This is a genomic window from Micromonospora saelicesensis (assembly GCF_900091575.1).
Taxonomy (GTDB): Bacteria; Actinomycetota; Actinomycetes; order Mycobacteriales; family Micromonosporaceae; genus Micromonospora; species Micromonospora saelicesensis.
In genome coordinates this window covers 1-56,120 of the sequence record NZ_FMCR01000004.1, presented here as the reverse complement: position 1 = coordinate 56,120, position 56,120 = coordinate 1, and the positions used below count along the sequence as shown (strand labels likewise).

52 protein-coding genes and 1 pseudogene are annotated in these 56,120 nt (G+C 71.9%); 31 read left to right on the top strand and 22 right to left on the bottom strand.

The features are described 5' to 3' along the window. Window positions 1–96: 96 nt before the first annotated feature. Together GA0070561_RS18345 and GA0070561_RS18340 are read left to right on the top strand one after the other, a co-directional pair. On the top strand, window positions 97–1,128 hold the full coding sequence (locus GA0070561_RS18345; protein WP_091402344.1) for an ABC transporter substrate-binding protein: 1,032 nt from the start codon (window positions 97–99) through the stop codon (window positions 1,126–1,128). A gap of 103 nt (window positions 1,129–1,231) precedes the next feature. Beyond that, window positions 1,232–2,089: an ABC transporter permease gene (locus GA0070561_RS18340; protein WP_091402343.1), complete on the top strand. Its 858-nt coding sequence runs from the start codon at window positions 1,232–1,234 to the stop codon at window positions 2,087–2,089. Between the two features lie 255 nt (window positions 2,090–2,344). Here the strand turns inward: GA0070561_RS18340 and GA0070561_RS18335 are convergent, their stop codons facing one another. Next, window positions 2,345–3,475, bottom strand: coding sequence for an ABC transporter substrate-binding protein (locus GA0070561_RS18335; RefSeq protein WP_244166352.1), 1,131 nt, complete (start codon window positions 3,473–3,475; stop codon window positions 2,345–2,347). On the opposite strand from GA0070561_RS18335, the gene GA0070561_RS34280 reads away from it, so the two are divergent. The 5 genes from GA0070561_RS34280 to GA0070561_RS18315 all read left to right on the top strand — a co-directional run bounded on the left by GA0070561_RS34280 (window position 3,426) and on the right by GA0070561_RS18315 (window position 8,574). Next, window positions 3,426–3,572: a hypothetical protein gene (locus GA0070561_RS34280; RefSeq protein WP_244166361.1), complete on the top strand. Its 147-nt coding sequence runs from the start codon at window positions 3,426–3,428 to the stop codon at window positions 3,570–3,572. The two genes, GA0070561_RS18335 and GA0070561_RS34280, sit on opposite strands and share 50 nt — an antisense overlap. 395 nt (window positions 3,573–3,967) lie before the next feature. Then, entirely contained in the window at window positions 3,968–7,111 is a 3,144-nt protein-coding gene (locus GA0070561_RS18330; RefSeq protein WP_091402339.1) for a sensor histidine kinase, read from the top strand. Next, window positions 7,108–7,515 (top strand): roadblock/LC7 domain-containing protein, encoded by a 408-nt coding sequence (locus GA0070561_RS18325; protein WP_007465177.1) that lies wholly within the window; start codon window positions 7,108–7,110, stop codon window positions 7,513–7,515. The genes GA0070561_RS18330 and GA0070561_RS18325 overlap by 4 nt, the downstream gene beginning before the upstream one ends. A gap of 89 nt (window positions 7,516–7,604) precedes the next feature. Beyond that, window positions 7,605–7,970 carry a DUF742 domain-containing protein gene (locus GA0070561_RS18320; protein WP_007465174.1) on the top strand — a complete coding sequence of 122 codons (366 nt, stop codon included), beginning with the start codon at window positions 7,605–7,607 and terminating at the stop codon, window positions 7,968–7,970. Further along, on the top strand, window positions 7,951–8,574 hold the full coding sequence (locus GA0070561_RS18315; RefSeq protein WP_030329978.1) for a GTP-binding protein: 624 nt from the start codon (window positions 7,951–7,953) through the stop codon (window positions 8,572–8,574). The genes GA0070561_RS18320 and GA0070561_RS18315 overlap by 20 nt, the downstream gene beginning before the upstream one ends. 95 nt (window positions 8,575–8,669) lie before the next feature. On the opposite strand, the gene GA0070561_RS18310 is transcribed toward GA0070561_RS18315, so the two are convergent. From GA0070561_RS18310 to GA0070561_RS18285, 6 genes are all read right to left on the bottom strand, one after another. Further along, window positions 8,670–9,758, bottom strand: coding sequence for a uroporphyrinogen-III synthase (locus GA0070561_RS18310; protein WP_091402337.1), 1,089 nt, complete (start codon window positions 9,756–9,758; stop codon window positions 8,670–8,672). Further along, complete coding sequence (gene nirD / locus GA0070561_RS18305; protein ID WP_091402335.1) at window positions 9,758–10,105, bottom strand: nitrite reductase small subunit NirD; 348 nt, start codon at window positions 10,103–10,105, stop codon at window positions 9,758–9,760. Before nirD ends, GA0070561_RS18310 begins: the two co-directional genes overlap by 1 nt. Beyond that, window positions 10,102–12,639 carry a nitrite reductase large subunit NirB gene (gene nirB, locus GA0070561_RS18300; protein WP_091402334.1) on the bottom strand — a complete coding sequence of 846 codons (2,538 nt, stop codon included), beginning with the start codon at window positions 12,637–12,639 and terminating at the stop codon, window positions 10,102–10,104. Before nirB ends, nirD begins: the two co-directional genes overlap by 4 nt. Further along, entirely contained in the window at window positions 12,636–14,075 is a 1,440-nt protein-coding gene (locus GA0070561_RS18295; RefSeq protein WP_091402332.1) for an FAD-dependent oxidoreductase, read from the bottom strand. Before GA0070561_RS18295 ends, nirB begins: the two co-directional genes overlap by 4 nt. Next, entirely contained in the window at window positions 14,072–16,246 is a 2,175-nt protein-coding gene (locus GA0070561_RS18290) for a molybdopterin oxidoreductase family protein (protein WP_091402331.1), read from the bottom strand. The genes GA0070561_RS18295 and GA0070561_RS18290 overlap by 4 nt, the downstream gene beginning before the upstream one ends. A gap of 205 nt (window positions 16,247–16,451) precedes the next feature. Further along, window positions 16,452–16,676, bottom strand: a complete 225-nt coding sequence (locus GA0070561_RS18285; protein ID WP_091403520.1) for a hypothetical protein — start codon at window positions 16,674–16,676, stop codon at window positions 16,452–16,454. A 368-nt stretch (window positions 16,677–17,044) separates the two neighbouring features. Between GA0070561_RS18285 and GA0070561_RS18280 the strand changes: the two are divergent. The 9 genes and pseudogenes from GA0070561_RS18280 (at window position 17,045) to glmM (ending at window position 23,751) form a co-directional block, all read left to right on the top strand. After that, window positions 17,045–17,811 (top strand): annotated as a pseudogene (locus tag GA0070561_RS18280) (helix-turn-helix domain-containing protein). Beyond that, window positions 17,802–17,999 (top strand): DUF397 domain-containing protein, encoded by a 198-nt coding sequence (locus GA0070561_RS18275; protein ID WP_091402329.1) that lies wholly within the window; start codon window positions 17,802–17,804, stop codon window positions 17,997–17,999. The pseudogene GA0070561_RS18280 and the gene GA0070561_RS18275 overlap by 10 nt, the downstream one beginning before the upstream one ends. 262 nt (window positions 18,000–18,261) lie before the next feature. After that, a complete protein-coding gene (locus tag GA0070561_RS18270; protein ID WP_091402327.1) occupies window positions 18,262–18,957 on the top strand; it encodes a class I SAM-dependent methyltransferase in 696 nt (231 codons plus the stop codon). A gap of 88 nt (window positions 18,958–19,045) precedes the next feature. Then, window positions 19,046–19,303: a DUF6364 family protein gene (locus GA0070561_RS18265; RefSeq protein WP_091403518.1), complete on the top strand. Its 258-nt coding sequence runs from the start codon at window positions 19,046–19,048 to the stop codon at window positions 19,301–19,303. Beyond that, the gene (locus GA0070561_RS18260) at window positions 19,293–19,586 is read left to right on the top strand and encodes a hypothetical protein (protein ID WP_091402325.1); all 294 of its coding nucleotides are present in this window, start codon (window positions 19,293–19,295) and stop codon (window positions 19,584–19,586) included. The genes GA0070561_RS18265 and GA0070561_RS18260 overlap by 11 nt, the downstream gene beginning before the upstream one ends. Before the next feature lie 154 nt (window positions 19,587–19,740). Then, on the top strand, window positions 19,741–21,123 hold the full coding sequence (locus tag GA0070561_RS18255; RefSeq protein WP_091402323.1) for a nitrate/nitrite transporter: 1,383 nt from the start codon (window positions 19,741–19,743) through the stop codon (window positions 21,121–21,123). A gap of 209 nt (window positions 21,124–21,332) precedes the next feature. Then, window positions 21,333–21,776, top strand: a complete 444-nt coding sequence (gene rplM, locus GA0070561_RS18250; protein WP_053653864.1) for a 50S ribosomal protein L13 — start codon at window positions 21,333–21,335, stop codon at window positions 21,774–21,776. Window positions 21,777–21,796: 20 nt separating this feature from the next. Next, on the top strand, window positions 21,797–22,279 hold the full coding sequence (rpsI, locus tag GA0070561_RS18245) for a 30S ribosomal protein S9 (protein ID WP_091402321.1): 483 nt from the start codon (window positions 21,797–21,799) through the stop codon (window positions 22,277–22,279). Between the two features lie 116 nt (window positions 22,280–22,395). After that, entirely contained in the window at window positions 22,396–23,751 is a 1,356-nt protein-coding gene (gene glmM / locus GA0070561_RS18240) for a phosphoglucosamine mutase (RefSeq protein WP_091402319.1), read from the top strand. An 18-nt stretch (window positions 23,752–23,769) separates the two neighbouring features. Here glmM and GA0070561_RS18235 read toward each other — a convergent pair whose 3' ends face one another. Beyond that, window positions 23,770–24,516 carry an ABC transporter ATP-binding protein gene (locus GA0070561_RS18235; protein ID WP_091402317.1) on the bottom strand — a complete coding sequence of 249 codons (747 nt, stop codon included), beginning with the start codon at window positions 24,514–24,516 and terminating at the stop codon, window positions 23,770–23,772. Between the two features lie 5 nt (window positions 24,517–24,521). Further along, window positions 24,522–27,347 (bottom strand): ABC transporter permease, encoded by a 2,826-nt coding sequence (locus tag GA0070561_RS18230; protein WP_167362441.1) that lies wholly within the window; start codon window positions 27,345–27,347, stop codon window positions 24,522–24,524. A 73-nt stretch (window positions 27,348–27,420) separates the two neighbouring features. Between GA0070561_RS18230 and GA0070561_RS18225 the strand changes: the two genes are divergently transcribed. Beyond that, window positions 27,421–28,053: a PadR family transcriptional regulator gene (locus GA0070561_RS18225; RefSeq protein ID WP_091402313.1), complete on the top strand. Its 633-nt coding sequence runs from the start codon at window positions 27,421–27,423 to the stop codon at window positions 28,051–28,053. Here GA0070561_RS18225 and GA0070561_RS18220 read toward each other — a convergent pair. Both GA0070561_RS18220 and GA0070561_RS33630 read right to left on the bottom strand, forming a co-directional pair. Further along, window positions 28,019–29,176 (bottom strand): pyridoxal phosphate-dependent aminotransferase, encoded by a 1,158-nt coding sequence (locus GA0070561_RS18220; RefSeq protein WP_244166350.1) that lies wholly within the window; start codon window positions 29,174–29,176, stop codon window positions 28,019–28,021. The two genes, GA0070561_RS18225 and GA0070561_RS18220, sit on opposite strands and share 35 nt — an antisense overlap. Window positions 29,177–29,255: 79 nt before the next feature. Continuing rightward, window positions 29,256–29,933: an MmpS family transport accessory protein gene (locus GA0070561_RS33630; RefSeq protein WP_167362440.1), complete on the bottom strand. Its 678-nt coding sequence runs from the start codon at window positions 29,931–29,933 to the stop codon at window positions 29,256–29,258. Window positions 29,934–30,494: 561 nt separating this feature from the next. Here GA0070561_RS33630 and glmS point away from each other — a divergent pair. After that, window positions 30,495–32,408 (top strand): glutamine--fructose-6-phosphate transaminase (isomerizing), encoded by a 1,914-nt coding sequence (gene glmS, locus GA0070561_RS18210; protein WP_091402308.1) that lies wholly within the window; start codon window positions 30,495–30,497, stop codon window positions 32,406–32,408. Between the two features lie 3 nt (window positions 32,409–32,411). Here glmS and GA0070561_RS18205 read toward each other — a convergent pair whose 3' ends face one another. Further along, on the bottom strand, window positions 32,412–34,004 hold the full coding sequence (locus GA0070561_RS18205) for an alpha/beta hydrolase (protein ID WP_091402306.1): 1,593 nt from the start codon (window positions 34,002–34,004) through the stop codon (window positions 32,412–32,414). Further along, window positions 34,001–34,297 carry a hypothetical protein gene (locus GA0070561_RS18200; protein ID WP_091402304.1) on the bottom strand — a complete coding sequence of 99 codons (297 nt, stop codon included), beginning with the start codon at window positions 34,295–34,297 and terminating at the stop codon, window positions 34,001–34,003. The genes GA0070561_RS18205 and GA0070561_RS18200 overlap by 4 nt, the downstream gene beginning before the upstream one ends. A 174-nt stretch (window positions 34,298–34,471) precedes the next feature. On the opposite strand from GA0070561_RS18200, the gene GA0070561_RS18195 reads away from it, so the two are divergent. From GA0070561_RS18195 to ung, 6 genes are all read left to right on the top strand, one after another. Next, a complete protein-coding gene (locus GA0070561_RS18195; RefSeq protein ID WP_091403516.1) occupies window positions 34,472–34,840 on the top strand; it encodes a holo-ACP synthase in 369 nt (122 codons plus the stop codon). 55 nt (window positions 34,841–34,895) lie between these two features. Beyond that, a complete protein-coding gene (locus GA0070561_RS18190) occupies window positions 34,896–36,365 on the top strand; it encodes an NAD(P)H-hydrate dehydratase (RefSeq protein WP_091402303.1) in 1,470 nt (489 codons plus the stop codon). A gap of 90 nt (window positions 36,366–36,455) precedes the next feature. After that, window positions 36,456–37,574, top strand: coding sequence for an alanine racemase (alr, locus tag GA0070561_RS18185; protein WP_091402301.1), 1,119 nt, complete (start codon window positions 36,456–36,458; stop codon window positions 37,572–37,574). Beyond that, a complete protein-coding gene (locus GA0070561_RS18180) occupies window positions 37,571–38,674 on the top strand; it encodes an alpha/beta fold hydrolase (RefSeq protein ID WP_091402299.1) in 1,104 nt (367 codons plus the stop codon). The genes alr and GA0070561_RS18180 overlap by 4 nt, the downstream gene beginning before the upstream one ends. Then, window positions 38,671–39,153 (top strand): tRNA (adenosine(37)-N6)-threonylcarbamoyltransferase complex ATPase subunit type 1 TsaE, encoded by a 483-nt coding sequence (tsaE, locus tag GA0070561_RS18175; RefSeq protein WP_091402297.1) that lies wholly within the window; start codon window positions 38,671–38,673, stop codon window positions 39,151–39,153. The genes GA0070561_RS18180 and tsaE overlap by 4 nt, the downstream gene beginning before the upstream one ends. A gap of 65 nt (window positions 39,154–39,218) precedes the next feature. Beyond that, the gene (gene ung / locus GA0070561_RS18170) at window positions 39,219–39,920 is read left to right on the top strand and encodes a uracil-DNA glycosylase (protein ID WP_091402296.1); all 702 of its coding nucleotides are present in this window, start codon (window positions 39,219–39,221) and stop codon (window positions 39,918–39,920) included. Window positions 39,921–39,945: 25 nt separating this feature from the next. Here ung and GA0070561_RS18165 read toward each other — a convergent pair whose 3' ends face one another. Next, window positions 39,946–40,650, bottom strand: coding sequence for a helix-turn-helix domain-containing protein (locus GA0070561_RS18165; RefSeq protein WP_091402294.1), 705 nt, complete (start codon window positions 40,648–40,650; stop codon window positions 39,946–39,948). 559 nt (window positions 40,651–41,209) lie between these two features. Here GA0070561_RS18165 and tsaB point away from each other — a divergent pair. The 4 genes from tsaB to GA0070561_RS18145 are packed head-to-tail and all read left to right on the top strand — an operon-like array spanning window position 41,210 to window position 43,674. Further along, entirely contained in the window at window positions 41,210–41,887 is a 678-nt protein-coding gene (gene tsaB, locus GA0070561_RS18160; protein WP_091402292.1) for a tRNA (adenosine(37)-N6)-threonylcarbamoyltransferase complex dimerization subunit type 1 TsaB, read from the top strand. Next, a complete protein-coding gene (rimI, locus tag GA0070561_RS18155) occupies window positions 41,884–42,366 on the top strand; it encodes a ribosomal protein S18-alanine N-acetyltransferase (protein WP_091402290.1) in 483 nt (160 codons plus the stop codon). The genes tsaB and rimI overlap by 4 nt, the downstream gene beginning before the upstream one ends. Continuing rightward, entirely contained in the window at window positions 42,359–43,405 is a 1,047-nt protein-coding gene (gene tsaD, locus GA0070561_RS18150; protein ID WP_091402289.1) for a tRNA (adenosine(37)-N6)-threonylcarbamoyltransferase complex transferase subunit TsaD, read from the top strand. Before rimI ends, tsaD begins: the two co-directional genes overlap by 8 nt. A gap of 14 nt (window positions 43,406–43,419) precedes the next feature. Then, a complete protein-coding gene (locus tag GA0070561_RS18145; RefSeq protein WP_091402287.1) occupies window positions 43,420–43,674 on the top strand; it encodes a hypothetical protein in 255 nt (84 codons plus the stop codon). A 33-nt stretch (window positions 43,675–43,707) separates the two neighbouring features. Here GA0070561_RS18145 and GA0070561_RS18140 read toward each other — a convergent pair whose 3' ends face one another. The 8 genes from GA0070561_RS18140 to GA0070561_RS18105 form a co-directional block, all read right to left on the bottom strand. After that, on the bottom strand, window positions 43,708–44,448 hold the full coding sequence (locus GA0070561_RS18140; protein ID WP_091402285.1) for a DUF4142 domain-containing protein: 741 nt from the start codon (window positions 44,446–44,448) through the stop codon (window positions 43,708–43,710). Window positions 44,449–44,573: 125 nt separating this feature from the next. Next, window positions 44,574–44,870: a DUF1707 SHOCT-like domain-containing protein gene (locus GA0070561_RS18135; protein WP_091402284.1), complete on the bottom strand. Its 297-nt coding sequence runs from the start codon at window positions 44,868–44,870 to the stop codon at window positions 44,574–44,576. Between the two features lie 19 nt (window positions 44,871–44,889). Further along, window positions 44,890–46,071, bottom strand: coding sequence for an ROK family protein (locus GA0070561_RS18130; RefSeq protein ID WP_091402282.1), 1,182 nt, complete (start codon window positions 46,069–46,071; stop codon window positions 44,890–44,892). Window positions 46,072–46,093: 22 nt separating this feature from the next. Beyond that, complete coding sequence (locus tag GA0070561_RS18125) at window positions 46,094–47,356, bottom strand: sugar ABC transporter permease (protein WP_091402280.1); 1,263 nt, start codon at window positions 47,354–47,356, stop codon at window positions 46,094–46,096. Then, a complete protein-coding gene (locus GA0070561_RS18120) occupies window positions 47,353–48,171 on the bottom strand; it encodes an ATP-binding cassette domain-containing protein (RefSeq protein WP_091402279.1) in 819 nt (272 codons plus the stop codon). The genes GA0070561_RS18125 and GA0070561_RS18120 overlap by 4 nt, the downstream gene beginning before the upstream one ends. 114 nt (window positions 48,172–48,285) lie before the next feature. Further along, window positions 48,286–49,374 carry a sugar ABC transporter substrate-binding protein gene (locus tag GA0070561_RS18115; RefSeq protein WP_091402277.1) on the bottom strand — a complete coding sequence of 363 codons (1,089 nt, stop codon included), beginning with the start codon at window positions 49,372–49,374 and terminating at the stop codon, window positions 48,286–48,288. Between the two features lie 179 nt (window positions 49,375–49,553). Continuing rightward, window positions 49,554–50,033 (bottom strand): Cys-tRNA(Pro) deacylase, encoded by a 480-nt coding sequence (gene ybaK, locus GA0070561_RS18110; RefSeq protein ID WP_091402275.1) that lies wholly within the window; start codon window positions 50,031–50,033, stop codon window positions 49,554–49,556. Window positions 50,034–50,223: 190 nt separating this feature from the next. Then, window positions 50,224–51,420 (bottom strand): THUMP-like domain-containing protein, encoded by a 1,197-nt coding sequence (locus GA0070561_RS18105; RefSeq protein WP_091402273.1) that lies wholly within the window; start codon window positions 51,418–51,420, stop codon window positions 50,224–50,226. Between the two features lie 259 nt (window positions 51,421–51,679). Here GA0070561_RS18105 and groES point away from each other — a divergent pair, with 259 nt between their 5' ends. The 3 genes from groES (at window position 51,680) to GA0070561_RS18090 (ending at window position 55,525) form a co-directional block, all read left to right on the top strand. Beyond that, window positions 51,680–51,994, top strand: a complete 315-nt coding sequence (gene groES, locus GA0070561_RS18100; RefSeq protein WP_030330046.1) for a co-chaperone GroES — start codon at window positions 51,680–51,682, stop codon at window positions 51,992–51,994. Window positions 51,995–52,064: 70 nt separating this feature from the next. Continuing rightward, window positions 52,065–53,705 (top strand): chaperonin GroEL, encoded by a 1,641-nt coding sequence (gene groL / locus GA0070561_RS18095; RefSeq protein ID WP_091402271.1) that lies wholly within the window; start codon window positions 52,065–52,067, stop codon window positions 53,703–53,705. A gap of 134 nt (window positions 53,706–53,839) precedes the next feature. Then, complete coding sequence (locus GA0070561_RS18090; protein ID WP_091402268.1) at window positions 53,840–55,525, top strand: molybdopterin-dependent oxidoreductase; 1,686 nt, start codon at window positions 53,840–53,842, stop codon at window positions 55,523–55,525. Window positions 55,526–56,120: the final 595 nt, after the last annotated feature.

Sequence of the window (56,120 nt, the reverse complement as noted above, 5' to 3'; positions counted from 1 at the left end):
GACGGCGGCGTCCGGCTTCCACCCCTCCCGCCGGCCCGTCACGACAACCCCCTCCGGTGGCCTGCCGGCCCCGGTCGGAAAGGACATGGTGCACTGATGAGAAGGCTGACCCGTACGGTCGCTACGGCCGCGCTGGCCACCGCCCTCGCCCTTGTCTCCGCCTGCAGCAGCGGGTCGGATTCGGCCGACGATGCCAAGGGCGGCGACGGCAAGACGCTGGAGAAGGTGACCTACCTCACCTCGTTCGGTAACTTCGGCCGTGACTCCTACGCCTGGGTGGCGAAGGACAAGGGCTTCTTCAAGGAAGCCGGCTTCGACGTCGAGATCAAGGCTGGTCAGGGCACCGGTGGCGTGATCCAGACCATCGTCGGCGGCCAGGCCGACTTCGGCCCGATCGACCTCACCGGCGGCCTGCTCCAGCTCGGCAACGGCCAGGCCAAGGACTTCACCGCGGTGGCCGCGATCCAGCAGCGCACCATGGCGGGCATCGCCACCGTCGAGGGCAAGAACATCAGCTCCCCGAAGGACCTGGAGGGCAAGAAGCTCGCCGACACCCCCGGGTCCGTGGTCCGCAACCTCTTCCCGACGTACGCCCGGCTCGCCGGGGTGGACGCGACCAAGGTGACCTGGGTCAACGGTGAGGCGCAGAACCTGATCGGCACGCTGGCCTCCGGCTCGGTGGACGGCATCGGTCAGTTCGTCGTCGGTCAGCCGACCATCGAGGCGGTGGCCAAGAAGAAGGCAGTCATGCTGCCGTACAGCAACGTGATGCAGGACCTCTACGGCAACGTGCTGATCACCTCCTCCAAGATCGCCAAGGAGAAGCCCGAGATGGTGAAGAAGTTCACCACGGCGCTGCTCAAGGGCCTGGAGTACAGCCTGGCGAACTCGAAGGAGGCCGCCGACATCCTGAAGAAGAACGTCGACGCCACCAACCCGGTCTCCGCCGCCGCCGAGCTGGAGCTGATGGCCGCGTACGTCCGTTCCGGCAACACCGGCACCGCGATCGGCACCCTGGACAGCGGTCGGGTCGCCAAGAGCATCGCCATCCTGCAGGGCGCCGGCGCGCTGAAGCAGAACATCACCCCCGAGCAGATCATCGACTTCAGCCTCGCGCCGAAGGCCTGATCGTCCGGTCGTCATCAGGGGGTACGTCCCGCCGATCCCGGTGGGGCGTACCCCCGTCGCTCGTCGGCCCCCGGCGGGCCGTGGAGTTTCGAGGAGGACAGAGATGACCGACGTCCGGTCAGCGGACCCGGCGGTGGCGGAACCCCCGCCCCCGGGTGCCGGCCCCGAAGCGGGACGCACGGGTCGAGGTGCCGGTCTTCGGGCCGGGGCCGACGCCGTGCTGCCCGCGGTCGGCATCCTGGTCGCGCTGGCGGCGTGGTGGCTGATCGCCCGGCTGGAACTGGTCCACCCTTTCGCCCTGCCGCCGCCCGGCGACGTGTTCAGCGCGTTCGTCGACAAGCCCGCCCAGATGCTGGAGCACACCTGGGACACCACGCTGGAGATCCTGACCGGCTTCGCCCTGTCGGTGGCCGCCGGTGTGCTGATCGGGCTCTCGCTGGCCAGTTCCCGCACTGTGGAGCGGATGTTCACGCCGCTGCTGGTCGCGGTGAACGCGGTGCCGAAGATCACGCTGGGCCCGCTGCTGGTGGTGGCGCTCGGCTGGGGCCAGAAGCCGATCCTGACCATGGTGTTCCTGCTCTGCTTCTTCCCGATCGTGCTCTCCACCGCGACCGGGTTGACCACCACGCCGGCCGACCTGGCCGAACTGGTGCGGTCCTGGAACGCCTCCCGCTGGCAGGCGTTCCGCAAGGTGCGCTTCCCGGCCGCGCTGCCGCAGATTTTCGTCGGGCTCAAGGTGGCCATGCCACTGGCCGCGATCGGTGCGGTGATCGGTGAGTTCCAGGCCGGCGAGAGCGGCCTCGGCTACGTCATCACGCAGTACGCCGGCATCGGCGACGCCGCCACCGCCTGGGCGGCGATCATGCTGGTGGCGCTGGTGAGCATCCTGCTCTACTCGGCGCTCCTGCTGATCGAGCGGTTCGCCCTCCCCTGGGTGCGAGAAACCACCAGCAGCCGCTAACCCAACAGAACAGACCACAGAGCAGCACCAAGACACAGATCAAGATCAACACCAAGATCAACACCAAGAAACGCGCAGGGCCGGCCTCCCACTGGGAGGCCGGCCCTTTCCATCGACGCTGCTGGCGCAAGGGGTGTGGCCGACTGTGCCCGGCGGAGGGATCAAGCCTGACCGCCCGGAGCCGGGCACGGTCGGCCACACCTCACCCGGCACTCGACGAAGGGCCGGGGAAACCCGCCAGATGAAGGCCCAGCGTTACCCCGCCAACCGCCAGCGACCATTGCGGGCGACCAGCGTGGTGAGCGCCTGCGGCATCAGGCCGCTGTGGTTGTCCGGCGTCATGCGGATCGGGCCGGAGAGGCCGTCCATCTGGGATGTCTCCAGCACGTCCCGGATGCCGTTGCGGTCCACCTTCCCGATCTCACCACCGGCGCGCAGTTCGGCGTCGGCGATCAGCTGGACGGCGTCCGCGGCGAACGACGAGGACCCGTTGTAGCCGCCGAAGCGGGCCGTGTAGTCCTGGAACCACTGCCGCCGCGCCGCCTTGGCCGGCGTGGTCGCGATCACGTCATCGATCACCATGGTCTGCGTGAAGATCAGTGTGGCCTTCTCGGTCGCCTTGGCCGCCGCGCCGAGGAAGAGGTCCCCGGCCGCCCCCGCGTCGAAGTAGATCGACCCACGGAAGATGGTCTGCTGGACGCTGGTGGCGGCGAGTGTCGCCTGCTCCGGCGGGGTCCAGAAGACCATCGCGTCGGGCTTGCCCGACGCGAGCTGCTGGACCTGCTGGCTGACGTCGGTGTCGGTGGTCTTGATCCGCTGCTGTCGGAGCGTGATCTTGGCCTTGTCCAGCTCGCTCTTGAGCGCGGTCGCGCCTTCCTGGCCGTAGTCGTCGTCGCTGACCAGCATCCCCACCTTACGGATGTTGTTGCGGCGCAGTTCGGTGGTCAGTGCGGCGGCGCTGTCCGGGGCGTTGGGGCCCAGCTTGAACACGTAGCGCCGTTCAGCGGCCGGCGCGGCGATCGCGCCGGAAGCGGCTAGCGCAATGGTGGGAATCCGCTTCTCGTTGATGGTCCCGACCGCTCCGACCGCGCATTCGTTGCAGCCGCCCATGATGATGGCGCTGACCTTCGAATCGCTGCTGAAGTCGACGATGTTGCGAAGTGACTCGGCCGAGTCGGAACGGTTGTCCTTCACCTTCAGGTCGATCTTCCGGCCGTTCAGTGCTCCGGAGGCGTTCAACTGATCGACCTTGAGTTTGAGGGCGCGCTGGTATGTCCGGCCAACCGTGGCCGCGGCGCCGGAGAGTTCGAGATCGGCAGCGATCACGATCGGACTCGTGTCCTGTTCCGCCTCGCCAAACTGGCAGCCGGTGAGCGTGGTGGCCACTACGGCCGATGCGAGCGCCGCGATGGTCGCGGAGCGGATGGGGCTCAACTCAGTCCTCCAGGTGCGGGCGCGGGCGCTGCCCGGTCACCGCCGCTAATCCGTCCTCAGTGGAGGACGGGATCTCCTCTGCCGTACGGTGTGCGCGAAGCCTGCAAAACCTTGCCAATGGCCGGCGCTGTGGTCAAGCGCGGACCCCGGCAGCATTTTCGGGACGGCCATCCCACATGCTGGGGTAACGCAATGTTTGCAAAAGCTCACTTTGCATACACGCGTGACCACTCTGGAGTTACATGCCCTGTTCAGGGGCTTGCGGAAATGAAGGTATCAGTTGCCCGGATCACGGGATGCGCTCCGTCCGACCGTTTCCTACCTCACTGCGGCTTCCCAAACACGATCATCTCTGATGAAATCGCGGCCGTGCCGCGCGTGGTCCCCTCCGCTTACGGCATGGCTCGGCGGCTCAGGCGGGGAAGAAACGACGGAGGCGATGTCGTGAGCACCGGACCGACGACCCTGCCCGCGCTCGGCGACAGCGGTCGGCCTGCGCGCCGACGGATGCCGAGACTGCGTGACGCCCGGATCCGGTCCAAGTTGGCGTTGATTCTGGTCGTCCCGGTGGCGGCGGTGATCGCGCTGGCCACGGTCCGCCTGATCTCCGTCGGCGAAGGCGCGTTCGACGCCACGCAGGCCCGGTCACTGACGGCCCTCTCCGTCGACGTCAGCGCCCTCACCCAGGACCTCCAGGCCGAACGGATGGCCGCGGCCGCCTACCTCGCCGCTCCGCAGCAGCCGGCCGACGCGTACAACCTGCGGGTCCGCCAGACGCAGCAGCGGGTGGACGAGTACCGCGCCGAGCGGGGCCGGATCGGCGACGTGCCGACCGCCCTGCGGGACCGGCTGGCGGCCATCGACGACCACCTGGCCACCCTGGACGGCACCCGTCAGGAGGTGCTGGACCGCCGGCAGATGGCGGTCGCCGAGGCGGTGCTCCGCTACGGAGTCATCCTCACCGACCTGGTCTCGTACGGTGACGGCCTGGCCCAGCTGCCCGGCGACGAGAGCCTGGCGGACAGCCGCCGCGCGGTCGCCGCCTTCGCCCGCGCCAAGGCTTCCGTCGCGGAGGAACAGGCCGTCGCCTTCACCGCGCTGACGGCCGGCCAGCTCGACTCGGAGCAGTTCTCCTCCTTCGTGGCAACGTTGACCGGTCAACAGGAGGCACTGGTCGCCTTCTCGCTGGCCGCCGACCCGGTGCAGCGCGCCCTGGTCGACAGCACCGTTTCCGGCGACGCGGTCGGCCTGGCCGACCGGGTGGCCACCGACATCACCCGCTCGGTCGGGCAGCGCCCGCTGGTCACCGCACAGGACGCCACCGCGGCGATCGGCGCCGTGAACGACCTGATGCGCTGGGCCGAGATCCAACTGCAGAACCGACTGCTCGAGCAGGCCGACCAGGCCCGCTCGGACGTCATCCGGCAGGCCGTGGTCGAGTCGATCCTGGTGCTGCTGACCCTGATCATCGCCGTGTCGCTGGCCGTGGTGCTGGCCCGCTCGCTCAACCACTCGCTGCGTCGACTGCGTGAGGGCGCTCTCTCCGTGGCCAACCACGACCTGCCCGACGCCGTGCAGCGGCTGCAGAACATGGGCAGCGTGGGTGACGGCGGGGTGGACGAGATCGTCCGCCAGGTCCGGGACCCCATCCAGCTCAACACCCGCGACGAGGTCGGTCAGGTGGCGCTGGCCTTCAACGTCGTACACCGCGAGGCGGTGCGGGTCGCCGCCGAGCAGGCGGCACTGCGTACCAGCGTCTCGGCGATGTTCCTCAACCTGGCCCGCCGTAGTCAGACCCTGGTCGACCGGATGATCGGCGAGCTGGACGCGATCGAGCGCGGCGAGGAGGACCCGAAGCGGCTCGCGCAGCTCTTCGAACTGGACCACCTGGCCACCCGAATGCGCCGTAACGACGAGAACCTGCTCGTCCTGGCCGGCGCCGACTCCGCCGCACCGCGTCACGACAACGCGCTGGTGGTGGACGTGCTGCGCGCCGCCCAGTCCGAGGTGGAGCTCTACAACCGCATCGAGTTCGGCACTGTGGACACCGACATCTCGGTGGCCGCGCACGCGGTCAACGACGTGGTACGCCTCGTCGCCGAGCTGCTCGACAACGCCACCCGGTTCTCACCGCCGAACACCACCGTGGTCGCCGACGGTCGTCGGATCCGCGACTACGTGTTGATCCAGATCGAGGACCGTGGGCTCGGCCTCACCGACGACCAGCTCGACTCGCTCAACCGGCGTCTGGCCGCCCCGCCGAGCGTGGACGTCGCCGCGTTCCGACTGATGGGTCTGGCCGTGGTGAGCCGGCTCGCCTCCCGCTACGGCATCCGGGTGGAGTTGCGCCGCAACGTCGAGGGCGGCACCGTCGCCCAGGTGACGTTGCCCGCCGCCACCGTGGTGCTGCCCAGCAACCGGGGCCGCGAGCAGGTGCTCACCCGGCCGCGTCAGCCGATGGCCGTGGAGCAGGCGCCGCTCACCCCGGCCGGCGGCCACGCCGAGCAGTTCGCCGGTGCCGCCACGACGGCGGCGACGCTGCCCGACCAGTGGCGCACCAGCACACCGGCACCCGCCCAGTGGCAGTCGCCGCTGGACTCGCGGGACACCACCCCGGCCGTACAGGCGGGTGGATACACCGGTCCGCGCTCGGCCATGCCACCGGCACCCGCCGCCCCGGCGCCCGCCGCCCCGCTTCCGCCGGCCCGGCCGGCCTACAGCAACGGTGCGGGCGCCTCGCTGGGCAGCCCGACGGTGGCCTACCCGACCGTCGACCCGCTGCCTCGGCGTGGCTCCACCCCGGACGCCGCGGACACCGCGGATGGGCGTGGCGCCCAGGGCCTCCCGGTCGGTCCGGTCGCCGGGCCGGGCGCGGTGGCACCGCCGGCGGCTCCGTCGGTGCCCGCCGCACCGGTCAGCACCCGGCCCGACTTCCCCGCCGAGGCTCCGATCTTCCGGGAGATGGAGGCGGTCTGGTTCCGGTCGCACGGCGACGACGCCACCGCGATCTTCACCCGGCCCAACTTCGACGAGCCGCCCGCGCCCGCCACCACCGCAGCGGCCGACGCCGGCCTGCGCACCGGCAACGGCGGCCAGCCGAGCACCGGGTCGGCGCCGGCCGCGTCGCCGGCCCGACCGAAACTGCCGACCCGTACTCCGGGCAGCTCCGGCACCGACGGGACGGCCACCCCGGGCGCCGACGGCCTCGGCGCCACCATGGACGGGTTCGGGGCACGGCCGTCGGCACCGCCGACGTACGCCCCGCCCCCGGCCGCCCGGACGGCTCCGGCCGCGCCCGCCCCCGCCCCCGACCCGGGGGCCTGGCGTACGGCGGCGGACGAGGGCTGGTCCCGGGCCAGCCGGGCTGCCGAGCCGGCTCCCGCCGGCACCACCCGCTCCGGGTTGCCCAAGCGGGTGCCGCAGCAGCAGCTCGTGCCGGGTGGCATCGAGCCGAAGAGCGGCCGGGACCGCAGCCGGCGGACCCCGGATGAAGTACGTGGTCTGCTGTCGGCCTACCACCGCGGTGTGCAGCGCGGTCGGACGGCCGGAACGGACCTGAACAGCACCTCGACCAAGGAGAGCCGATGAACAGGCCAGCTGCCATGCAGGACATGGGTTGGCTGCTCACCAACTTCGCCGACAGCGTGGCGGGCATCGCCCACGTCGTGGCGGTGTCCGCAGACGGGCTGCTGCTCGCGTCCTCCCGGGACCTGCCGGGGGACCGGGCGGACCAGCTCGCCGCGATCACCTCCGGTGTGGTGAGCCTGACCGAGGGCGCGGCCCGCATGTTCAGCGCGGGCGGGGTGTTGCAGACAGTCATCGAGATGGACAGCGGGTATCTCTTCCTGATGTCGATCAGCGACGGCTCCTCGATGGCCGTGCTGGCCGCGCGCAGCTGCGACGTGGGCCAGGTGGGCTACGAGATGGCACTGCTGGTCGAGCGGGTGGGTGCCGCGCTGGTGCCGCTGCCGCGCGACGCGGTGCGCTCTTAGCACCGGAAGGCGGCGCTCATTCCGAGCGCCGGACCAGGGACGAGAGGCGGCACAGTCCGGCTCCGCAGGGGACGAGGAGGTGATCGGGAATGGACCAACGACGCGCTGACCCGCGTGGCGCGCTGGTGCGTCCGTACGCGGTCACCCGTGGTCGTACCGAGCCCCGGCAGGACATCGCCCTCGAGGCCGTCCTCACCGCCTCTCCCACCCAGGTCGCCGAGTCCCGCTTCGCCGGGCACGACAAGCACCGCATCGCCACGGTCTGTGAGGGCCGAGCACAGTCGCTGGCGGAGATCGCCGCGTATACCCGGATGCCGCTGGGCGTCGCCCGGGTGTTGGTCGCCGACATGGTGGCCGAGAGCCTGCTGACGTTACACACTGCTGCTCCCGCCGAGGGGTTCGAGGAGCGGATGGAACTGCTTGGAAGGGTGCTAAGTGGACTTCGCAGGCTATGACCCCGCAGGGGGGCGGCCGGGCCGGGGAATCGTATCCGCGAAGATCGTCGTCGCGGGCGGCTTCGGCGTCGGTAAGACGACACTGGTCGGGGCGATCTCCGAGATCACACCCCTGACCACCGAGGCGTTGATGACCGCGGCGGGTGTCGGCATCGACGATCCGTCAAAGGTGCCGGGCAAGGAGACCACCACGGTCGCCATGGACTTCGGCCGGATCACCATGGCCCAGGACCTGATCCTGTACCTCTTCGGTACACCGGGTCAGACCCGGTTCTGGTTCATGTGGGACGAGATCATCCGGGGGGCGGTGGGTGCCGCCGTGCTGGTGGACACCCGCCGGATCACCGACGCCTTCGCCCCGCTGGACTACTTCGAGAACCGCAACCTGCCGTACGTGGTGGCGCTGAACAAGTTCGACGGCGCACCGCAGTACGAGGCCGAGGAGGTCCGCGAGGCGCTGGCCATCTCGCCGCAGGTGCCGCTGGTGATGACCGACGCCCGGCAGCGGGACTCGGTCAAGCAGGTGCTGGTGACGGTGGTCGAGCACGCCATGCTCCGGCTCCAGTCCGAGCACGGGCGGGGCTTCCCGACGCCGGTCGGCTGAAACGTCGCGTCACGGCCGGCTCGCGACGGCCGGCCGTGACGCGTTCAGGGCGTGTGCCGAGGCCCTCGGATCGACCGGGGACTTCGCCGCACGCCCTAGTCGACCCGGAGCCGGTAGCCGCGCTTCACCACGGTCTGCACCACGCGGGGCGCGCGCAGGCCGGCCCGTAGCCGGGCGACGGCCATCTCCACGGCGTGCTCGTCCGCGCCCCGGGGCAGCGTCCGCAGCAACGCCGTGCGGGACAACACCCGACCCGGGGACTGGGCCAGCGCCCGCAGCACCGCCATCGGCGCGGGCGCGAGTGGCCGCAGCTCGCCGTCGATCACCGCGGCGTGCCCCCGCAACGTGAGCAGATGCCCGCCGGCCTTGAACGTCACGGTCCGGCGGGGAAGCTCGTCGACGATGGTCCGCACCAGTGCGCCCAGCCGGGCCCGACCTGGCGCGCTCACCGGCACCCCGCGCCGCAGCAGCGGCTCGGCGGTCACCGCGCCGACACAGCTGGCCAGCACGTCGCTGCGCAACGCGGACAGCACCGCGTCGGTGCGGTCACCGGCGGCCCGCAGCAACGCCTCGGCCGCCGGCGCCGAGGTGAACGTCACCGCGTCCACCAGCCGACCGGCGATCAGGTCGATCAGCCGGTGCAGAGGCGCCGGATCGGTCGGCGGCGCCCAGCGGTAGACCGGCACCTCGATGACAGTGGCGCCCGCCGCCTCCAGCGCGAGCGTGCACTCGGGCTGCCGCTCGCCGTGCAGCTGCATGGCGATGACCTGCCCTGCCACGCCGCGCCGGCGCAGGTGGTCGACCACCTCGTCGCAGCTTTCCGAGGCGGGCGACCACTGGTCGTGCAGCCCGGCAGCCCGGATCGCGCCGCGTGCCTTCGGGCCGCGCGCCACCACGTACGAGCTGGCCAGCACGGAGCGCAGCGGCTCGGCCAGCCCCCAGCCCTCGGCCGCCTCCAACCAGCCGCGCATGCCGATGCCGGTGTTGGCCATCAGGATGTCCGGCGGCTGGTCGAGGCAGGCGCGGGTCGCCTCGCGCAGCTCGGTGTCGTCGGACAGCGGCACGATCCGCAGCGCCGGGGCGAGCACGACCCGGGCGCCCCGTCGTTCGAGCAGCGCGGCCAACTCGTCGCGCCGCCGGTCGGCGGTCACCCCGATGGTGAAGCCCGCCAGTTCTTCCCGCATCAACCCTCCTGTCGCAGCCGCACCTCGACCAGCCCGTTGCGGCAACGTGCGTCGTGTCGGGCCACGGCCACCCCGGGCAGGTCGAGGCAGTGCCCGCTGCGCAGGTCGTACACCTGCTTGTGCAGCGGTGAGGCGACCGTCGGCACTCCACCACGGCTGCCGACGATGCCCCGGGACAGCACGTACGCCCCGGAGACCGGATCGCGGTTGTCGATCGCGAACAGCTCGTCGGCGGTCCGGAAGAGGGCGATCTGCACCCCGTCGACCAGGGCGGCGACGCCCCGGTCCGGTTCCAACCGGTCGAGCAGGCAGACGGTGGTCCAGGTCAGCGTGAGGGTCTGGGTCATCGCCGTACCTCCGGTAGGCCGAGGGTGACCGGTTGCCGACGGTGACCGTTGGTCGGCTCGGATCCGGTCGGGGACTGGTCGCGTACGGGGACCGGCTGGCCGCGTTCCCGGGTGAAGGTGATCGACGGGTCCGGTACGTCGGGGGCGTTGACGAAGGAGGTGTAGCGGCGCAGCCGATCCGGGTCGTCCAGGACGTCGCGCCACTCGTCGGAGTACGACGACACGTGCCGGGCCATCGCCGCGTCGAGGTCCTCGCAGAGCCCGAGCGAGTCGTCCACGATCACCGAGCGCAGGTGGTCCAGGCCGCCGTCCATGGCCTCGATCCAGCCAGCGGTGCGTTGCAGCCGGTCGGCGGTGCGGATGTAATAGATTAAAAATCTATCAATTATTCGAATCAGTGTTTCTGTAGACAAATCAGTGGCGAACAGGTCGGCGTGCCGGGGCCGGAAACCACCGTTGCCGCCGACGTAGAGGTTCCAGCCGGTCTCGGTGGCGATGATGCCGAAGTCCTTGCTGCGCGCCTCCGCGCACTCCCGGGCGCAACCGGAGACCGCCGACTTGAGCTTGTGTGGAGCACGTAGCCCGCGGTAGCGCAGCTCCAGCGCGACGGCCAGCCCCACCGAGTCCTGCACCCCGTACCGGCACCACGTCTCGCCCACGCACGACTTCACGGTGCGCAGCGCCTTGCCGTACGCGTGCCCGGACTCGAAGCCGGCGTCGACCAGCCGCCGCCAGATCTGCGGCAGTTGCTCCACCCGTGCCCCGAACAGGTCGATCCGCTGCCCACCGGTGATCTTCGTGTAGAGCTGGAAGTCCCGGGCGACCTCGCCGATCACGATCAGCTTCTCCGGCGTGATCTCGCCGCCCGGGATCCGGGGCACCACCGAGTAGCTGCCGTCGCGTTGCAGGTTGGCCAGGAAGTGGTCGTTGGTGTCCTGCAACGAAGCCTGCTCGCCGTCGAGCACGTGCCCGCCGCCCAGCGAGGCGAGGATGGACGCCACCACCGGCTTGCAGATGTCGCAGCCGCGGCCCCGACCGTGCTCGGTGACCAGCCGGGAGAAGGTGCGGATGCCGCGGACGCGGACGATCTCGAACAGCTCCCGCCGGCTGACGTCGAAGTGCTCGCAGAGCGCGCTGGACTGTGCCACCCCGGCCGCGTCCAGGAGCTGCTTCAGCATTGGCACGCAGGAGCCGCAGCTGGTGCCGGCCCGGGTGCACGCCTTCAACGCCGGCACGTCCGCACAACCGTCGGCGATGGCGGCGTCCACGTCACCCCGCGTCACCGCGTTGCAGGAGCAGACCTGCGCGGCGGCGGGCAGCGCCCCGGCGTCCGCGCCGCCGCCGTCGGGGGCGAGCAGCGCCAGCGGCGCGGCCGGCAGCGGGCCGCCCACACTGGCCCGCAGCGTCGGGTACGCGCTGGCATCACCGACCAGCACCCCGCCGAGCAGGGTGTGCGCGTCGTCGGAGAGAACCAGCTTCGCGTAGACCCGGGTGGCCGGGTCGGTGAACGTGACGTCCAGGCAGCCTTCGGTCGTGCCGTGGGCGTCGCCGAACGAGGCCACGTCGACGCCGAGCAGCTTGAGTTTGGTGGCGGTGTCCGCGCCCGGGAAGGTCGCCGCGCCGCCGACCAGCCGATCGGCCACCACCTCGGCCGTCGCGTACCCCGGCGCGACCAGACCGTGGCAGGTGCCGTCGACAGCCGCGCACTCTCCGACGGCCCAGATCCGCTCGTCGGCGGTACGACAGGTCGCGTCGACAAGCACCCCGCCGCGCGGGCCCAGCGGCAGACCGGCGTCCCGGGCCAACTGGTCCCGGGGCCGGATGCCGGCGGCCACCACCACCAGCTCGGCGTCGAGGGCGGTGCCGTCGGACAGTTCCAGGGCCGCGACACCGCCGTCCGGGCCCTGACGGATCGCGGTGGTGGCCACCCCGAGATGGGTCCGTACGCCCAACTCGTCGACGTAGCGGCGGAGCATCGCGCCGCCGGCCTGGTCCACCTGCACCGGCATCAGCCGGGGCGCGAACTCGACCACGTCGGTGCTCAGGCCGAGCAGTCGCAGGGCATTGGCGGCCTCCAGCCCGAGCAGCCCGCCACCGATCACCGCGCCGACCCGCCGGCCCCGCGCGTACGCCCGGATCGCCGCCAGGTCGTCAAGGGTCCGGTAGACGAAGACCCCGGGCAGCTCCGTGCCGGCCACCGGCGGCACGAACGCGTACGACCCGGTGGCCAGCACCAGCGCGTCGTAGCGGTACTCGCCGACGGCGGTGGTCACCACCTGTCGGTCCCGGTCGACGGCGGTGGCCGGCTCACCGAGTCGTAGCCGCACCCCGTCGTGCGGGGTGTGCAGGTTGAGTTCGCTCTCACTGACCCCGTCGAAGTACGCCGAGAGCCGCACCCGGTCGTACGCCGGGCGCCCCTCCTCGGCCAGCACTGTCACCCGCCAGGTGCCCTGTGGGTCACGGGCGCGCAGCGCGTCCACGAAACGCTGCCCGACCATGCCGTTGCCGATGACGACCAGTTCGCCGCCGCTCATCGCGTCACCTCCACCGATTCCGCCTGGCTCAGCCAGTCGACGATGCCGCTCACCGCGTCCCGGCATCCGCCGCATCCGGTGCCGGCCCGGGTCGCGGCCACCACCGCATCGACAGTCCGGGCGCCGGAGCGCCAGCTTCTGACCAGTGCGCCCTTGCTCACCGTGTTGCACTGACAGACCGTGGCCGCGTCCGGCATCAGTGCCGGTGAGGCGGCCGGGGTCGCGCCGACAGCACCGAGTGCCCGGCCGAGCAGCAGCGCCCGTCGGTCACTCGGCACCGGCTGACCACGGTCGAAGAGTTGGATCACCGTGCCGACCGCCGGGTTGTCGCCGAGCAGGATCGCGCCGATCAGCCGCTCGTCCCGGATCCGCAACCGGGCGTAGGTGCCCCGGGTCGGGTCGGCGAAGGTCAACTCCTCGCCCGGCCCGCCACTGGACGCGTCACCCATCGAGGCCAGGTCGATCCCGGCGGCCTTCAGCCGGGTCACCACCGGCCGGGGCCGGTACCGGGCCAGTGGGTCCGTCCCGGTCAGCACGTCCGCGAGCACCTGGGCCTGCGCCCAGGCGGGCGCGACCAGGCCGGTGAGCACGCCGTCGTGCTCGGCGCAGTCGCCGATCGCCGAGATGGACCGGTCGCTGGTGCGCAGCCGGTCGTCCACCACCACGCCGCGCCGCACGGTCAGGCCGGCGGCCTGCGCGAGGGTGGTGTCCGGGCGTACGCCACAGGAGAGCACCAGCAGGTCGGCGCGGAGCGACCGGCCGTCGGCCAGGTCGAGGCGGACACCGCTGGCGTCCGCAGCCACGCCGGTCGCCGACACCCCCAGTTGGACGGTGACGCCGAAACCGGCGAGCGTGCCCGCGAGCACCGCGCCGGCAGTCGGGTCCAGTTGCCGTTCCATCAGGTGCTCTCTCGGGTGCACGACGGTGGTGGCCAGCCCCCGGGTGGCCAGCCCTCGGGCGGCCTCCAGACCGAGCAACCCGCCGCCGAGCACCAGCGCGCTGCGGGCGCCGTCCGCCGCGGCGAGGATCCGCCGGCAGTCGTCCAGGGTCCGGAAGGGGACCACCCGCTCCGGCAGGTTCGCCGGGTCGAGGCCGGGCAGTGGCGGCACCACCGCACGGGCGCCGGTGGCGAGCACCAGGTGGTCGTATCCGATTCGTTCGCCGTCGTTTGTACGGACCTCCCGCGCGGACCGGTCGACGGCGGTCACCGGTACGCCGCTGCGCAGGTCGACGCCGTGCCCGGCGGCTTCGGTCAGCTCCACGTCCGGCTCGTCGATCCGGCCGGCCAGCAGGGTGGAGAGCAGGATCCGGTTGTACGCGCGGTGCGGCTCGGCCCCGAGCACTGTGACCTTCCGGTCTCCCTCCCGGGCGTGCAGCTCACCGGCGAGGCGGGCACCCGCCATCCCGTTGCCGACGATGACCACCCGGGCGGTCATGCCTTCTCCACCCGGACCGCGCAGATCTTGAACTCGGGCATCCCGGAGATCGGGTCCACCGCGTCGTTGGTCACCGAGTTGGCGCGTCCCGCCCCCGCGTAGTGGAAGGGGGCGAACACGGTGTCGGGTCGGATCCCGGCGCTGAGCCGGGCCGGCGCACGGAACTCACCTCGGCGCGAGGTGACCCGCACCGGGTCGCCGTCGTCGATGCCCAGCCGGGTGGCCAGGTCGGGGTGCAGTTCGACGAACGCCTCCGGGGCGGCGCGGCGCAGCGCGGCCACCCGTCGGGTCTGGGTGCCCGACTGGTACTGCGCCAGCACCCGGCCGGTGGTGAAGTGCAGTGGGTACGTGGCGCAGACCTCCTCGGCGGCCGGCCGATGGTCGACGGGGTGGAAGCGGGCCCGGCCGTCCGCTGTGGCGAACCGGTCGGCGAAGAGTCGGGGCGTGTCCGGCCCGTCCTCGGTCGGGCAGGGCCAGTAGACCCCGTCGTCGGCGTCGATCCGGTCCCAGCTGATGCCGGCGTAGTCGGCGGCCCCACCGGCGGAGGCGCGGCGCAGCTCGGCGAAGACGGCGGCCGGGTCGGCCGGGAACCGAGCCGCCGCGACGGCGGCCGGTCGCACGCTGGCCGGGTTGGCGTCGGCCGGGTCGACGTCCGTCGATTCTGCGTCGGCCAGCCGTGCCGCCAGGTCGGAGATGATGGCGAGGTCGGTCCGGACGCTCGGCGGGGGTGGCCGTAGCGCGCGCCGACGCAGCACCCGACCTTCCAGGTTGGTCATTGTGCCGTCCTCCTCGGCCCACTGCGCGGTGGGCAGCACCACGTCCGCCAGCGCGGCCGTCTCGGAGAGCAGGAGGTCCGCGACGACCAGCAGGTCGAGGTCGCGCAGCCGGCCCTCGATCCGGGCCGCCCGGGGTGCCGAGACCACCGGGTTCGACCCGAACACCAGCAACGCGCGCGGGCCACCCGGGGTGCCGAGCGAGTCGAGCAGTTGGTAGGCGGGCACTCCCGGGCCGGGCAGTTCGTCGGCCGGCACGCCCCAGACCCCGGCCACGTGCTCCCGGGCCACCGGGTCGTCGATCCGCCGGTAGCCGGGGAGCTGATCGGCCTTCTGCCCGTGCTCCCGCCCGCCCTGGCCGTTGCCCTGGCCGGTGAGGCAGCCGTACCCCGAACCGTCGCGGCCGGGCAGACCGAGGGCGAGGGCGAGATTGACGTACGCGGTGACGGTGTCCACCCCCTTGGCGTGCTGCTCGGCGCCGCGCGCGGTCAGGATGATCACCCGACCGCCGGTGCCCAGCGCTCGGGCGGTTGCCTCCAGGTCGGCCACCGGCACCCCGGAGAGCTGTTCCGCGCGGGCTGGCCACCAGGCGGCGACGCCTCGGCGGACCGCGTCGAATCCGGTGGTGCGGTCGGCCACGTAGTCCCGGTCGACCCAACCCTCGGTCAGGGCGATGTGCAGCAGCGCGTTGGCCACCGCGAGGTCGGTGCCGGGCAGCGGTTGCAGGTGCAGGTCGGCCTGGCGGGCGGTGGCGGTGACCCGGGGGTCGATGACGATCAGTTTCCCGCCGTTGCGGCGCTGCTCGGTGAGCCAGCGCACCAGCGGCGGCATGGTCTCCGCCGGGTTCGCTCCGACCAGCAGCAGGGTGTCGGCCCGGCCCAGGTCGGCGAGGGGGAACGGCAGCCCGCGGTCGATGCCGAAGGCGCGCATCCCGGCGGCTGCCGCCGAGGACATGCAGAACCGTCCGTTGTAGTCGATGTGCCGGGTGCGCAGCCCGATTCGGGCGAACTTTCCCAACGCGTACGCCTTCTCGTTGGTCAGGCCCCCACCGCCGAAGACGGCGACCGCGTCCCGGCCGGCGTCGTCCTGAACGGCGCGGATGCCGGCGACCACCCGGTCGAGCGCGGTGTCCCAGCTCGCCGGGTGCAGTTCGCCGGTGGCCGCGTCGCGCACCAGCGGAGTGGTCAGCCGATCCGGGTGGTCGAGCAGTTCGGCGGCGGTCCAACCCTTCTGGCAGAGCCCGCCCCGGTTGGTGGGGAACTCGCGCGGGTGGACCGTCACCCCGGCGTCGTCCGCGCGCAGCGTCATCCCGCACTGCAGTGCGCAGTACGGGCAGTGCGTCGCCACTTCCCGGGGCGTCAGCCCCGGCGGAGTCGCCGACCGTGCACCGTCTGTCATGTCGGGAAAGCGTGCCGCCGGGCGGTTTCCGGTCCGGGTCCCTTCTGTTTCGGTCCTGTCAAGTGGGGCTCACACCGCACCGAGGCAGCGAGCGTGTTGGAGGGTGACGGCTCTTGCCTCGGACGGACGCTCGACCAGCGCGGCCGTAGCGGACTTCATCCCGCGGGGAGCGGTCAGCGCAGGTCGGCGCGGTCCGGTTGGCGGGTCATCCGACCCTCACCGGACCGCGCTTGACGGGCGTGCGGGTGGTTGGGTGCCGGGCCGCCGGAGCGGGCGGGTCCGGCCAGATCAGGCCGGCGGGCATAACGAACAGGGACCGGCGCGCGACCGCATCGCCACTCGTGGCCAGCTCGTAGCCGTCAATCCACAGCCACCTGTCGTACGTCGGCCAGTCGAGAACGCGAATCACGCGGACGAAGATCGGGCGCATGAACTGCACACTCGCGGCGCGGGTCAGGTGCAACACCTCGCCCGTCTGCGGCCTCCGCGGTTTGGTCTTCGGCTTGGGATGCCGATCGGGCGGCTTGTCCGGCACGGTGGCTCTCCCCACGGTCGTCACTTTGGGAAGGGGCCACCCCGTCAGCGCTCGTCCGTGGAGATCTTGGACGGTTTCCGTTCTGACGTAACGGAAACTGTCCAAGATCTGAGTAGGAAGGTGGCCCCGTTACGAACGCGTCCGCCAGGTTCCGTGGTTCCTACCGGCGCGCCGCCTGATCCCACCTTGCGGCCAGTGATGGGACAGGAACAGCCCGTAGCGATATGGTCGCAAGACATTCCGCGCATCCGATGGGGGAAGTCGTGAACGATGCGCTACGCGCCGCGCTAGCCGAGACGGGGCACTCGATCGAATCCCTGGCAGGGATGGTCGGGGTCGATCGCAAGACGGTCGCGCGGTGGCTGAACCACGACCACATCCCCCACCCCCGACACCGGGAGGCGGCGGCGAGCGCGCTCCGACGGCCCATAGGGGACATCTGGCCGGACACTTCGAGACGCCGTGAGCCAATTTGGTTCCGACCATGGCAAGAGATCGAGCGCGAGGCGATCTCGCTGCGGTCGTTTCAGTCGACAGTGCTCCCCGGCCTGCTCCAGACCGAGGCATACGCTCGCGCCGTGCTCGCCGGAGCCGACGTCATCGCCCGCAGCGACGTCGAGCGGCACCTAGCCTCACGGCTTGCCCGGCAAAGCATCCTGGCCCGTGAAGACCCGCCACACTTCACCGCCGTTGTTGACGAAGCCGTGCTGCGGCGGCCAGTCGGCGGACGGGCCACCATGCGTGAGCAGGTGCAGGCTCTCATCACCGCGTGCGGGGCTCCGCACGTCCGCGTGCACATCGTCCCCTCAACCGTCGGCGCGTACGCTGGCCTGAACGGTCCCTTCGTGATCGCAGTGGGCCCGAGCATCGAATTGCCGGCTACCTCGACAATCAGCTTCAGGGACAAGTCGTTACCGGTGCCGAGGACATAGCGGCGATGCTGGCCGCGTGGGAGAACGTACGCGGCGAGGCGTTGTCCCACTGGCAATCCGTCGATCTACTTACGGAGATGGCGAAGACATGGAACTGACCGGCGCGCAGTGGCGAAAGAGCACCCGCAGCAGCGGCAATGGCGGCGACTGCGTCGAGGTTGCGGACAACCTGCCTGGCATCGTTGGCGTGCGGGACTCGAAGGACGCGGCAGGGCCGGCGTTGGTCTTCGGGTCAGCGGCCTGGCGGGCGTTCGTCGGTATGGCGAAGGCGCACGACCCGGCCTGACCAGCATTGATGCAAAGCCCCCGGCTCCTGGAACCCAAGGAGTGTCGGGGGCTTTCGCGTGTCCGGGGGGTCAAGCACCCGCCGGGCAGCGCAAGCGCGGCCAGATTGACCACGCAGACCGTTCGCGACGGCCGCGTCGAAGCCGCAGTGACTTCGCGTGCGATGGCAGGTACGAGTCCTTTGGAGCTGAATCGCTGACGACATCAGCGTCGTTCGCTGGCTTATAATGTGGGAAATGTGTCTCAAAGGATGGGAGCACGCGATGAGCGTGACGGACGTCTTCGACGCGGTGGCCGGCACGTACGACGAGGCGCGCAGGCGGTTGATCCCGTGCTTCGACGCCTTCTACGGCACCGCCGTCCAGGTGGCCGCGCCGCCGTTGCGGGCCGCGCTCGCTGCCGGTCGTACCCCGGAGGTGTTGGATCTGGGCGCCGGCACCGGCCTGCTCTCCCTGCTGCTGTCCGCCGCGGTGCCCGGAGTCCGGCTGACCCTGGTGGACGGAGCGCCGGCGATGCTCGCCCGCGCCACCGACCAGTTGGACGCGCGGTCCGTGCCACACCGCACCGTCCACGCCGACCTGGCCGACGAGCTGCCGCCGGGCCGGTACGACGCGGTGGTCAGCGCGCTGGCGATCCACCACCTGGACGACGCCGGCAAGCGCGCGCTCTACCGGCGGGCCGCCGCCGCGTTGGCACCGGGCGGGGTGTTCGTCAACGCCGAGCAGGTCGCCGGCCCGACCACGGAGCTGGACCGGCGGTACGACGAGGTGTGGCTGGAGCGGATCACCGAGCTGGGTGCGTCCCCCGACGAGATAGCGGGCTCCCAGGAGCGGATGCGCCACGACCGCCCGGCCACGGTGGCCGACCAGTGCCGGTGGCTCGCCGAGGCGGGCCTGGTCGACGTCGACTGCTACTTCAAGGAGTGGCGCTTCGCGGTGTTCGGCGGCCGGGCCGGGTGAGCCCGACGGAATGTGCGTTTCGCCGCCCGGGGCGAGCCGGTGAACGCAGGGATGACTGTTGGTCACACCGGTGGGTAATCTGCTCGGCATGACTGCCAAGGTGACTCTCTCGTTCACGGACGAGACGATCGAGGAGGCGCGGCGGTTCGCGAAGCGCGAGGGGCTGTCGCTCTCCGCGTGGATGGACCAGGCCGCCCGGGAAAAGGCGCTGCGCGAGGTCTTCACCGCGCACGCCGCCGCCGTGGGCCGCGCCAGCCTGGATCTGGAGTCCGCCGCGCTCGCCGACGCCCGCGAGGTGGGCATGGTCAACGACCTGTTCTCCGGCGGACGGCCGCGTGCTGCGTAGGGGTGAGATCTGGCGCATCGAGGGCGCCCGGGAACGCCTCGGCCTCGTGATCAGCTCGGACGTCTACAACTCCACCGACGTGCCCATCGTGATCGTGGTCGAGGTGGTCGAGGAGTCGCTCCTGCGGGACTCGCCGCTCGCCGTGTCGATGGGCCGGTACGTGGTGATGCCCGATCGGATCTCCTCGCCCATGAAGAAGTGGTTCACCGCGTGCGTGGACGTCGCCGACACCGACACCATGCTCCGGGTCGGCCGCGCGCTGCGCATCCTCCAGCAGCTCTGACCGTGAGTCCGCTCTGAGCGCCCCGGTGGCGTGCTCACCATCGCCGCCGGCCCGTGGTGCGATCCCCGTTTCCGGCCCGACCCGCGACGGGCACTGCCAGGTAACCGGGTGTTCCTAGCGTTTCCCCTCGTCACATCGACGAGGAGGAGCCGCCGTGAGCACGCTCACCAGCACCGTAGTCACCGCCGAGCCACCTGCCGTCACCGGTCGCCGGCAACCGCTGCACGACTGGCGCCCCGAGGACCCGGACTTCTGGCAGGCCACCGGCGCGCCGATCGCCCGGCGCAACCTCTGGGTCTCGATCTTCGCGGAGCACGTCGGCTTCTCGGTGTGGAGTCTCTGGTCGGTCACCGTGCTCTTCCTCGGCCCCGCGTACGGCATCGATCCGGCCGGCAAGTTCCTGCTCACCGCCGTGCCGGCCGCCCTGGGCGCGGTGCTGCGGCTGCCGTACACGCTGGCGGTGGCCCGCTTCGGCGGACGGCGCTGGACGATCATCAGCGCACTGCTGTTGCTGGTGCCTGCGATCCCGATGACGGTGCTGCTGGAGCCCGGGGTGTCCTACACCACCCTGATGGTGCTCGCCTGCCTCACCGGGGTCGGCGGAGGCAACTTCGCCTCCTCGATGGCGAACATCAACCTGTTCTACCCACAGCGGCTCAAGGGACGGGCGCTCGGGCTCAACGCCGGTGGCGGCAACCTGGGCGTACCCGCCGTGCAGCTGGTCGGCCTGGCGGTCCTCGCCACCGCGGGCGCCGCGTACCCCCGGTTGGTGCCGGCGGTCTACCTGCCGCTGATCGTGCTGGCGGCGCTGGCCGCGGCCCGCTGGTTGGACACCGTGCCCGGGGCGCGCAACGAGCCGGGCGCGTTGCGGGAGGCGGCCCGGGATCCGCACACCTGGGTGATGTCGCTGCTCTACATCGGCACCTTCGGCTCGTTCATCGGCTTCGGTTTCGCCTTCGGTCAGGTGCTCCAGATCCAGTTCGCCGAGCGGTTCCCCACCCCGGTCGACGCCGTCTGGCTGACCTTCCTGGGCCCGCTGGTCGGCTCGCTGATCCGGCCGCTGGGCGGGCACCTCGCCGACCGGTTGGGCGGGGCGCGGGTGACGTTCTGGAACTTCGTGGCGATGGCGGCCGGCGCGAGCACCGTGCTGTACGCGGCGCGGGAGCGTTCGTTCGGGCTCTACCTCGCCGGGTTCCTCGCCCTCTTCGTCTTCTCCGGCGTCGGCAACGGCTCCACGTACAAGATGATCCCGGCGATCTTCCGGGCCCGGTCGGCGGACGCGGTGGCCACGGGTCAGGCTGATCTGGAGGCCGCCGCGCGGTGGGCGCGGCGGATGACCGGCGCGTTGATCGGCATCGCCGGTGCGATCGGCGCCTTCGGCGGGGTGCTGGTCAACATCGCGTTCCGCCAGTCGTTCCTCAGCTCGGGCAACGCCGACGCCGCCTACCTGGCCTTCATCGGCTGGTACGCGTTGTGCTTCGCGGTCACCTGGGCGGTCTACCGCCGTCCGAGGGCCGGCCGACTCGCCAACGTGTGAGCTGAGACACCCTCGGCGCGTCGCCGCGCGGGGCCGTACCCCCGTTTTGACCTGCGGACGGGGCGCCGGGTATCGTTGCCTGCTGTTGTACGACATCCAGAGGCGTGCCCCTTCAGGTACGCTTGGTCGTTCGTGCGCGCTGGTCCGGCCTGCTAGATCTGGTCACCTCGGCGCGCGACCCCAGACCGACGACGAGACAAGGTAGACCTGTGCGTACGTACAGCCCGAAGCCGGGTGAGATCGAGCGTCAGTGGCACGTCATCGACGCCTCTGATGTCGTGCTGGGCCGCCTGGCCACCCACGCCGCCACGTTGCTGCGTGGTAAGCACAAGCCGACTTTCGCGCCGCACGTCGACACGGGCGACTTTGTCGTCATCGTGAACGCGGGCAAGGTTGCGTTGACCGGCAACAAGCGCCAGACCAAGGTCGCTTACCGCCACTCCGGTTACCCGGGTGGTCTGAAGCAGATCGGCTACGACGAGCTGCTGACCAAGCGTCCCGAGCGGGCCATCGAGCTGGCCGTGAAGGGGATGCTCCCGCACAACAAGCTCGGCCGTCAGCTGATCAAGAAGCTGAAGGTCTACGCCGGTGCCGAGCACCCGCACCTCGCGCAGCAGCCGGTGCCGTTCGAGATCAAGCAGATCGCGCAGTGAGCGCGGGCGAAGGAAGCAGCATGACCGACATCATCGAGACCGAGGTCGCCCCGGAATCCCCGGAGGCCCCCGAGGCCACCGAGGCGCCGGCGCCCGTTGCCCGCGCGCCTCGTGGTGACCGGCCGATCCAGACCGTGGGCCGCCGCAAGGAGGCCATCGTCCGGGTCCGCCTCGTCCCGGGCACCGGCAAGATCACCTGCAACGGCCAGGACCTCGAGGCGTACTTCCCGAGCAAGGTGCACCAGCAGCTCATCAAGGACCCGCTGGTCACCGCCGAGAAGCCCGAGCAGTTCGACGTCATCGCCAACCTGCGTGGCGGCGGCACCACCGGCCAGGCCGGTGCGCTCCGGCTGGGCATCGCTCGCGCGCTGATCATCAACGAGCCGGACGACCGCCCGGCCCTGAAGAAGGCCGGCTTCCTCACCCGTGACGCCCGCGTCAAGGAGAGCAAGAAGTACGGCCTCAAGAAGGCCCGTAAGGCTCCCCAGTACTCGAAGCGCTGATCTTTTCCAGCGCGTTGTACTTCTGACGGACGGCCGGTCCGCCTCCCCCTCGGGGGAGGCGGGTCGGCCGTTCCGCTTTCTCCTCACTGGCAGTGCTCTTTCGGAGGTTGGCGGGTATGGGTCGGTTGTTCGGCACGGACGGCGTACGCGGGCGGGCAAACGCGGATCTCACCCCGGAATTGGCGCTGGCACTCGCGGTGGCCGCCGCGCACACACTCGCCGAGACGGACCGCAGTCATCCGCCGCTCGCCGTCGTCGGTCGCGACACCCGCGCCAGCGGCGAGATGCTGGAGGCCGCCGTGGTCGCCGGGCTGACCAGCGCCGGTGCCAACGTGGTGCGGGTCGGCGTGCTGCCCACCCCGGCGGTGGCGTTCCTCACCGCGGAGGCCAAGGCCGACCTGGGTGTGATGCTCTCCGCGTCGCACAACCCGATGCCGGACAACGGCATCAAGCTCTTCGCCGCCGGTGGGCACAAGTTGCCCGACGAGATCGAGATGCAGATCGAGGCGGCCGTCGAGACGAACGCCACCACCGCCTGGGACCGGCCGATCGGTGCCGGCGTCGGCCGGGTGCACGACCTGCTCGACGGTGCCGACCACTACGTCCAGCACCTGGTGGGCACCGTTCCGCACCGGCTCGACGGGATCAAGGTCGTGGTCGACTGCGCCAACGGCGCCGCCGCCGAGGTCGCCCCCGTCGCCTACCGGGAGGCCGGCGCGGAGGTCATCGCCATCCACGCGGAGCCCGACGGGCTGAACATCAACGACGACTGTGGCTCCAACCACATCGAGGCGCTGCGCGCCGCCGTGGTTGAGCACGGCGCCCACCTGGGCATCGCCCACGACGGCGACGCCGACCGCTGCCTGGCGGTCACCGCCGACGGCGACGAGGTGGACGGCGACCAGGTCATGGCGATCCTCGCGCTCGCCATGCGCGACGCCGGCACGCTCACCCAGGACACCCTGGTGGCCACCGTGATGAGCAACCTCGGGCTGCGGCTCGCGATGTCCGCGCAGGGCATCCGGCTGATCGAGACCAAGGTCGGCGACCGGTACGTGCTGGAGGAGCTGCGCGCCTCCGGGCTGGCGCTCGGCGGTGAGCAGAGCGGCCACATCGTGATGCCCGCGCACGCCACCACCGGCGACGGAGTGCTCACCGGCCTGCACCTGATGGCTCGGATGGCGGCCACCGGCCAGTCCCTCGCCGAGCTGGCCTCGGTGGTCACCAAGCTGCCCCAGGTGCTGATCAACGTGCCGGTCGGGGACCGTACCGTCGGTGCCGCCGCGCCGGCCGTACGCGCCGAGGTCGAACGGGCCGAGGCGGAGCTGGGGGAGACCGGCCGGGTGCTGCTGCGCCCGTCGGGCACCGAACCGCTGGTCCGGGTGATGGTCGAGGCCGCCACCGAGGCGACCGCCCGTGAGGTCGCCGAGCGGATCGCCGAGCTGGTCCGCACCGCGAGCCCGGTCGCCTGAGACCACCTCGGGGCGGCGTCACAACCGCAGTCGGGCCGCCCGCTCGTACGTGTCGGCGGGGTCCTCGCCGTCGGTGAGGTCGAGGTCCTCGGTGACGCGTCCGTCGGTCAGTCGGACCAGTCGGTCGCAGCGGGCAGCGATGGCCTGTTCGTGGGTGGCGAGCAGGATGGTCATGCCGTGCCGTTCACGGAGGTCGAGCAGCAGGTCGAGGATCTGCCCGCCGGTGGTGGAGTCGAGGTTGCCGGTGGGCTCGTCGGCCAGCAGCAGGCCCGGCGCCCCCATCAGGGCGCGGGCGATGGCGACCCGTTGCTGCTGGCCACCGGAGAGCTGCGCGGGCAGGGCGCGCTCCCGCCCGGCCAGGCCGACCGCGTCGAGCAACTCGCGGGCTCGGGTCGCGTGATCGGCCCGGCCCCGGCGGGGGAGGACCGGCGCGATCACGTTGTCCAGCACGGTGAGTGCGGGCAGCAGGTGGTAGCGCTGGAACACGAACCCGACCCGTTGCCGGTAGCGGGCCAGTGCGGCCCGACGTAGGGCGCTGACCACCACGTCGTCAACGGTCACGCTGCCCTCGTCGGCCTGCTCGATCGCGCCGATGAGATGCAGCAGCGTCGACTTGCCCGACCCGCTCGGCCCGGTCAACGCCACCACCGAGCCGGCCGCGACGGTCAGGGACACGTCGTCGACCGCGGTCAGCTGGTCCGCCCCGGTGCCGAATCGCCGTGTCAGGTGGTCGACCGAGATCGCGCTACCGATCTGCTCGCTCATGACTGCTACTCCTCTGCCAGAAGTCGGGCGGGTCGTAGGCGCGGCAACAGGGCGGCGGGCACCAGCGCGGCGAAGGCGCTGACCAACGCGCCCGCCAGCGCGACCAGCACGGCCACCAGGAGCAGCGCGCCGGGAAGGGCGCCGATCAGCCAACCCGCGCTGGCCAGGCCGATCGCCGCGCCGGTCGTCGAACCGACGAGCCCCAGCGTCAGCCCCTCGTAGCCGACCAGCCGGCCGAGTTCGGCGTCGGTCCAGCCGACCGCCCGCAGGGTGGCCAACTCGGCGGCCCGGTCGCGGATGTTCAGGTAGAGCACGTCCGCCACCGCAGCGGCACCGAGCAGCACGGTGGCCGCAGCGGCCACGGTGTCCGCGCCGCGCACGCTCAGCGAAACCACGTCGCCGAGCAGACTGCCGACTATCGCGCCCCGGAACGCCCACGCGGCGGCGGTGACCAGCGTCAGCGCGGCCACCCCGATGGCCAGCGCGCCGGCGCCGAGGAACGTACGCCCGGGGGTGCGGGCCAGATTCACCAGCGTCAACCCGAAGAGGGTGCGTGGCCGGCGTACCCAGCCAGCGGGAGCGACGATCGGGCGGAGGGCGGCGGCCGGGTGGGTGCGCGCGGCCCGCAGCGCCGGCACCAGGCCCGCTGCCATCGCGAGCAGCAGGGCGATGGGTACGGCCAGGGCCGACCGCCGCCAGTCGACGTCGATGCCGAGCGCCATCCCGAGCGGCGCCGCGAGGGTCAGCGAGAGCAGACCGGCGATGAGCCCGAGCACTGCGACCTCGCCCAGGATCAGCGCCGCGATGCGGCGAACCGGCCAGCCGAGACACGAGAGCACCGCCAGTTCGGAGCGCCGGTCCCGGACGGCGGCGCTGACCGCGTTGCCGAGGAAGAGCACGCAGACCACCAGCACCAGCACGAAGAGCACCAGGCTCTTACGGTCCACCGCCTGGGTGATGACCGACGCCACGCCGAGTGCGGACCAGTTCTCGGTCAGCCGCAGCATCGGCCGGCCGAACGAGCCGGCGGGCAGCTCCACGGTCTGCGGCGCCCCCGACGAGCCGAGGGTGATGTCCACGTCCAGCCCGGTGCGTGCCGCGATCTGCTCGGCGACCAGTCGGACCCGCTCGGCCGACCGCTCGGTGTAGCCGCCCACGTCGGCCACCCGTACCCGGATGGCGCTGATCGGGGCCTTGGCCTGTGGCCCGCCGCCACCCTCCAGGATTTTCGGCACACTGCCGAGGTTGGTGAGGAGCAGCGGCGGCGCCGAGAGGTAGCCGGCGGGATTGCCGCTGGGCGCCAGCGGTTGACCGCCCAGCGCTGCCCGGCTGCGGTCGTCGGCACCCTGTGCCGTCGGCGCCTGGTAGGTCTCCAGCGGCAGTTGGCCGAGGTCACTGAACCCGGCCAGCCGGCCCGGGTCGAAGACACCGACGGCCCGCCAGAAACGATTGGCGGTGTTCGCGCCCACGGGTAGTGGCAGCGCCCGGATCGATCGGGACCCGGTGTCGTCGGCGAGCCAGGGTCGGGGCAGCGGGTTGAACGCCTCCATCTTGCCGTACACCTCGGGGTCGCCGGGCGGTTGCTGGCGGGCCCGCAGGCTGCCGTCGGGTAGCCGGTCGTACTGCACTTCGGCCGACTGCACGATCGTCTGAAGTTGGCCGTGGCAGCACCCGGCCAGAGAAAGCTCCTCGGTGAGCATCGCCTGGTGCCCGGCGGTGAGGTCGTACCGACCGGACCCGGCGGGAGTCCCCCCGGGGCGGCTCAACGTCTTCTCCAGGTCGATCGCCTCCACCCCTGCGGGGCTGATCGCGAGCCGGGTGAACCTGGCCGCCAGCGACTCGTCGATGAAGGGTCGGTTGGTGACGAGGACCGGGACCTCGTGGTTGTCCGCTGAGCCCCGGGGGTTGACGGCGACCTTGTCGTCAATGCGGACGGCTCGACCGGTGACCACTGCATCGTCGAGTCCGACGAGTTGTTCCTCGGCCGCCGGGTCCACAGCGGCCAGGAGGAACGGCACGGTCAGGTCGTACGCCATCACCAGCCGGTCGGAGGGCGTGGCGGAGCCGTCCCGGTCGGTCGCGAGGATGTAGGAGTCGGCTTGGAACCGGCCGTCGGGCAGCAGTTGGACGGCGTGCAGGGACCAGTCCTCGCGCTCTGAGTAGGTGCCCGGGTTGCCCAGCAGCGCGTATCCGGGATCGCAGATGGGAAGGCTGCGCCCGTCTGGCTGCACCTCGCGGGGGGTCGGCCCGCAGGTGTCCGACCAGGAGTAGGACCGCCCATCGGAGTACGGCACGGCGTTACTGTCGGTCCCCCAGTCGATCCGGGGGTAGATCAACGGCTTCGTGGTCACGTAGACGTACCGGGGTTTGCCCGGTGCGCTGGAGAGACCGCGTTCGGCGTGGAAGGTCGGGTCGACCCGGATGACCTGACGATCCAGCGAGCGGTCGACGGCCTCGGTGAGGTCGATCGGCGTCGGCAGCAGCGTGGTGGAATAGCCGAGCATCGCGATCGGGGCCGCCACCTCGATGCCGGGTACGGCGGTCACCTGCTCGTACTGCTGGGTGGTGATGCCGCCGAACAGCCCGGAGAGATAGTTGGGGCGGACCAGCCCGCGCTCGGCCTCCAGCGAGGTGCGGGTCCCCTTCGGACGGACCAGGATCTCGTAGGCGACCTGGGTGTTGCGCTCGACGGTGCCGGTGACGTCCAGGCGGGAGGTGGTGGTGGCGCCGGTCAGGACCACGAAGCCGGTGGTGGCCACCAGCACGCCGACCAGCAGCGCCACCGACCGTCCCGCACGGCCGCGGAGCTGTCTCCAGATGAAGCCGAGCATCGCGCCTCCCCGTGTGCTGGCTCCCACTCTGCGCGATACATTGTGACAATGCAAGACCCGTACCGGAGGTGACATGGCGATCCAGCACGCTGTCCTCGCCCTGCTCGCTGGTGGCCCGAGCCACGGCTACCAGCTCAAGGGCGCGTTCGAGGCCGCCGTCGGCCCGCAGTGGGGGCCGCTGAACATCGGCCACCTCTACCAGATCCTCGACCGGCTCTCCCGGGACGACCTGGTCGTCGCCGAACGGCAGCCGCAGCCGATCAAGCCGGACCGGGTGGTCTACGAGATCACCCCGGCCGGCCGCGCGGAGTTGGCGCGGTGGCTGGCCGAGCCGAGCCCGCGCAGCGGCGGATTCCGGGACGACTTCTTCCTCAAGGTCACCGCCGCCGCCCGGTCCGGCTCCGCGGCCACTGTTCGCGCGGTGCTGAGCAACCAGCGTGGGCACCTGTTGCGCGAGCTGCGCAATCTGGACGGCCTACGGAGGGCCGCCGAGGACCCGGTGGTCGGGTTGCTGCTCACCGCGGCCAGCCGGCATGTGACAGCGGACCTGTCGTTCGTGGACGACGCCGAGTCGGTGCTGCTCGGTGACGAGGGCCAACTACTCACTCGACTCGCGGCGTCGACAGCGGATCAGTCGGCGACCGACCCAGAGTCGGCCGGCTCCGGGCGGGTCAGCGACCCGAGCCCAGAGCGCGCAGCCGGGTGACCGCCTCGGTCAGCACCTCCGGGCGCTTGCAGAAGGCGAACCGGACCAGCCGCCGGCCCGCGTCGACGTCGTCGTAGAAGACCTGGGTGGGCACCGCCACCACACCGCAGCGCTCCGGCAACGAGCGGCAGAACTCCACACCGTCCCGGCCGCCGAGGGCGGTGATGTCGGCGGTGACGAAGTACGTCCCCTCGGAGTCGAGCACCTCGAACCCGGCGTCGGTCAGACCTAAGACGAGCTGGTCACGCCGCTGCCGGAGACCGTCCCGGAAGCCGATGTAGTAGTCGTCCGGCAGGGCCAGCGCCACCGCCACCGCCGGTTGCAGCGGCGCGGCGTTGACATAGGTGAGGAACTGCTTGACCCGGAGCGCCGCCGAGACCAGCGCCGCCGGGCCGCTCGCCCAGCCGACCTTCCACCCCGTGCAGGAGAACGTCTTGCCGGCCGACGAGATGCGCAGCGTCCGCTCCCGCATCCCGGGCAGGCTGGCCAGCGGCACGTGCGGGCTCGCCGCGTCGGTGAAGACCAGGTGCTCGTACACCTCGTCGGTGACCGCGTACGCGCCGAACTCCTGGCACAACTCGGCGACCTGTGCCAACTCGGCCGGGGTGAAGACCTTGCCGGTCGGATTGTGCGGCGAGTTCAGCAGCACCAGCCGGGTGCGCGGGCCGAACGCCGCACGCAGCGCCGCCGGGTCGAAGGCGTACCGGCCGTCGGCCGTGGGGCGCAGCGTCACCGGCCGGCGGACCGCGCCGGCCAGCGCGATCGAGGCGGCGTACGAGTCGTAGTACGGCTCGAAGCAGACCACCTCGTCGCCCGGTTCGCAGAGCGCGAGGATGCTCGCCGCGACCGCCTCGGTCGCACCCGCCGTGATCACGATCTCGCTGTCCGGGTCGTACGCCAGGTCGTAGAACCGCCGCTGATGCGCCGCGACGGCCGCGCGCAGGGCGGGGATCCCCGGGCCCGGCGGGTACTGGTTCTGCCCGCCGCGCAGCGCCTCGGCGGCGGCGGCCAGCATCTCCGGCGGGCCGTCGGTGTCGGGAAAGCCCTGGCCGAGGTTGACCGCGCCGGTGCGTACGGCGAGGGCGGACATCTCGGCGAAGATCGTCGTGCCGAACGGCCGCATCCGGGCCACCAGCGGGTCGACATCGGTGCTCGTCGTCACCTGCGCCAGCCTACGGCCATCCACCGCCCGAACCCCAGCCTCACTCTGGCCCGCAACTGGTCGACCAGTACCCCCGGGTCTTGTTGACGACCGGCTTGCCGGCGCCGGTGACCGTGACGGTGCAGTCGAGTGGTCTCTCACCCTCATCGTCGGCCCATCTGGCCTCCACCATCACCCTGGTCTTGCCGTTGGTGCGGATGGTGGTCCGCCAGGGCAGCTTCTGGCCGTCGACGTGGATGAGGTCACTCTCGGCGTCGAAGTACGCGAGGTCGACGACACCCGACCCGCTGAGCTCGTAGACCACAGTCACGGGTGCCGGTCCTGAGGTCGGTCGGGTTATCGGCTTCTTGCTGGGGGTTGGCGGTGCGGTGGATGGCCTGGTGGTGGGTCTCCCCGGAATGATCGGCCCAGTGGTGGGCTCCGTCCAGCCGTCGTCGTCGGGGACGACCCACGGATCCTCAGCGATCGGGTCCGAGTTGGTCGGGTCGAGCCACAGGCCACCCGCGCAGAGGCAGCCACACACGAGCAGGACGAGTACCACGAAGGCCGCGGCGACGACCCCGACGATCCGCCCGCCGCTCGTGGCCGGCTTGCCGGGCACCTGCGGATACCCGGGGTAGGCGTACGGCGGCGGATAGCCGGGCGGCGGCCAGCCGGTGCCGGGCGGCGGATAGCCGGGCGGTGGCCAGCCAGCGGTCGGCGACTGCTGGTCGGGCATCGGCCACCCCGCCGGCGGTGGCGATCCGGCCGGCGGCGGGCCTGCGGCGTCGGGCGACCACGGGGGCGTCTGCGGGTCGGGCGTCCACGGTGTCGGGGACGGTTGTGGCGTCCACTGGGTGGCGGGCGGAGACGGTGCCCATGGCGCGGCCGGCGGGGGCGGTGACCAGGGGGCCTGCGGTGCCCACGGCTGGCCCGGAGCCAGCGGGTCGGAGGCCGGAAACGGAGCCGAGGACGGCGGCGCCGTCGGATCCGGCGGGGGTGTGTGGGAGGCCGGGTCCGGGGCGGACGAGGGGGTCGGGTCGGGCGGCGGCGCGTCGGACATGGCTGCTCCGGGCAGGAGTGGGTATGGGACGAACGGGCCGTGGACGGGAGCGCCAAACCCGCCGAGAGACTGTCGCACCCGAAGGCGTGTCGCAACCCCGCCCTCCAGAGCGGGGCGTGAGCGGCCTGTGACGCTCGTCCCGTTGCGGCCGCGCAGGCCCTGATCGCTCAGATTCCGTGATTGATAACCCGACTTTCGAGCAACCAACATGAGTGAAACTGGGTTAGGCTGCGGGCCATGTGTGGAATCGTGGGATACGCGGGCGCGCGCCCCGCACTCGGCATCGTCCTCGACGGGCTGCGGCGGCTGGAATACCGTGGCTACGACTCGGCAGGCGTCGCGATCGTCTGCGCCGACCAGCTGCTGACCGAGAAGAAGGCCGGCAAGCTGGCCAACCTGGAAAAGGTGCTGTCCGAGCGGGCCGCCGACGACCCGACCTCCTGCGCGGCCAGCCCGATCGGCATCGGTGACGGCACCACCGGCATCGGGCACACCCGGTGGGCCACCCACGGCGGCCCGACCGACCGCAACGCCCACCCACACGTGGCCCCCGACGGGCGGGTCGCGGTGATCCACAACGGCATCATCGAGAACTTCGCCAAGCTCCGCGCCGAGCTGGAGGCCGACGGCGTCCAGTTCACCAGCGACACCGACACCGAGTGCGCCGCACACCTGCTCGCCGCCGCGCTGGCCGACCTGCGCGCCGCCGGCCAGCCGGACAGCCCGCAACTGCTCGCCGCCGGCATGCGCGTGGTCTGCCAGCGACTGGAGGGCGCGTTCACCCTGCTCGCGGTCGACGCCGCCGTGCCCGGTGCGGTCGTCGGCGCCCGGCGCAACTCGCCGCTGGTGGTCGGCCGGGGCGACGGGGAAAACTACCTGGCCAGCGACGTGGCCGCGTTCATCGAGCACACCCGGGAAGCGGTCGAGCTGGGCCAGGACCAGATCGTGCTGATCACCGGTGACAGCATCGAGATCACCGACTTCGAGGGCCAGCCCGCCGCCGGCAAGGACTTCCACATCGACTGGGACTCCTCGGCCGCGGAGAAGGGCGGCTACGACTGGTTCATGCTCAAGGAGATCGAGGAGCAGCCGCAGGCCATCGCCGACACGCTGCTGGGCCGGCTCACCGAGAGCGGTGAGATCGCCCTCGACGAGGTCCGCCTCAGCGACCAGGATCTGCGCGACGTCGACAAGATCTTCATCGTGGCCTGCGGCACGGCGTACCACGCCGGCATGGTCGCCAAGTACGCCATCGAGCACTGGACCCGGATCCCGTGCGAGGTGGAACTGGCCAGCGAGTTCCGCTACCGCGACCCGGTGCTCGACCGGTCCACGCTGATCGTGGTCATCTCGCAGTCCGGCGAGACGATGGACACCCTGATGGCGCTGCGCCACGCCAAGGAGCAGAAGGCCCGGGTGCTGGCGATCTGCAACACCAACGGCTCGACCATCCCCCGCGAGTCCGACGCCGTGCTCTACACCCACGGTGGGCCGGAGATCGCCGTCGCCTCCACCAAGGCGTTCCTCACCCAGGTCGTCGCCTGCTACCTGATCGGCCTGCACCTGGCCCAGGTGCGCGGGATCAAGTTCGCCGACGAGGTGGGCGCGGTGGTCGCGCAGTTGCAGGAGATTCCCGGCAAGCTGCGTGAGCTGCTCGACCGGATCGAGCCCGTCCGCGAGTTGGCCCGGGACCTCAAGTCCGAGCCGACGGTGCTGTTCATCGGCCGGCACGTCGGCTACCCGGTGGCCCTGGAGGGCGCGCTGAAGCTCAAGGAGTTGGCGTACATGCACGCCGAGGGCTTCGCCGCCGGTGAGCTGAAGCACGGCCCGATCGCCCTGATCGACAAGGGCACCCCGGTGATCTGCGTGGTGCCCTCGCCGGTGGGCCGGGGCATGCTGCACGACAAGGTCGTCTCCAACATCCAGGAGGTCCGGGCGCGGGGCGCGCGGACCATCGTGATCGCGGAGGAGGGCGACGAGGCGGTCGTCCGGTACGCCGACCACCTGATCTACGTGCCGCGTACGCCCACCCTGCTGGCCCCGCTCGTCACCACTGTGCCGTTGCAGGTGCTCGCCGCCGAGATCGCCGCCGCCCGGGGGCACGACGTGGACCAGCCCCGCAACCTGGCCAAGTCGGTCACCGTCGAGTAAGCCTCAGCGGCCCAGCACGACCCGGGCCATCCCGTCCAGCGCGGGATTGCCCGGGTCCCAGTAACCGGTGTGCCCGCCTCGCCCGCTGCCGAAGACCCGGGCGCCGAACCCGGGATCCGACGGGTCGTGCCCGAACCACAGTTCGTGCCCGGTCTGGCCCGGCCAGCCCAGCACGGCGGCCAGCGGAGCCGTACGCAGCAGGGCCCGTCGGCCCAGCTCCTCCGGTGACCGGGCCGCCCGGATCACGTCGTCGGGGGCGCTGCTCGCCCAGACCTCCCCGGGTGCCACGCCCAGCTCGGAGGCGTGCGACGCGCCGACACCGGGGGAGCCGACGAAGAGCAGCGCGTCGGCGGCCAGGCCATGCTCCCGGGCGGCCACCCCCACCACCAGCGACCCGTAGCTGTGCCCGAGCACCGTCTGCCGGGCCGGCGGCCCGTCGTGGCTGACGCGCAGCCCCTCCTGGAAGCGGTGCAACGCCGGGCCGGCGTCCCTGGCCTGACCCGCCGAGGCTGCCTCGGTCAGCAGATCCGGAGCGTCGTAGTCCAACCAGAGCACCGCCGCGCTGCGCTCATCCGGGGCGAGCGCGGCGCACCGCTCCAGCACCCGGGCCGCTCTGCCCAGCTCGGCGGAGGCGTCGTCCAGGCCGGCGGTCATCCCCGGCACGTAGGTGAGCACCCGGTCGGCGTGGTCCGGGTCGCCGAGCGCCACCACCGCCCGGCCCTCACCCGCCGGATCCAACCCGAGCAGGTACGCCCGCGGCGCCTCGCCGGCGGTAAGCCGTCCGGCCAGCGCGTCCAGACCGGCCAGCCGTCCGGCCACCCCGCGCAACCGGATCAACGCGAGCGGCCCGGACGGCACCCGGGACAGCAGCCGTCGCCGCTCGGCCAGCAGTTCCGCACGCCAGGCGTCGAGCCGTAACCGGTTGGCCTGGTCGCGGGCGGCCACCGGCAGCCCGTCCAACCGGCCGACCACTGCCGGCTCGCGCGCGATCAGCCACCGGCGCTGCGCCGGGGTCAACCCGGACCACCAGGCGCTGACCAGCGCGGGCGCGGCACCGAGGGCCGGTCGGCCCGGCGGGGGCGGGGACGCCCAACCGGTGCCAGCGGCCCTGGCCAGGTCATCCAACCGGTCGGCGGCGGCCCGGTCCGCGGCGGCTGCCCCGTCGAGCGCGGCCCGCAGGGCCGCGGCCACCCCAGCGGCGGCGACCCCGGCCCGCTCGGTGGGCCGGAACCGGGCGGGATCGACCCGCACCCCACCCGAGCGGTCCACCAGCAGGCCGGCCGCCTCGGCCTGGGCGACCGCCTGGGAGAGCCGCGCCTTCGCCACCGCCAGCCCACCGGCCAACTCGGCCAGCACCTGGTCGACCTCGATCAGCGCGGGTGCGATCGAGGTCAGCTCGTCACGCAGACCGCTGAGTCGAGTGTCCGCCGCCGTGGCTGCCGCACCCGACCAACCGCCCCGCAACCGCCCGGTGGCCGTGCGAAGCTCGCTGAGGTGCCGATCGAGTGGTCCGGCCAACCCCGCCCACGCCGCCCCGGCGGCCCGCCACCCGCCGGGATCGACAGCCCACAGCTGTCGGTAGCCGACGCTGCTCACCGGGGTAGGGAGGCGAACCGGCCGGCGGCCCGGTCGTCCACCGTCTCGTACGCCTCGGCCGCCACCCGGACCCCGCCGGAGGTCGCCGCGACCCGGGCACCCAGCCGGCAGAACCAGGCGTGCCCGGCTGCCTCCAACCCGGCCAGCGCCGCGCCGGCTCGCCACTCGGGCGCCGCCACCACCAGCCCGGGCAACCCCGCGAGGCCCAACGCCAACCGGCGCGCCTCGTCGTCGAGCAGGACGGCGACCGCCCGTAACTCCTCCGGCTGGACGGCGAACGGCTCGTCGGTCATGACCACACCCCCGTGGACGATCGGCATCGACGCGCTGACGCTAGGCACGTACCGGAGGTCGCGCGGTGCCCTGTGGACAGCCGACGTCGAGGCGTACCCCCGGGTGTCCACAGGCGTTGCCCAGCACGAGCCCGACGGCTAATCTGCGGCCCCGACCGCCGGTAGGGTGGTGTGGTGATCGTCGCTGTCGGCATCGACGTCGTCCTGGTCGACCGGTTCGCCCGGGCCCTGGCACGGACGCCGCTGCTCGCCGACCGGCTCTTCACCGAGGCCGAGCGGCACACCCGCTCCGGCAGCCCGCGTTCGCCCGAGTCGCTCGCCGCCCGCTTCGCCGCCAAGGAGGCGGTGGCCAAGGCGCTCGGCGCCCCGGCCGGGCTCAACTGGCACGACTGCGAGATCGTGCCCGACCCGGATGGCCGACCCTGGCTGGCCGTCTCCGGCACGGTCGCGGCGGTGGCCGACGCACGCGGGGTCAACCACTGGCACCTCTCGTTGTCGCACGACGGCGGGATCGCGTCGGCGATGGTGGTCGCGGAACGATGACGTCGGCCGGGAGGGCCGGTCAGGTCCGCCCGCGAACGGAATGGGACACGGTGGCATGAGAGCGGTGTGGCGGGTGGCCGACGTACGGGCGGCCGAGGCGGGGTTGATGGGCACGCTGCCGGAGGGGACGCTGATGCAGCGGGCCGCCGCCGGCCTGGCCCGCCGCGCCGCGCTCCTGCTCGCCGAGCGGGGCGGAGTCTACGGAGGCCGGGTGCTGCTGCTGGTCGGCTCCGGTGACAACGGCGGCGACGCGCTGTACGCGGGGGAGCGGTTGGCCCGCCGAGGTGTCCAGGTGTCCGCCCTGCTGCTCACCCCCGGGCGGGCGCACGCCGCCGGCCTGGCCGCGCTGCGAGCCGCTGGCGGCCGGGTGGTGCCGGATCCGGCCGGCCCGGTCGACCTTGTCCTCGACGGCATCGTCGGCATCGGTGGCACCGGCGGGCTGCGGGCGAACGCGGACGACGTGGTCCAGCGCCTCGGCGAGCTGCGCGGACGCGACGGGGAGCGGGCCACAGTGCTGGCGGTCGACGTGCCCAGCGGGGTCGCGGTCGACACCGGCCACGTGCCGCTGTCCGCGTCCGGCCGGCCCACCGCGGTCCGCGCCGACGTGACGGTGGCCTTCGGCGCGCTGAAGCCCGCCCTGGTGGTCGGGCCGGCCGCCGCGCTGGCCGGGCACGTCGAACTGGTCGACATCGGGCTGCGGCCGTGGCTGCGCGGCACCCCGGCGCTGCGGGTCACCGAGTGGTCCGACCTGGTCGACTGGTGGCCCCAGCTGGGCCCGGCGTCGGAGAAGTACACCCGGGGCGTGGTGGGGGTGGCGACCGGCTCGGCGACCTACCCTGGTGCGGCGGTGCTCTCCGTGGGTGGCGCCCTGGCCGGGCCGACCGGCCTGGTCCGCTACGCCGGCAGCGCCCGCGCCGAGGTGCTGCACCAGCACCCGTCGGTGATCGCCAGCGGGCGGGTCGCCGACGCGGGCCGGGTGCAGGCCTGGGTCTGCGGCTCCGGGCTGGGCACCGGTGCCGACGCGGCGGCCGAGCTGCGCGCCGTACTGGCCGCCCCGGTGCCGGTGGTGCTCGACGCCGACGCCCTGACCCTGCTGGTGGACGGCTCGCTCGCCGACCGGCTGCGGGGTCGGGACGCCCCCATCGTGGTCACCCCGCACGACCGGGAGTTCACCCGTCTCTGCGGGGAGGAGCCGGGCGCCGACCGGGTCGGCGCCGCGCTGCGGTTGGCCGCCTGGATGAACGCGGTGGTGCTGCTCAAGGGCGATCGCACGGTGATCGGCACGCCGGACGGTCGGGCGTACGTCAACCCGACCGGCACCCCGGCGCTGGCCACCGGCGGCACCGGCGACGTGTTGGCCGGGCTGCTCGGCTCGCTGCTGGCGGCCGGGGTACCCGCCGATCGGGCCGCCGCCTCGGCCGCGTACCTGCACGGGCTCGCCGGGCGGGAGGCGGCCCGGAGTGGGCCGGTGACCGCGCCCGACGTGGCGACCGCGCTGCGTCCGGTGCTGGCCCGGCTGGGCTGAACGGGGCAGTTTCGGGTGCGGTGACCGGATCGCCGCGTCGGGACGTGCGTCGCCGCCCGCGGTGATCACGGCGGAAAGTAGGCTGGGTACATGTGGCAGGCCGAGGTACGCGTCGATCTTGACGCCATCCGCGAGAACGTGAGCAGGCTCCGCTCCGGCACCACCGCCGAGTTGATGGCAGTGGTGAAGGCCGACGGGTACGGCCACGGCATGCTTCCGGCCGCCCGCGCGGCGCTCGACGCCGGCGCTGACTGGCTCGGTGTCTGCACCCTCGACGAGGCGCTCACCCTCCGGCGGGCCGGGGTGACAGTGCCGGTGCTGGCCTGGCTGCTCGCCCCCGGGTTGCCGCTGCACGAGGGGGTCACCGCCGGGGTGGACCTGGGCGCGGCCAGCCTGGCGCAACTGGACGAGATGATCGAGGCGAGTCGCCTCGCCGGGCGTCCCGCCCGCCTGCACCTCAAGATCGATACGGGGCTGTCCCGGGGCGGTGCGACAGTCGCCGACTGGCCCGCGCTGCTGGACGCCGCCGCGAAGGCGCAGGCCGACGGCCTGGTCGAGGTGGTCGGCGTGTGGAGCCATTTCGTGTACGCGGACTCGCCCGGCCACCCCACCACCGACCGCCAACTGGCCGTCTTCCACGAAGGGCTGGCCATGGTCGAGCGGGCCGGGCTGCGACCGCGCTGGCGGCACCTCGCCAACTCGGCCGCCACCCTCACCCGCCCGGACACCCACTTCGACCTGGTCCGCCCCGGCCTGGCCATCTACGGGCTGTCCCCGGTGGCCGGCGAGACGTACGGGTTGCGGCCGGCGATGACCGCCCGCGCCCGGGTGATGCTCACCAAGCGGGTGCCCGCCGGCACCGGTATCTCCTACGGACACGCCTACACCACGGAAGCCGACGCGAACCTGGCCGTGGTGCCGCTCGGGTACGCCGACGGGGTTCCCCGGCACGCGTCCAACACCGGCCCGGTGCAGCTCGGCGGCGTACGCCGGACGATCTCGGGACGGGTCTGCATGGACCAGTTCGTGCTCGACTGCGGCGACGACCCGGTCGCCGACGGCGACGTGGCGACGCTCTTCGGCAGCGGCGTCGACGGCGAACCGACAGCGGACGACTGGGCCGAGGCGGTCGGCACGATCAACTACGAGATCGTCACCCGGTTCGGCGGCACGCGGGTGCCCCGGGTCTACGACGGCGAGAAACCATGAGTTATCGCATTCCCCGTCCGCGGACGGCCGCGGGCCGGGTCGCCGGGATCGTCGGCGCGGCGGTGGGGGTGGCCGCGGCGGGTCTGGCGGCCGGCGTCGCGACCGAGCGGACCCTGGTCCGCCGGCTCAAGGCGGACCCGGCCGACCGCTACGCGCACGAGACGTTCGACCAGCAGCGGTACGACGAGGCGTTCCGCTTGGAGCTGCCGGACGGCACCGACATCCACGTCGAGGTGGTCGAGCCGACCCGGCCGGTGCCGGGGCGACCGACTGTGGTGCTGGTGCACGGCTTCTGCCTGGACATGGGGACGTTCCACTTCCAGCGCCAGATGCTCGCCGCCCGCGGTGACTACCGGATCGTGTCCTACGACCAGCCCGGTCACGGCCGGTCCGGCCGGCTGGAGACCGGGGAGTACGACCTCGCCGTGCTCGGCCGCACGCTGCGCCAGGTGATCGACCGAACCGCCCCGGATGGGCCGCTGGTGCTGGTCGGCCACTCGATGGGCGGCATGACCATCATGGCCTTCGCCGAGCTGTTCGGAGAACTGTTCGGTGACCGGGTGGTGGGCACCGTTCTGATGGCCACGTCGGGCGGGCTCATCGCGGAGACCAAGCTGGTCGCGCCCGCCTTGCTCGGCCGGGTCGGCGGCCCGGTGCTCTACATGGTCAGCAACGCCACCCGGTACGGCGGGCCGGTGATCGACAAGGCCCGCAAGTCGACGTCGAACGTGGCCTGGCTGCTGACCCGCAAGTACGGCTTCGGCACCCGCAAGCCCAGCCCGTCGCTGGTGTCCTACGTGGAGACGATGAACTCCCGGACGTCGGCCGACACGGTGACCCGCTACCTGCGGACCCTGGCCACCCACTCGCGCTTCCCGGCGCTGGCGGCGCTGGCGGCGACTCCGGTGCTGGTGGTGGTCGGCGACAAGGACATGATCACGCCGGTGACCCACTCCGAGGAGATCGTCCGCCGGTTGCCGCACGCCGAGTTCGTGAAGATCAAGGACAGCGGTCACGTGGTGATGTTGGAGCACGCGGACGAGGTCAACGCCGCCCTGGCGCGGTTCCTGGAGTCATTGCAGAGCGTGGAGGAACGGTGAGTCACGTCGTCAAGCTGCCGACCGTCGAGGACACTCGGGACTTCGGCCAGCGGCTGGCCGGGCTGCTGCGCGCCGGCGACCTGGTGCTGTTGACCGGCCCGTTGGGCGCCGGCAAGACCGCGCTCACCCAGGGCATCGGCGCCGGGCTCGGTGTCCTCGGGGACATCACCTCACCGACCTTCGTGATCGCCCGGGTGCACCGCCCCGACCCGGCCCGGGGCGGCCGGGTGGCGCTGGTGCACGCCGACGCGTACCGGTTGGGTGACGCCACCGACCCGCGCGCCGAGATCGACGACCTGGACCTCGACGCGTCGGTGGACGACTCGGTGACCGTGGTGGAGTGGGGCGAGGGCCTGGTGGAGCAGTTGGTGGACGCGCACCTGCGGGTTCGCATCGACCGCCGCGACGACGACACCCGCATCGTCGAACTGGACCCGATCGGCGGCGACTGGGCCCGGCGGCTCGCCGACCTGGGCTAGGTCGGCGGCTGTCGTACCCGGTGCCTAGAGTGCGGGGGTCCGACCCGCGCTGTGAGAGGTTCCCGATGCCCGACGACGCTCCCGCCCTGGATCTGCTGGCCCTGCTGCCGGAGCAGTGGCGCACCGTGCTCACCCCGCACCTCGACCCGGCGCGCACCGCCGCGCTGGGCGACTTCGTCGCCCGGGAATACGCGACGCAGACGGTCTTCCCGCCGCTGGAGGATCTGTTCTCGGCATACCGGCTCTGCCCGCCCCAGGGCACCCGGGTGCTCATCCTCGGGCAGGATCCCTACCACCGGGCCGGGCAGGCACACGGGTTGAGCTTCAGCGTCCGCGACGGTGTGACGGTGCCGCCGTCGTTGCGCAACGTCTTCAAGGAGCTGGGCGAGGACGTGGGCGTCCCCAAGCCGCGCAGCGGCAACCTCGACGGGTGGGCCGCCCAGGGCGTGCTGCTGCTCAACGCGGTGCTGACCGTCCGGCAGGCCACCCCGGGCTCGCACGCCAACGCCGGCTGGGAAGAGTTCACCGACGCGACGATCCGGGCACTGGACGCGGCACCGGAGCGGGTGGTCTTCCTGCTCTGGGGTGGCTACGCCCGTAAGAAGGCCGCGCTGGTCACCAATCCGCAGCACGTGGTGCTGGAGGCGGGTCACCCCAGCCCGATGAACCCGCGCGGTTTCCTCGGTAGCCGCCCGTTCAGCGCCGCCAACAAGGCACTCGCCGACGCCGGCCTGCCCACCATCGACTGGGAGCGCACCGCCGGCTGAGCCGGCAGTCGGGCCGGCAGTTGGCTCAGCCGTCGCTGGCCAACTGTCGGTCCCGGTAGTGGCGCAACAGTTCGGCGGCGCGCGGCTCGCTCAGCTCCAGCTCGACAAGCGGCACCACCTGGTAACTCCGCCCGCCGTGGCGCACCTCGATCGTCTCGGGCAGCTCGTCGCACATCGTGGCCCTGATCTCCCCGTACCGGGTCGACCACCGGTGTTCGCCCGGCTCCTCGGGCTCCAACCACACCCCGCCGAACTCACCCCAGCGGGCGTTCCACCGCTGCCCGTAGTTCGTCTCCAGCCAGCGGGTGAACGGTTTGGAGTCCTGCCAGCGCAGGGCGATCTCCAGCGCGTCGGCCGGCACCGGCGCGCCCTGCAACAGCGCCGCGGTGCTCCCGGTGATCACCTGCGGAAAGTCGGTGAGCCGGTCCAGCAGCTCATCCAGGCCAAGCTCGTCGATCCGCTCGGCGATCGGCCGGGCGGCCAGGTCGTCGATCCGGGCGTCGAGGTGCGCGTCCAACGGCTCGACCCCGACGACCAACTGCACATCCATCGCGGCAAGCAACCGCTCCAGCATGGCGATGCTGGGCCCTCGGCCGCCGCCTTCGATCCGGGCGACCGTCGCCTGGCTGACTCCGGCCAACTTGGCCAGCTCGCACTGGCTCAGCTCGCGCGACTGTCGTTGCTCACGGATGGCAGCGCCGAGCAGGCCGGCGAGACGAATGGATGGCATCCCGGGATGGTGGACCACGTCAGCCCTGACCGAAACCGCTGAGGCGTATTCACGACTGGACGGCCGTCGCCCTGCTTCATCGGGCTGCGGCTGAGGCGTCACCGGTGACCAGGGCCGTTCCCTGATGAGCGGTATACCTGTGAGTCATAAATATGACTCACAGGTATACCGCTCGCTGGGGGATGTGGCCCGGCCCGTCCGCCGGCCCGGCCCGTCCGCTGGCCCGCCCCGCCCGCTGGCCCGGCCCGTCCGCCGGTCCGCCCGTCCGCCCGTCCGCCGGTCCGCCGGTCCGCCGGCCCGTCCGCCGGCCCGTCCGCCGGCCCGGCCCGTCCGCCGGTCCGCCCGCCCGTCCGCCGGTCCGCCCGCCCGTCCGCCGGCCCGGCCCGCCCGCCGGCCCGTCGCCCACGCGGGAGAGCGACCGTGGTGCGGGGCGGCTGGCGTGGTGTGGGCCTGCCGAGGGTTGGTGGTGCGGGCGGCTCGTGGGTGGGCGTGACCGTGGCTGACGGCGGAGGCGGGGCGTGACCGGGGGCGCGGGGCGGGGCGGCTAGGCTGGCTTACCGTGCTCGTACTCGTGGTGGACAGCTCGACCCCCGCGGTCACCGCCGCGCTGGTGGAGGTCTCGGCAGACGGCGTGGCGTCGCGGGCGCACCGGTGCACGGTCGACGCCCGTGCGCACGGTGAGCTGCTCGCGCCCCAGGTGGATGCGGTCCTCGCCGACGCTGACGCGCGCCCGCGTGACCTCGACGCCATCGTCGCCGGGCTCGGCCCGGGTCCGTTCACCGGGCTGCGGGTCGGCCTGGTCACCGCCGCGACGATGGGTCAGGTGCTCGGCATCCCCACGTACGGCGTCTGTTCGCTGGACGCCATCGGTTACCCGGCGGCGTCCGGCGTGCCGGTCCTGGCCGCCAGCGACGCCCGGCGCAAGGAGCTCTACTGGGCCGTCTACGACGGCACCGGCCAGCGGATCGTCGGGCCCGAGGTGTCCGCGCCGGCGGTCGCCGCCGCGCGCGCCCGCGAACTGGGCGCGACGATCGCGGTCGGTGACGGGGCGCACCGGTACGCCGAGGTCCTGGACCTGCCCGTCCGGGTCGAGCCGCGCTACCCGGACGCGACAGTGCTGGCGCTGCTCGCCGCCGAGCGGATCCGGGCGGGGGCGTCCAGTGAGCGGCTCATCCCGCTCTACCTGCGCCGCCCCGACGCGGTGGCGGCGACCGGTCGCAAACCGGTCCTGCCATGATGGCGGTACGGCTCGAACCGTTCCGCTGGTGGCACATCGACGACGTGCTGCCGATCGAGGCGGACCTCTTCGGCGCTGAAAAGTGGTCGCCCGCCATGTTCTGGAGCGAGCTCGCCAACGGGCACCACTACCGGGTCGCCGTTGACGCGGACGGGTCGGTGCTCGGCTACGCCGGGCTCGCCGGCGTTCCGCCAGACGAGGTGTGGGTACAGAACATCGCCGTCCGCCGGGACGCCCAGCGGCGCGGCGTAGGCCGTGCCCTGCTGGAGGAGTTGCTCGCCGAGGCGGTCCGGCGCGACGCCCGCAGCACCCTGCTGGAGGTCGCCGTGGACAACGCCGCAGCTCAACGCCTCTACGCGACGTACGGTTTCGAGCCGATCGGGGTGCGGCGCGGCTACTACCAACCGAGCAACACCGACGCGCTGGTCATGCGGCGCGACGCCGAGCCGACCGGGGACGGACCACACGACCATGGCTGACGAACCACTGATCCTGGGTATCGAGACCTCCTGCGACGAGACCGGTGTCGGCATCGTGCGGGGGCACACCCTGCTGGCCGACGCGCTCGCCTCCAGCGTCGAGGAACACGCCCGGTTCGGGGGTGTGGTGCCGGAGGTGGCCAGCCGGGCACACCTGGAGGCCATCGTGCCGACGATGGACCGGGCACTGACCGAGGCCGGCGTCACGCTGGCCGACATCGACGCGATCGCTGTCACCTCCGGGCCGGGGCTGGCCGGTGCGTTGCTGGTCGGCGTCGCTGCCGCCAAGGGGTACGCGGTCGCCGCCGAGAAACCCATCTACGGCGTCAACCACCTCGCCGCCCACGTCGCTGTGGACACTCTTGAGCACGGCCCACTGCCCGAACCCGCCATCGCGCTCCTGGTGTCCGGCGGCCACTCGTCCCTCCTGCTCGTGGACGACCTGGCCCGGGGCGTCACCCCGCTGGGCGCCACCATCGACGACGCGGCCGGGGAAGCGTTCGACAAGGTCGCCCGGCTGCTCGGGTTGCCGTTCCCGGGCGGTCCGCCCATCGACCGGGAGGCCCGGGCCGGCGATGCCGCCTCGATCGCCTTCCCCCGCGGTCTGACCGCCGCGAAGGATCTCGCCGCCCACCGGTACGACTTCTCGTTCTCGGGCCTGAAGACGGCGGTTGCCCGCTGGGTCGAGGCCCGTCAGCGTGCCGGTGAGCCGGTTCCGGTGGCCGACGTGGCCGCGTCCTTCCAGGAGGCGGTCTGTGACGTCCTGACCAGCAAGGCGCTCGCCGCCTGCCGGGCGCAGGGCATCGAGACCCTGGTCATCGGCGGGGGAGTGGCGGCGAACTCGCGGCTGCGGGCGATGGCCGAGCAGCGAGCCGAGAAGTACGGCATCCGGGTCCGGGTACCCAGGCCGAAGTTGTGCACCGACAACGGCGCGATGGTGGCCGCGCTCGGTTCGCACCTGGTCGCCGCCGGGGTCGCTCCGAGCCGACTGGACCTGCCAGCCGATTCGGCGCTGCCGTTGACCACGGTCAGCGTGTGACGGGAGCGGCGGACATGATCGTGCGGATGTGGGAGGCGCGCGCTGAGGCGTACGGAGTCGCCGACCTGATCACCTGGGTGTGCGACACCGCCCTGCCCGAGTTGGAGCACGACCCGCTCCACGTCTCCAGCGAGGTCTTCTCCTCCACCGATCACCGCGTGGTGGTGATCTCCAAGTGGCGCAGCAGCCCCCGCCCGCTGCCGGACCCACCAGCCATGCTGGTGGCCCGCGCCCCGCACTCCTGGGACTTCACCCAGGTAGACCGCTGACGCGAGCCACCATCCAGGCCGCTGCCTGATCGGTCAGCTGCGGCGCAACATCCGGTAGGTGGCGATTCCGCCCGTGCCCAGCGCGGCGAGGAAGACCAGCCAGACGACGGTGCTGCTGACTCCGACCTGCGGGCCGGAGTTGGCGGAGGCGGCGGCCAGGAGCCCGTCCTCACCCGGGGCGGGCAGCGCGGCCGGCGGCAGCTCCGGCCAACGGACCAGGCCGGTGCTCTCCAGCATCTGCATGTGGTGCTGGACGAACGCGTTGGCGTCCTCGCAGAGCTTGCGGACGGTGGCGTCCCGGGTGCTGGCCCGGACCGCGCCGATCACCGGGAAGATCTTGCCGTGGGCGACTCGGAGCCGGGTGACGAAGATCTGGTCGAACCGGGCGCCGGATGCCTTCTGCATCTCGGCCAGCCAGCCCTTCTGCTCGGCGGTCGGCTCGCTGGGGATCGTCGCGCCCAACTTGTTGGCCGCGTCGACCACGAGCTGGTCGAGCTTCTGGTGCTCGCTGGCGATGCCGGCACCGATCTCCCGGACCTTCGCCGACTGTCCCTTCTCGGCGGCCATCTGGCCGGCTGGCATCTCCCACAGCCCGGCCAGCCGCACCCCGTTGAGCAGTGTCATGTCGGCGGCGTTGAGCTGCTGGCCACCGGCGGGTGCGGCGACGGCCACGCCGGGCAGGACTCCGACCCCCGCGATGACCGCGATGAGCAGCATCGCCGCTCGGTGCGTCCGGGTGCCCAGTCGGCGATGGGCGGATCTGAGCGGTGCCATGTCTGTGGTGCCTCCTCGGTCCGGACCGGAACGCGTCTGGACCGGGCAGCCGTATCCTGCCGGTTGCCCGTCCGCCCACTGGTACGGACTGATCGCGCGATCAGTTCATCGCGGAGCGACAGGGATCAGCGGGTGACGGCGAGCAGGCCTCCGAGCAGCAGCAGGGTGAGCGCCGCAGCGGCGAAGACCATCAGCAGCTCCTGACGCCCGCGCTCGACCGGGCCGGCGTCGACGACCGGGTTGGGCAGGGCCGGTAGATCGCGGGTCAGCGCGGCCAGGTCACCGAGGGTGCGTGCCGTCCACACCGCACCGGCCCGATCGGAGAACTCGTCGAGCGTCAGCCGGCCCGCCGCAGTGTGCTGGTGCAGCGCGGCGACCACCCGGTTGCGGTCGTCGTCGGAGGCGCGCAGCTCGACATCCACGCCGGACAGCGTACGCGGATCAGCCCACGTCGAGGGGGTCGGCGAGGAGTCGTTCGAAGGCCAGCTCGGCGGCACCGATCAGGGGCGCGTCCGTACCCAGTTTCGGCGTACGCAGCCGGACGTGCTCCAGGCAGGCGCCGAGCGCGTTGGAGTTGAGTCGGCTGCGGATCTGGGCCGCCGCAGCGAGGTAGAGGTCGCGCATCGTGCCGCCGAAGATGACCATCTCGGGGTTGAAGATGTTCACCAGGTTGGCGACCCCGAAGCCGAGCCAGTCGCCGGCCTGGCGGACCGCCGTCTGGGCGCGGGCGTCACCCCGGTCGGCGGCGTCGAAGACGGCCAGCAGCGCGTCGCGGCCCCGGGCGTCGGAGCGTCCGGCGGCACGCAGGAGGCCGTGCTCGCCGATCTCGGTCTCCCAACAGCCCCGGGAGCCGCACTCACAGGGCCTGCCGTCGCGGACCACCTTCATGTGGCCGACCTCGCCGCCGTACCCACCGTGCCCGGTCAGTCGGCGCCCACCGGCGATGATGCCGGCACCCACGCCCACGTCGCCGTACAGGTAGAGGACGTTGTCGCAGCCCGCCGCCACACCTCTCGCGTGCTCGGCGAACGCGGCGACGTCGGCCACGTTGCCCACTGTGACCGGTACGTCGATGCCCAACTCGTCGGCGAGGGCCGCGCCGATCGGCTCGTCCACCCAGCCAGTGGTGGGGCCGAGTCGGACCAGGCCGTCGTCCCGGCGGACCATGCCGCAGACGGCGACGCCGGCACCGACGCAGATCGCGTCCGCCGGCGCCAGTTGCTGCATCTCCTTTACCGCGCCGGCCAGTAGTGGCGCGGCCTCCGCGGCCAGCAGCCCGCGCGGCCGGTCCAGATCCCGGCGGTCCAGGACCGCGCCACCCAGCCCGATCCGGGCGGCGCGCAGCCGGTCCACCTCCACTGAGTACGCGTACGCGTAGACCCGGGCCGACTCGGGCCGGACGACCAGTGACGGTCGTCCGGCTCGGCCGGTTTCCTTCGGTGCCCCTTCGCTGACCAGCCCCACCGCGGACAGGTCGGCGGTGAGCGCGCCGATGGTGCTGCGGTTGAGGCCCAGCGTGGTGGTCAGTTCGGCACGCGTGGTCGCCCCGTGGACGTGCACGTGTCGCAGCAGGGCCCCGAGGTTCTGCCGCCGGACGTCATCCTGGCTCGGTCCTGGGCGCATGCTGGTGCTACCTCCCGCGCGGTCAGCGGGTGCCGGTGGCTGCCGCGCGGCGGCGGGAGAGCGCGTCGACGCTGGCGGCGAGCAGCAGTACGACGCCGGTGACCACGTACTTGACTCCAGCGGTGTACCCCATCAGGCCCATTCCGTTCTCGATGACCGCGACCACCGCGCCGCCGAGTACGGCGTCGAGGACGCGGCCCTTGCCACCGAAGAGGCTGGTGCCGCCGATCACCGCCGCGCCGACCGCGTAGAGCAGTACGTTACTGCCCCCGGTGTTCGGGTCGACCGAGTTGGCCCGACTGGCCGCCACGATGCCACCGATGGCGGCCATGGACGAGCAGATCACGAACACGGAGATCCGGATCCGGTCGACTCCGATGCCGGCCCGGCGGGCCGCTTCCCGGTTGCCGCCCACGGCGTAGATGTGCCGGCCGTAGCTGGTGCGCTGTAGTACGAACGTCCAGACGACAAGCAGCACCGCGATGATCGGCACCACGATCGGCACACCCTTGAGCGAGACGATGAGGACGTTACGGCTGCGCTCCAGGTTGAGCACGTACACCGCCGCTCCGAGGATGACGGCGAGCCCGCCGATCCGTAGCGCCACCACCGCGAGCGGGTCGGTGATCAGACCGCGGGCCGCCCGGTTGCGGTGGCGCAGCAGTTGCACCGCCGCGTAGCCGACGACGGCGAGGGCGGTCAGCGCCCAGCCCAACGTGGGGCCGAGGTTGCGGTTGGCGATGGCGACCAGCACGTCGTCGCGGACGGAGATGTTGGTGCCATCCTTGACGAGCAGCAGCACGACGCCCTGGAAGGCGAGGAAGCCGGCGAGGGTGACCACGAAGGACGGAATGCCGATCTTCGCGACGAGCATGCCGAGCGTGGTGCCGATGACCACACCGGTGGCGACAGCGGCGAGCACGGCGACCCACCAGGGGTAGCCGAGCACTGTGACCACATTGGCCAGCACCGCCGCGCAGACGCCGCTGGCGAAGCCGGCGGACAGGTCGATCTCGCCGAGCAGCAGCACGAAGACCAGGCCCATCGCGATCAGCGTGACCGCCGCGCCCTGGGTGAAGAGGTTGGCGAAGTTGCCGGCCGACAGGAACGACGACGGCCGCATGATCGCGAAGACGGTGCAGAGCACGATCAGGCCGAGTACGGCCGGTAGCGCGCCGACGTCGCCACCGCGTACCCGACTCAGGTAGTTGCGGAAGTGGCCTCCGACGGTCGGCGTCGGTGTGACGGCGGCGGGGCCGTCCTTCCGCACGGCGGTGGTGGTCATCGGACGCCTCCTGAGGTCGAGTCGGCCGGCTGCGGGCCGTCGCCGTTGCTGCCCGGGTCGGTGGCGAGGCCGAGCCCGCCCGAGCGCCCGGCGGTGATCAGCTCGACCACCTGGGCGTGGGTGATGTCGGTGGTCTTCACCTGGGCGACCATCTGGCCGAGGTACAGCGCGGCGATCCGGTCGGAGACGGCGAAGACGTCGTTCATGTTGTGCGAGATGAGCACCACGGCCAGGCCGTTGTCGGCGAGGCGGCGGACCAGTTCGAGCACCTGGGCGGTCTGTGCCACGCCGAGCGCCGCAGTTGGCTCGTCCAGGATGACCAGCTTGCTGTTCCAGAGCACCGCCTTGGCGATGGCTACGGTCTGGCGCTGGCCACCGGAGAGGCTGGACACGTGCTGGCGGAGTGAGGTGACGGTGCGGATGGAGAGCCCTGCCAGGGTTTCGGCGGCGAGCTGTTCCATTGTCGGCTCGTCGAGGACGATGCCGCTGCGCCTCTCCCGGCCGAGGAACATGTTCTGCACGATGTCCAGGTTGTCGCAGAGCGCGAGGTCCTGGTAGACGACCTCGATGCCGAGCGTGGCGGCGTCGCGGGGGCTGCCGATGTGCACCGGTTCACCGTTGAACAGGAACTCTCCAGCGTCGGTGGGGTGGATGCCGCTGATGCACTTCACCAGGGTCGACTTGCCGGCGCCGTTGTCGCCGACCAGTGCGGTCACTTCGCCCGGGTGGACGGTCAGGGCGACGTCGCGGAGCACCTGGACGGGACCGAAGCTCTTGTCGATCCCGCGGAGTTCCAGCAAGGGGGTCGCGGACACGGGGGTCTCCTTCTCAAGGGAGGGTCGGGGCCCGTCCGGCGGGCGCCGCCCGGCACGGGAGGGTGCTCCCGTGCCGGGCGGCGATGGTCGTTCCGGCGGGTACTGCGGCGTCGGTCAGCTGATGCCGGCTTCGGCGCAGAACTTGGCGTAGGCCCCGGTGCAGACCTGCTCCTTGGTCGCGTAGCCGTCGGCGATGACGTCCTTGACGTTGTCCTTGTAGATGGCCTTCGGGGTGAGCAGCACCGAGGGGACGTCGCGGTCGCCGTCCTTCACCGTCTGGCCGGTGTCCTTCTTCTCGCCCTTGGCCAGCGCGATGGCCAGGTCCGCGGCGGCCTTGGCCTCTTCCCGGACCGCCTTGTAGACGGTCACGCACTGGTCACCGGCGAGGATGTTCTGCAGGCCCTCCACGCTGGCGTCCTGGCCGGTCACCGGCACCTTGCCGTTGAGCTTGTTCTTCTTCAGGATCGAGATGGCGGCGTTGCCGAGAGTGTCGTTGGCGGCCAGCACGCCGTCGATCTTGCCCTTGGTCGCGGTGAGCTGCTGCTCGAAGATGGTCGCGGCGGTGGGGCCGTCCCAGCCCGGCACGGCGTCGTCCGGGCCCTTGGTGTATTCCTTGGAGTCGAACTTCGGCTTGAGCACCGAGTCGTAGCCGGCCTTGAACAGGGTGGCGTTGTTGTCGGTGGGGGAGCCGTTCAGGTACGCCACGACGGGGTTCTTGGCGCCCTTCTCGGTCAGGCACTTGGCCAGACCCTCGCCCTGGAGCTTGCCGACGGTCTCGTTGTCGAAGCTGACGTAGTACTGGGCGGAGCCGCCGAGGGTGAGCCGGTCGTAGTCGATGGTGGCGACGCCCTGCGACTTGGCCTTGTCGAGCACGGCCTTGCCTGTGCCGGAGTCCAGGTTGACGATCATCAGGGCGGTGACGCCGCTGGTGATCATCTGGTCGGCGATGGTCTGGAAGGCGCTCTTGTCGTTCTGGGCGTTCTGGATGTCGTACTGGACGCCGGCAGCCTTGAACGCCTCCTCCAGGAAGCGACGGTCCGCCGTCTCCCAGCGGGGGGAGGACTTGCTGTCCGGAAGGATCACGCCGATCTTGGGAGTCTTCTTGGAGTCGGCCGAGCCGTTGCCGGAGTCGTCGCTACACGCGGTCAAGCCGCCGGTCGTGAGCAGGCCCACGGCGGCGATGGTGAGGATCCCCTTACGCATGTGCAGGGTCCTTTCGGAGGTGGGGGAGGTGTTGTTTTGTTGTGTCCGGCAACGTATTTCGCGTCACACCGGCTCCACAAGACCGCGCAGGCGCATAGTTTGTTGGGAGCGATAACAATTCAGCAACGCGACTGTTACTCGCTGGGTATCCCACGGGGGAGTCGACGTAACGAGGGTCGTCAGTGGGTCTGCAACGGCGCGGTGCGGGCGTCGGTCAGCGCCACCAGATCCGCAGCGGCCAGTTCGAGTTGCAGACCGCGCCGACCAGCCGAGACGTAGATCGTCGGGAGGTCCAGCGCGGATTCGTCCAGCACTGTGGGCAACCGTCGACGCTGCCCGAGCGGGCTGATCCCACCGCGTACGTAACCGGTGGCCCGCTCGGCGACCGCCCGGTCGGCCAACACCGCCCGCTTGCCGCCGACCGCCGCCGCGAGCGCCTTGAGATCCAGCTCGCCGGTGACCGGAACGACCGCCACGGTGAGCGCGCCGTCGACAGCGGTCACCAGAGACTTGAACACGCGCTCCGGTGCCACGTCGAGCGCCACCGCCACCAACGCGCCGTAGTTCGGGGCGTCCGGCGCCACCCGGTACGGATGGGTGCGATGCGCGATTCCGCGCTTGACCAAGAGTGCCGTTGCCGGCGTGCCCTGTCCCGCCACAGCGACGAGGCTAGTCGAGATGGCGCTAGGGCCTGTTTCATAAGAACTGGCCGGCCTGCGGCGGGCCCGGACGACGACCGGCGGCGTTGCGGTTTCGTCCGGATACAACACCGGTATCCGGACGAAACCGCGCCTTGCCGGATCGCCGCCCGGACTCCGCCTCGGCTCGACCGCCCTTATGAAACAGGCCCTAGTCGACCGGCTGGCCGATCAGCACCGTCGGTGCGCCGTCGACCCGGGTGAGCACCAGACTCGCCGCCGCGTCCCCGGCCAGCCGCAGGTCCCGCCGGAGCTGCTCCGGGGTGAGCGCCGAACCCCGCTTGAGGATCTCCACCCGGCCCACCCGGCGGTCGCGCAGCAGCGCCCGCAGGCGCTTGAGCGAGAACGGCAGCACGTCGGTGATCTCCAGACAGCGCGCGTACGGGGTGCGGATCGGCTGGTCGGCGTAGAGGTAGGCGATGCTCGGATCGCCCAGGTTGGCGTCCAGTTCGGTGGCCAGTTCGGCCACGAGGTGCGCGCGCACCACCGCCGGGTCCGGGTCGTACAGGTAGCGACGCGGCGGCCCGACCGGCGCCTCGGCGGCACCCGAGCCGGTGAGCTCGTGGCGGTGGGCCTCAGCGCCCCGCTGGCGATAGAGGGTGGCGCGGCGGGGCACCTCCGCCAGCTCGCCGCACCAGAGCGCGGCCTCGACCAGGTCGCCGTCCACGCCGACCCACTCGGCCTCCGCGCCGGCCGGAATGAGCGCGTGGTCCAGGCCCGGCGCCACCTTCACCACGGTGCGCGGCACCCGCTCGGCCAGCCCGGTCACGAAGTCCCACGGTGGCGAGTAGGCGCGTGGGTCGAAGATCCGCCGCCCGGTGCCGGTGGTACGGCGGGCCGGATCGCAGAAGACGCCGTCGACCCCTGACACGTCGAACCCGGTCGCGTCGCCGCACTCGACAGTGAACAGCTCGGCCAGGCCCGCCGCCTCGGCGTTGGCGGCGGCCATCGCCGCGGTCACCGGATCGGCCTCCACCCCGTACACCCGGATGCCGGCGCGGGCGGCGGCCAGCGCGTCGGCCCCGAGCCCGCACCCGAGGTCGGCCAGGATGCGCACGCCGGCCGCGTACAACCGGGCGGCCCGACGGTCGGCGACCACCCGGCGGGTGGCCTGCTCCAGGCCGGGACGGGTGAGGAACATCCCAGCGGCGGCCGAGCCGAACTTGCCCACCGCCCGGTGGCGCAGCTCGGCCTGGGTCAGTGCCGCGGCGGCCAACGTCGGCGGCACGCCGGTCGCGCGCAGCGCCGACGCCGCGACCAGTGGATCACCGCCGGCCAGGTCGGCCGCCGCCGTGAGCGCGGCCGACCCCTCAGGGGTACGCAGCGCCGCCAGCTGATCGAGATCCACCCGGCCATTGTCCCGGCCGACCCGGAAATCCTGGCTGGCGGGGCGCGACTCGCTGGCACTCTCCTTGACGGAGTGCTAGCCACGGAATAACCTGCGATTAGCACTCTCACCCTGAGGGTGCCAGCTTCCGGGTCTCGCGACCCGGGTGCGCACGCCAGGCGGACCGGCACCCGCGACGACGGCACCGCCCGGTGGCATGAGGCAGATTGACGCTGGTCAGCCCCGCTGGCCAGCAACGAAACCAGTACCCCAGGAGGGTATGCCCGTGACTACCGCGACCAAGGTTGCGATCAAGCCGCTCGAGGACCGCATCGTGGTCCAGGCGAACGAGGCTGAGACCACCACGGCGTCGGGCATCGTGATCCCCGACACCGCCAAGGAGAAGCCGCAGGAGGGCACCGTCCTCGCTGTGGGCCCGGGGCGCGTCGACGACAACGGCAACCGGGTTCCGGTTGACGTGCAGGTCGGCGACACCGTCCTCTACTCGAAGTACGGCGGCACCGAGGTCAAGTACGCCGGCGAGGAGTACCTGGTGCTCTCCGCCCGCGACGTCCTCGCGGTCATCGAGAAGTAAGCAACCGATCAGTGCCACTGCCCCGGTCCGGCTCGCCGGGCCGGGGCAATGGCGCTTCGAAGGGACATTAATGGCGAAGATCCTGAGCTTCTCGGACGACGCCCGGCACCTGCTGGAGCACGGTGTCAACGCCCTCGCGGACGCGGTCAAGGTCACCCTCGGCCCGCGCGGGCGCAACGTCGTCCTGGACAAGAAATTCGGTGCGCCGACGATCACCAACGATGGTGTGACCATCGCCAAGGAGATCGAGCTCACCAACCCGTACGAGAACCTTGGCGCGCAGCTGGTCAAGGAGGTGGCGACCAAGACCAACGACGTCGCCGGCGACGGGACCACCACCGCGACCGTGCTGGCCCAGGCGATGGTTCGCGAGGGTCTGCGCAACGTGACCGCCGGGACCAACCCGGCCGGCCTCAAGCGGGGCATCGACGCGGCGGCCACCAAGGTCTCCGAGGCGTTGCTCGGCCGTGCCGCCGAGGTCACCAGCAAGGAGTCGATCGCGAACGTGGCGACGATCTCCGCGCAGGACTCCACGATCGGCGATCTGATCGCCGAGGCGATGGAGCGCGTCGGCCGCGACGGTGTCATCACCGTCGAGGAAGGCTCGATGCTCACCACCGAACTGGACGTGACCGAGGGTCTCCAGTTCGACAAGGGCTTCATCTCGCCGAACTTCGTCACCGACCTGGAGGGTCAGGAGTCCGTCCTTGAGGACGCGTACATCCTGGTCACCACCCAGAAGATCTCGGCGATCGAGGAGCTGCTGCCGCTGCTGGAGAAGGTCCTGCAGAACAGCAAGCCCCTGCTGATCATCGCCGAGGACGTGGACGGCCAGGCGCTCTCCACCCTGGTGGTCAACTCGCTGCGCAAGACCCTCAAGGTCTGCGCGGTCAAGGCCCCGGGCTTCGGTGACCGACGCAAGGCAATGCTCCAGGACATCGCGATCTCCACGGGCGCCGAGCTGGTCGCCCCGGAGCTGGGCTACAAGATCGACCAGGTCGGCCTGGAGGTGCTCGGCACCGCTCGGCGCGTCGTGGTCGACAAGGAGAACACCACGATCGTCGACGGCGGCGGCCAGAAGGCCGACGTTGCCGACCGGGTCTCCCAGATCCGCAAGGAGATCGAGGCCTCCGACTCCGAATGGGACCGGGAGAAGCTGGCCGAGCGGCTGGCGAAGCTCTCCGGTGGCATCGCCGTCATCAAGGCTGGCGCGGCCACCGAGGTCGAGATGAAGGAGCGCAAGCACCGCATCGAGGACGCCATCGCGGCGACCAAGGCTGCGGTCGAGGAGGGCACCGTGCCCGGCGGCGGCGCCGCCCTGGTGCAGATCCGCTCGGTGCTCGACGATGACCTGGGCTTCACCGGTGACGAGAAGGTCGGCGTCTCGGTCGTGCGCAAGGCGCTCGTCGAGCCGCTGCGCTGGATCGCGCAGAACGCCGGTCACGACGGCTACGTCGTGACGCAGAAGGTCGCCGACCTCGACTGGGGCAACGGCCTCGACGCCGCCAAGGGCGAGTACGTCGACCTGGTCAAGGCCGGCATCATCGACCCGGTGAAGGTGACCCGCAACGCGGTCACCAACGCCGCCTCGATCGCCGGTCTGCTGCTCACCACGGAGAGCCTCGTGGTGGAGAAGCCGGAGCAGGCCGAGCCGGCCGCCGGCGGCGGGCACGGCCACGGTCACGGGCACCAGCACGGCCCGGGCTTCTGATCCGGTAGCGACACCCGTTCCGGGGCGCACCGCCGTACGGCGGTGCGCCCCGGCTCGTTCTTGCGGACTGGTAGGTCATTACCGAACGCTGACGTTGTTGGCGACCGGCCGAGATGATCGCGCACACTGGGCCGATGAGCACCACGTCACGGCGGTACGCCGCGTTGGCCGGAATCACCGCCGCCGCCGTCGCGATCGGGATCGCCGAACCGGTCGCGGTGTTGACCGGTCCCCGGTCGGCGCCCCTGGTCGCGGTCGGCGGTGTCATCGTCGACGCCGTCCCCGAGTCGCTGAAGCAACTCGCCATCGACCTCTTCGGCACCGCCGACAAGATCGCGCTGCTGGTCGGCACGGCCGTGTTGTTGGGAGGCTTCGCCGCGCTCTTCGGCGTACTGGCGGTCCGCCGGTTGGCACTCGGCCTGGCCGGCATTGCCGCGTTCGGCGCCATCGGCGTGGCCGCCGCGTTGACCCGCTCCGGCGCCGACCTCGCCGACGCACTGCCGTCCCTGGTCGGTGCCGGTCTCGGCGCCCTGGTGCTCTGGCTGTTCATCGGCGGACCGTTCGAGCTGGACCCCTGGACCTGGTCACCACCCACGCCGCCCGCTGGCCGGGTGTCGTCCGCTGGTTCTGCGTTACCGGGTGGCCCGGTGTCGCCTGGCGAATCGGTGCCGGTGTCCCCGGCGGGGCCGGTGCCGGTGACTCCCGCCGGGCCGACGGCGGCGGTCGAACCGGTCGGGCCTGCCGAAGTGGACCCGGAGTCGCGGCGGCGTTTCCTCACCGGCAGCGGGGTGCTGCTCGGTACGGCCGTGGTGGCCGGTCTCGGTGGGCGCTGGCTGGCGGGGCGGCGCGGCGTGTCCGCAGCCCGCGACGCGATCCGCCTGCCCGCGCCGGTAGCCCCCGCACCGGCCGTGCCGGCGGGCGCGGACCTCTCGCTGACGCAGCTCGCGCCGTACGTCACCCCGAACTTCGGTTTCTACCGGATCGACACCGCGCTGGTGGTGCCCCAGGTCGACCCGGACACCTGGCGGCTGCGGATCCACGGACGGGTCGGTAGGGAGCGCACCTACAGCTACGCGGATCTGCTGGCGCGACCGCTGGTCGAGCGGTACGTGACGCTGGCCTGCGTCTCCAACGAGGTGGGCGGGGACCTGATCGGCAATGCCCTGTGGCTCGGCGTACCCCTGCGGGAACTGCTGGACGAGGTCGAGCCGGACGACGACGCCGACCAGGTCGTCGGCCGGTCGGTCGATGGCTGGACCTGCGGCACCCCCACCGCCGCGCTGCGCGACGGACGGGACGCGCTGCTGGCCGTCGGGATGAACGGCGAGCCGCTGCCGGTCGAGCACGGCTTCCCGGTCCGAGTGGTGGTGCCGGGCCTCTACGGCTACGTGTCGGCCTGCAAATGGGTGACCGAACTGGAGCTGACCCGGTTCGCCGACTTCGACGCGTACTGGGTGCCGCGCGGCTGGTCCCCCCAGGGGCCGATCAAGACCCAGTCCCGGATCGACACGCCCCGGGGGCGTAACCGGCTGACCGCCGGCCCGGTAACCGTGGCCGGGGTGGCCTGGGCGCAGCACCGGGGCATCCGCCGAGTCGAGGCACGCGTCGACGACGGCCCGTGGCAGGAAGCCGCGCTGGCCCCGACCGTGTCGGTCGACACCTGGGTGCAGTGGTCCTGGCGCTGGGACGCCACCCCGGGCGAGCACCGGCTCCAGGTCCGCGCGACCGACGCGACAGGTGAAACCCAAACCGAACGTACCCAGGACGTCGTCCCGGACGGCGCCACCGGCTGGCACACGATCACCGTCACCGTCCGCTGATCCACGCCATGGCGTCGCCGCCCGGGCTGGGTCCGTGACGAGTGCCCGCGACGTGCTCTGCGCGTTGATGGGCTGTGCAGGCGACCTGCCTTGCGGTGCTGGTGGGCTGTGCTCGCCACGTGCTCCGCAGTCGGCGGGCGGTGTTTGTGGCCGGCTCTGCGGGTGGACGGGCGCTGTCCGCGATCTGGTCCGCGGGTGGGCGGGCTGGTCCGCGGGTGGGCGGGCGTGTCCGCGACCTGCCTTGCGGGTGGGCGGGCAGTGTCCGTGACCTGCCTTGCTGGTTCCCGCGACTCGCCTTTGGGTCGGCGGGCCGGCCGGTTGACCGGTTGATCGGTGGTACCCCAGACCGTGCATGCAGATCTTGGACACTTTCCGTTAGCGCCGGACGGAAAGTGTCCAAGATCTGCGGACTCAGAGCGCAGAAATGCCGCTGGCCGGCACCCCGGGTGGGGGTGCCGGCCAGCGGTCGGTGTCGTGCCGTGGTCTTGCCGTGCGGTGCGGTGCTGCGGCAGTGCTGTGGTGTGGGTCAGCTGTTCCAGTGCTGGGCGACCAGGTCGGTGGCCTGCTGCTCCCACTGGGCGTAGGCGTCCGGGTA

Excerpts from the sequence above, each read along its gene's own strand:
- GA0070561_RS18345 (WP_091402344.1), top strand. The coding sequence starts at position 97 with ATGAGAAGGCTGACCCGTACGGTCGCTACGGCCGCGCTGGCCACCGCC.
- GA0070561_RS18340 (WP_091402343.1), top strand. The coding sequence starts at position 1,232 with ATGACCGACGTCCGGTCAGCGGACCCGGCGGTGGCGGAACCCCCGCCC.
- GA0070561_RS18325 (WP_007465177.1), top strand. The coding sequence starts at position 7,108 with ATGAACAGGCCAGCTGCCATGCAGGACATGGGTTGGCTGCTCACCAAC.
- GA0070561_RS18320 (WP_007465174.1), top strand. The coding sequence starts at position 7,605 with ATGGACCAACGACGCGCTGACCCGCGTGGCGCGCTGGTGCGTCCGTAC.
- GA0070561_RS18310 (WP_091402337.1), bottom strand. The coding sequence starts at position 9,758 with ATGCGGGAAGAACTGGCGGGCTTCACCATCGGGGTGACCGCCGACCGG.
- nirD (WP_091402335.1), bottom strand. The coding sequence starts at position 10,105 with ATGACCCAGACCCTCACGCTGACCTGGACCACCGTCTGCCTGCTCGAC.
- nirB (WP_091402334.1), bottom strand. The coding sequence starts at position 12,639 with ATGAGCGGCGGCGAACTGGTCGTCATCGGCAACGGCATGGTCGGGCAG.
- GA0070561_RS18295 (WP_091402332.1), bottom strand. The coding sequence starts at position 14,075 with ATGACCGCCCGGGTGGTCATCGTCGGCAACGGGATGGCGGGTGCCCGC.
- GA0070561_RS18290 (WP_091402331.1), bottom strand. The coding sequence starts at position 16,246 with ATGACAGACGGTGCACGGTCGGCGACTCCGCCGGGGCTGACGCCCCGG.
- GA0070561_RS18285 (WP_091403520.1), bottom strand. The coding sequence starts at position 16,676 with ATGCGCCCGATCTTCGTCCGCGTGATTCGCGTTCTCGACTGGCCGACG.
- GA0070561_RS18275 (WP_091402329.1), top strand. The coding sequence starts at position 17,802 with ATGGAACTGACCGGCGCGCAGTGGCGAAAGAGCACCCGCAGCAGCGGC.
- GA0070561_RS18270 (WP_091402327.1), top strand. The coding sequence starts at position 18,262 with ATGAGCGTGACGGACGTCTTCGACGCGGTGGCCGGCACGTACGACGAG.
- GA0070561_RS18265 (WP_091403518.1), top strand. The coding sequence starts at position 19,046 with ATGACTGCCAAGGTGACTCTCTCGTTCACGGACGAGACGATCGAGGAG.
- rpsI (WP_091402321.1), top strand. The coding sequence starts at position 21,797 with ATGACCGACATCATCGAGACCGAGGTCGCCCCGGAATCCCCGGAGGCC.
- glmM (WP_091402319.1), top strand. The coding sequence starts at position 22,396 with ATGGGTCGGTTGTTCGGCACGGACGGCGTACGCGGGCGGGCAAACGCG.
- GA0070561_RS18235 (WP_091402317.1), bottom strand. The coding sequence starts at position 24,516 with ATGAGCGAGCAGATCGGTAGCGCGATCTCGGTCGACCACCTGACACGG.
- GA0070561_RS18230 (WP_167362441.1), bottom strand. The coding sequence starts at position 27,347 with ATGCTCGGCTTCATCTGGAGACAGCTCCGCGGCCGTGCGGGACGGTCG.
- GA0070561_RS18225 (WP_091402313.1), top strand. The coding sequence starts at position 27,421 with ATGGCGATCCAGCACGCTGTCCTCGCCCTGCTCGCTGGTGGCCCGAGC.
- GA0070561_RS18220 (WP_244166350.1), bottom strand. The coding sequence starts at position 29,176 with ATGCGGCCGTTCGGCACGACGATCTTCGCCGAGATGTCCGCCCTCGCC.
- GA0070561_RS33630 (WP_167362440.1), bottom strand. The coding sequence starts at position 29,933 with ATGCCCGACCAGCAGTCGCCGACCGCTGGCTGGCCACCGCCCGGCTAT.
- glmS (WP_091402308.1), top strand. The coding sequence starts at position 30,495 with ATGTGTGGAATCGTGGGATACGCGGGCGCGCGCCCCGCACTCGGCATC.
- GA0070561_RS18200 (WP_091402304.1), bottom strand. The coding sequence starts at position 34,297 with ATGACCGACGAGCCGTTCGCCGTCCAGCCGGAGGAGTTACGGGCGGTC.
- GA0070561_RS18190 (WP_091402303.1), top strand. The coding sequence starts at position 34,896 with ATGAGAGCGGTGTGGCGGGTGGCCGACGTACGGGCGGCCGAGGCGGGG.
- alr (WP_091402301.1), top strand. The coding sequence starts at position 36,456 with ATGTGGCAGGCCGAGGTACGCGTCGATCTTGACGCCATCCGCGAGAAC.
- GA0070561_RS18180 (WP_091402299.1), top strand. The coding sequence starts at position 37,571 with ATGAGTTATCGCATTCCCCGTCCGCGGACGGCCGCGGGCCGGGTCGCC.
- ung (WP_091402296.1), top strand. The coding sequence starts at position 39,219 with ATGCCCGACGACGCTCCCGCCCTGGATCTGCTGGCCCTGCTGCCGGAG.
- GA0070561_RS18165 (WP_091402294.1), bottom strand. The coding sequence starts at position 40,650 with ATGCCATCCATTCGTCTCGCCGGCCTGCTCGGCGCTGCCATCCGTGAG.
- rimI (WP_091402290.1), top strand. The coding sequence starts at position 41,884 with ATGATGGCGGTACGGCTCGAACCGTTCCGCTGGTGGCACATCGACGAC.
- tsaD (WP_091402289.1), top strand. The coding sequence starts at position 42,359 with ATGGCTGACGAACCACTGATCCTGGGTATCGAGACCTCCTGCGACGAG.
- GA0070561_RS18145 (WP_091402287.1), top strand. The coding sequence starts at position 43,420 with ATGATCGTGCGGATGTGGGAGGCGCGCGCTGAGGCGTACGGAGTCGCC.
- GA0070561_RS18140 (WP_091402285.1), bottom strand. The coding sequence starts at position 44,448 with ATGGCACCGCTCAGATCCGCCCATCGCCGACTGGGCACCCGGACGCAC.
- GA0070561_RS18130 (WP_091402282.1), bottom strand. The coding sequence starts at position 46,071 with ATGCGCCCAGGACCGAGCCAGGATGACGTCCGGCGGCAGAACCTCGGG.
- GA0070561_RS18125 (WP_091402280.1), bottom strand. The coding sequence starts at position 47,356 with ATGACCACCACCGCCGTGCGGAAGGACGGCCCCGCCGCCGTCACACCG.
- GA0070561_RS18115 (WP_091402277.1), bottom strand. The coding sequence starts at position 49,374 with ATGCGTAAGGGGATCCTCACCATCGCCGCCGTGGGCCTGCTCACGACC.
- groES (WP_030330046.1), top strand. The coding sequence starts at position 51,680 with ATGCCCGTGACTACCGCGACCAAGGTTGCGATCAAGCCGCTCGAGGAC.
- groL (WP_091402271.1), top strand. The coding sequence starts at position 52,065 with ATGGCGAAGATCCTGAGCTTCTCGGACGACGCCCGGCACCTGCTGGAG.
- GA0070561_RS18090 (WP_091402268.1), top strand. The coding sequence starts at position 53,840 with ATGAGCACCACGTCACGGCGGTACGCCGCGTTGGCCGGAATCACCGCC.